The 57,671-nt window shown below is 39.4% G+C and carries 58 protein-coding genes (2 of these 58 running past the window's edge); 50 read left to right on the top strand and 8 right to left on the bottom strand.

Annotation, left to right across the window (positions count from 1 at the left end; all coding sequences use genetic code 11):
* The 12 genes from MB14_RS15490 to MB14_RS15430 all read left to right on the top strand — a co-directional run.
* Nucleotides 1-367 carry the 3' portion of a DoxX family protein gene (locus MB14_RS15490; protein WP_062593449.1) on the top strand. The gene continues 8 nt to the left of window position 1, outside the view, so the window shows 367 of its 375 coding nt (coding positions 9-375); its start codon lies off the left edge, out of view; it ends in the stop codon at nt 365-367.
* A gap of 21 nt (nt 368-388) precedes the next feature.
* Nucleotides 389-601 (top strand): hypothetical protein, encoded by a 213-nt coding sequence (locus MB14_RS15485; protein ID WP_062593176.1) that lies wholly within the window; start codon nt 389-391, stop codon nt 599-601.
* Nucleotides 602-689: 88 nt separating this feature from the next.
* On the top strand, nt 690-1,172 hold the full coding sequence (locus MB14_RS15480) for a dihydrofolate reductase family protein (protein ID WP_246032561.1): 483 nt from the start codon (nt 690-692) through the stop codon (nt 1,170-1,172).
* An 11-nt stretch (nt 1,173-1,183) separates the two neighbouring features.
* Nucleotides 1,184-1,483: a helix-hairpin-helix domain-containing protein gene (locus MB14_RS15475; RefSeq protein ID WP_062593174.1), complete on the top strand. Its 300-nt coding sequence runs from the start codon at nt 1,184-1,186 to the stop codon at nt 1,481-1,483.
* Between the two features lie 23 nt (nt 1,484-1,506).
* A complete protein-coding gene (locus tag MB14_RS15470; RefSeq protein WP_062593172.1) occupies nt 1,507-1,947 on the top strand; it encodes a VOC family protein in 441 nt (146 codons plus the stop codon).
* Between the two features lie 15 nt (nt 1,948-1,962).
* On the top strand, nt 1,963-2,328 hold the full coding sequence (locus MB14_RS15465) for a nuclear transport factor 2 family protein (RefSeq protein WP_062593169.1): 366 nt from the start codon (nt 1,963-1,965) through the stop codon (nt 2,326-2,328).
* Nucleotides 2,325-2,699 carry a VOC family protein gene (locus MB14_RS15460; RefSeq protein WP_062593167.1) on the top strand — a complete coding sequence of 125 codons (375 nt, stop codon included), beginning with the start codon at nt 2,325-2,327 and terminating at the stop codon, nt 2,697-2,699. The genes MB14_RS15465 and MB14_RS15460 overlap by 4 nt, the downstream gene beginning before the upstream one ends.
* A 410-nt stretch (nt 2,700-3,109) precedes the next feature.
* Nucleotides 3,110-3,889 (top strand): HipA family kinase, encoded by a 780-nt coding sequence (locus MB14_RS15450; RefSeq protein ID WP_062593163.1) that lies wholly within the window; start codon nt 3,110-3,112, stop codon nt 3,887-3,889.
* Nucleotides 3,867-4,250: a DUF3037 domain-containing protein gene (locus MB14_RS15445; RefSeq protein WP_062593160.1), complete on the top strand. Its 384-nt coding sequence runs from the start codon at nt 3,867-3,869 to the stop codon at nt 4,248-4,250. Before MB14_RS15450 ends, MB14_RS15445 begins: the two co-directional genes overlap by 23 nt.
* Before the next feature lie 9 nt (nt 4,251-4,259).
* Nucleotides 4,260-4,652 carry an acyl-CoA thioesterase gene (locus tag MB14_RS15440; protein ID WP_062593158.1) on the top strand — a complete coding sequence of 131 codons (393 nt, stop codon included), beginning with the start codon at nt 4,260-4,262 and terminating at the stop codon, nt 4,650-4,652.
* A gap of 258 nt (nt 4,653-4,910) precedes the next feature.
* On the top strand, nt 4,911-5,282 hold the full coding sequence (locus MB14_RS15435; protein ID WP_062593156.1) for a transposase: 372 nt from the start codon (nt 4,911-4,913) through the stop codon (nt 5,280-5,282).
* Nucleotides 5,279-6,214, top strand: a complete 936-nt coding sequence (locus tag MB14_RS15430; RefSeq protein ID WP_089082179.1) for an IS3 family transposase — start codon at nt 5,279-5,281, stop codon at nt 6,212-6,214. Before MB14_RS15435 ends, MB14_RS15430 begins: the two co-directional genes overlap by 4 nt.
* 159 nt (nt 6,215-6,373) lie before the next feature.
* Here MB14_RS15430 and MB14_RS15425 read toward each other — a convergent pair whose 3' ends face one another.
* Entirely contained in the window at nt 6,374-9,259 is a 2,886-nt protein-coding gene (locus tag MB14_RS15425; RefSeq protein WP_062593154.1) for an alpha/beta hydrolase family protein, read from the bottom strand.
* A 110-nt stretch (nt 9,260-9,369) separates the two neighbouring features.
* Between MB14_RS15425 and MB14_RS15420 the strand changes: the two genes are divergently transcribed.
* Both MB14_RS15420 and MB14_RS15415 read left to right on the top strand, forming a co-directional pair.
* A complete protein-coding gene (locus tag MB14_RS15420) occupies nt 9,370-11,790 on the top strand; it encodes a zinc-dependent metalloprotease (protein WP_062593152.1) in 2,421 nt (806 codons plus the stop codon).
* Nucleotides 11,791-11,901: 111 nt separating this feature from the next.
* Entirely contained in the window at nt 11,902-12,405 is a 504-nt protein-coding gene (locus MB14_RS15415) for a paraquat-inducible protein A (protein WP_062593150.1), read from the top strand.
* 23 nt (nt 12,406-12,428) lie between these two features.
* Here the strand turns inward: MB14_RS15415 and MB14_RS15410 are convergent, their stop codons facing one another.
* The gene (locus MB14_RS15410; protein ID WP_062593148.1) at nt 12,429-12,959 is read right to left on the bottom strand and encodes a hypothetical protein; all 531 of its coding nucleotides are present in this window, start codon (nt 12,957-12,959) and stop codon (nt 12,429-12,431) included.
* A 203-nt stretch (nt 12,960-13,162) separates the two neighbouring features.
* On the opposite strand from MB14_RS15410, the gene MB14_RS15405 reads away from it, so the two are divergent.
* Nucleotides 13,163-14,539, top strand: coding sequence for an MATE family efflux transporter (locus tag MB14_RS15405; protein WP_062593146.1), 1,377 nt, complete (start codon nt 13,163-13,165; stop codon nt 14,537-14,539).
* 37 nt (nt 14,540-14,576) lie between these two features.
* Here MB14_RS15405 and rbp read toward each other — a convergent pair whose 3' ends face one another.
* On the bottom strand, nt 14,577-15,149 hold the full coding sequence (rbp, locus tag MB14_RS18855) for an RNA-binding regulator (protein WP_084376104.1): 573 nt from the start codon (nt 15,147-15,149) through the stop codon (nt 14,577-14,579).
* A 138-nt stretch (nt 15,150-15,287) separates the two neighbouring features.
* On the opposite strand from rbp, the gene MB14_RS15395 reads away from it, so the two are divergent.
* The 6 genes from MB14_RS15395 to MB14_RS15370 all read left to right on the top strand — a co-directional run bounded on the left by MB14_RS15395 (nt 15,288) and on the right by MB14_RS15370 (nt 21,240).
* On the top strand, nt 15,288-16,022 hold the full coding sequence (locus MB14_RS15395) for a 3-keto-disaccharide hydrolase (RefSeq protein WP_062593144.1): 735 nt from the start codon (nt 15,288-15,290) through the stop codon (nt 16,020-16,022).
* 49 nt (nt 16,023-16,071) lie between these two features.
* Entirely contained in the window at nt 16,072-16,539 is a 468-nt protein-coding gene (gene tnpA, locus MB14_RS15390; protein WP_062593142.1) for an IS200/IS605 family transposase, read from the top strand.
* Nucleotides 16,540-16,752: 213 nt separating this feature from the next.
* Nucleotides 16,753-17,538, top strand: coding sequence for a tRNA pseudouridine synthase A (locus tag MB14_RS15385; RefSeq protein ID WP_062593139.1), 786 nt, complete (start codon nt 16,753-16,755; stop codon nt 17,536-17,538).
* Between the two features lie 127 nt (nt 17,539-17,665).
* Nucleotides 17,666-18,199, top strand: a complete 534-nt coding sequence (locus MB14_RS15380) for a hypothetical protein (protein WP_062593137.1) — start codon at nt 17,666-17,668, stop codon at nt 18,197-18,199.
* 95 nt (nt 18,200-18,294) lie between these two features.
* Complete coding sequence (locus MB14_RS15375; RefSeq protein ID WP_062593135.1) at nt 18,295-20,700, top strand: TonB-dependent receptor; 2,406 nt, start codon at nt 18,295-18,297, stop codon at nt 20,698-20,700.
* A gap of 207 nt (nt 20,701-20,907) precedes the next feature.
* On the top strand, nt 20,908-21,240 hold the full coding sequence (locus MB14_RS15370) for a DMT family transporter (RefSeq protein ID WP_062593133.1): 333 nt from the start codon (nt 20,908-20,910) through the stop codon (nt 21,238-21,240).
* 131 nt (nt 21,241-21,371) lie between these two features.
* Here MB14_RS15370 and MB14_RS15365 read toward each other — a convergent pair whose 3' ends face one another.
* On the bottom strand, nt 21,372-22,241 hold the full coding sequence (locus tag MB14_RS15365) for an SDR family oxidoreductase (protein ID WP_062593131.1): 870 nt from the start codon (nt 22,239-22,241) through the stop codon (nt 21,372-21,374).
* A gap of 131 nt (nt 22,242-22,372) precedes the next feature.
* Between MB14_RS15365 and MB14_RS15360 the strand changes: the two genes are divergently transcribed.
* The 3 genes from MB14_RS15360 to MB14_RS15350 all read left to right on the top strand — a co-directional run bounded on the left by MB14_RS15360 (nt 22,373) and on the right by MB14_RS15350 (nt 26,880).
* Complete coding sequence (locus tag MB14_RS15360) at nt 22,373-23,323, top strand: OmpA/MotB family protein (RefSeq protein WP_062593129.1); 951 nt, start codon at nt 22,373-22,375, stop codon at nt 23,321-23,323.
* Between the two features lie 31 nt (nt 23,324-23,354).
* A complete protein-coding gene (locus MB14_RS15355) occupies nt 23,355-23,615 on the top strand; it encodes a hypothetical protein (RefSeq protein ID WP_132643964.1) in 261 nt (86 codons plus the stop codon).
* Between the two features lie 124 nt (nt 23,616-23,739).
* Entirely contained in the window at nt 23,740-26,880 is a 3,141-nt protein-coding gene (locus MB14_RS15350; protein WP_062593125.1) for a DUF3427 domain-containing protein, read from the top strand.
* A 6-nt stretch (nt 26,881-26,886) separates the two neighbouring features.
* On the opposite strand, the gene MB14_RS15345 is transcribed toward MB14_RS15350, so the two are convergent.
* Entirely contained in the window at nt 26,887-28,140 is a 1,254-nt protein-coding gene (locus tag MB14_RS15345; protein ID WP_062593123.1) for a DUF819 family protein, read from the bottom strand.
* 204 nt (nt 28,141-28,344) lie between these two features.
* Between MB14_RS15345 and MB14_RS15340 the strand changes: the two genes are divergently transcribed.
* The 5 genes from MB14_RS15340 to MB14_RS15320 all read left to right on the top strand — a co-directional run bounded on the left by MB14_RS15340 (nt 28,345) and on the right by MB14_RS15320 (nt 33,538).
* Nucleotides 28,345-29,736 carry a sodium-dependent transporter gene (locus tag MB14_RS15340; RefSeq protein WP_062593122.1) on the top strand — a complete coding sequence of 464 codons (1,392 nt, stop codon included), beginning with the start codon at nt 28,345-28,347 and terminating at the stop codon, nt 29,734-29,736.
* A gap of 60 nt (nt 29,737-29,796) precedes the next feature.
* On the top strand, nt 29,797-30,888 hold the full coding sequence (locus tag MB14_RS15335; protein WP_062593120.1) for a carbohydrate-binding family 9-like protein: 1,092 nt from the start codon (nt 29,797-29,799) through the stop codon (nt 30,886-30,888).
* Nucleotides 30,885-31,976, top strand: coding sequence for a glycoside hydrolase family protein (locus MB14_RS15330; protein WP_062593118.1), 1,092 nt, complete (start codon nt 30,885-30,887; stop codon nt 31,974-31,976). The genes MB14_RS15335 and MB14_RS15330 overlap by 4 nt, the downstream gene beginning before the upstream one ends.
* Before the next feature lie 208 nt (nt 31,977-32,184).
* Nucleotides 32,185-32,520: an avidin-fold protein gene (locus tag MB14_RS15325; RefSeq protein WP_062593116.1), complete on the top strand. Its 336-nt coding sequence runs from the start codon at nt 32,185-32,187 to the stop codon at nt 32,518-32,520.
* 25 nt (nt 32,521-32,545) lie between these two features.
* Nucleotides 32,546-33,538 carry a hypothetical protein gene (locus MB14_RS15320; protein WP_062593114.1) on the top strand — a complete coding sequence of 331 codons (993 nt, stop codon included), beginning with the start codon at nt 32,546-32,548 and terminating at the stop codon, nt 33,536-33,538.
* Between the two features lie 7 nt (nt 33,539-33,545).
* Here the strand turns inward: MB14_RS15320 and MB14_RS15315 are convergent, their stop codons facing one another.
* On the bottom strand, nt 33,546-34,211 hold the full coding sequence (locus MB14_RS15315; RefSeq protein ID WP_062593112.1) for an outer membrane beta-barrel protein: 666 nt from the start codon (nt 34,209-34,211) through the stop codon (nt 33,546-33,548).
* Between the two features lie 53 nt (nt 34,212-34,264).
* Between MB14_RS15315 and MB14_RS15310 the strand changes: the two genes are divergently transcribed.
* From MB14_RS15310 to MB14_RS15205, 20 genes are all read left to right on the top strand, one after another.
* The gene (locus MB14_RS15310) at nt 34,265-34,528 is read left to right on the top strand and encodes an acyl-CoA-binding protein (protein WP_062593110.1); all 264 of its coding nucleotides are present in this window, start codon (nt 34,265-34,267) and stop codon (nt 34,526-34,528) included.
* Nucleotides 34,529-34,635: 107 nt separating this feature from the next.
* A complete protein-coding gene (locus MB14_RS15305; protein ID WP_053221858.1) occupies nt 34,636-35,100 on the top strand; it encodes a hypothetical protein in 465 nt (154 codons plus the stop codon).
* Between the two features lie 171 nt (nt 35,101-35,271).
* The gene (gene purL, locus MB14_RS15300) at nt 35,272-38,967 is read left to right on the top strand and encodes a phosphoribosylformylglycinamidine synthase (protein WP_062593108.1); all 3,696 of its coding nucleotides are present in this window, start codon (nt 35,272-35,274) and stop codon (nt 38,965-38,967) included.
* A 241-nt stretch (nt 38,968-39,208) separates the two neighbouring features.
* Nucleotides 39,209-40,993 (top strand): NACHT domain-containing protein, encoded by a 1,785-nt coding sequence (locus MB14_RS15295; RefSeq protein ID WP_062593106.1) that lies wholly within the window; start codon nt 39,209-39,211, stop codon nt 40,991-40,993.
* Between the two features lie 657 nt (nt 40,994-41,650).
* On the top strand, nt 41,651-41,893 hold the full coding sequence (locus MB14_RS15290; RefSeq protein ID WP_062593104.1) for a hypothetical protein: 243 nt from the start codon (nt 41,651-41,653) through the stop codon (nt 41,891-41,893).
* Nucleotides 41,875-42,189, top strand: coding sequence for a type II toxin-antitoxin system RelE/ParE family toxin (locus MB14_RS15285; RefSeq protein ID WP_062593102.1), 315 nt, complete (start codon nt 41,875-41,877; stop codon nt 42,187-42,189). The genes MB14_RS15290 and MB14_RS15285 overlap by 19 nt, the downstream gene beginning before the upstream one ends.
* A gap of 692 nt (nt 42,190-42,881) precedes the next feature.
* Nucleotides 42,882-44,012: a hypothetical protein gene (locus tag MB14_RS15275; RefSeq protein WP_062593098.1), complete on the top strand. Its 1,131-nt coding sequence runs from the start codon at nt 42,882-42,884 to the stop codon at nt 44,010-44,012.
* A gap of 505 nt (nt 44,013-44,517) precedes the next feature.
* Complete coding sequence (locus tag MB14_RS15270; RefSeq protein WP_062593096.1) at nt 44,518-44,931, top strand: hypothetical protein; 414 nt, start codon at nt 44,518-44,520, stop codon at nt 44,929-44,931.
* A 499-nt stretch (nt 44,932-45,430) separates the two neighbouring features.
* Nucleotides 45,431-46,012 carry a Crp/Fnr family transcriptional regulator gene (locus MB14_RS15260; protein WP_062593092.1) on the top strand — a complete coding sequence of 194 codons (582 nt, stop codon included), beginning with the start codon at nt 45,431-45,433 and terminating at the stop codon, nt 46,010-46,012.
* A 56-nt stretch (nt 46,013-46,068) separates the two neighbouring features.
* The gene (locus MB14_RS15255; RefSeq protein WP_062593090.1) at nt 46,069-46,407 is read left to right on the top strand and encodes a hypothetical protein; all 339 of its coding nucleotides are present in this window, start codon (nt 46,069-46,071) and stop codon (nt 46,405-46,407) included.
* A gap of 5 nt (nt 46,408-46,412) precedes the next feature.
* Nucleotides 46,413-46,991 (top strand): NAD(P)H-dependent oxidoreductase, encoded by a 579-nt coding sequence (locus MB14_RS15250; RefSeq protein WP_062593088.1) that lies wholly within the window; start codon nt 46,413-46,415, stop codon nt 46,989-46,991.
* A gap of 282 nt (nt 46,992-47,273) precedes the next feature.
* Nucleotides 47,274-47,489: a PLDc N-terminal domain-containing protein gene (locus MB14_RS19240; protein WP_062593086.1), complete on the top strand. Its 216-nt coding sequence runs from the start codon at nt 47,274-47,276 to the stop codon at nt 47,487-47,489.
* Nucleotides 47,490-47,754: 265 nt separating this feature from the next.
* Nucleotides 47,755-48,630 (top strand): DUF808 domain-containing protein, encoded by an 876-nt coding sequence (locus MB14_RS15240; protein ID WP_062593084.1) that lies wholly within the window; start codon nt 47,755-47,757, stop codon nt 48,628-48,630.
* Between the two features lie 13 nt (nt 48,631-48,643).
* Nucleotides 48,644-48,871, top strand: coding sequence for a hypothetical protein (locus tag MB14_RS15235; protein ID WP_062593082.1), 228 nt, complete (start codon nt 48,644-48,646; stop codon nt 48,869-48,871).
* Between the two features lie 26 nt (nt 48,872-48,897).
* Nucleotides 48,898-49,935, top strand: coding sequence for a serine hydrolase domain-containing protein (locus MB14_RS15230; RefSeq protein ID WP_062593080.1), 1,038 nt, complete (start codon nt 48,898-48,900; stop codon nt 49,933-49,935).
* 124 nt (nt 49,936-50,059) lie between these two features.
* The gene (locus MB14_RS15225) at nt 50,060-51,901 is read left to right on the top strand and encodes a PLP-dependent aminotransferase family protein (RefSeq protein WP_062593446.1); all 1,842 of its coding nucleotides are present in this window, start codon (nt 50,060-50,062) and stop codon (nt 51,899-51,901) included.
* Between the two features lie 139 nt (nt 51,902-52,040).
* The gene (surE, locus tag MB14_RS15220; protein ID WP_062593078.1) at nt 52,041-52,877 is read left to right on the top strand and encodes a 5'/3'-nucleotidase SurE; all 837 of its coding nucleotides are present in this window, start codon (nt 52,041-52,043) and stop codon (nt 52,875-52,877) included.
* 75 nt (nt 52,878-52,952) lie between these two features.
* Entirely contained in the window at nt 52,953-53,411 is a 459-nt protein-coding gene (locus MB14_RS15215) for a tRNA (cytidine(34)-2'-O)-methyltransferase (RefSeq protein ID WP_062593076.1), read from the top strand.
* A 38-nt stretch (nt 53,412-53,449) separates the two neighbouring features.
* The gene (locus MB14_RS15210) at nt 53,450-54,031 is read left to right on the top strand and encodes an alpha-ketoglutarate-dependent dioxygenase AlkB (protein ID WP_062593074.1); all 582 of its coding nucleotides are present in this window, start codon (nt 53,450-53,452) and stop codon (nt 54,029-54,031) included.
* A 106-nt stretch (nt 54,032-54,137) separates the two neighbouring features.
* Nucleotides 54,138-55,556: an SDR family oxidoreductase gene (locus MB14_RS15205; protein WP_062593072.1), complete on the top strand. Its 1,419-nt coding sequence runs from the start codon at nt 54,138-54,140 to the stop codon at nt 55,554-55,556.
* A gap of 26 nt (nt 55,557-55,582) precedes the next feature.
* Here MB14_RS15205 and MB14_RS15200 read toward each other — a convergent pair whose 3' ends face one another.
* Nucleotides 55,583-56,038: a DUF4442 domain-containing protein gene (locus MB14_RS15200; RefSeq protein ID WP_062593070.1), complete on the bottom strand. Its 456-nt coding sequence runs from the start codon at nt 56,036-56,038 to the stop codon at nt 55,583-55,585.
* Nucleotides 56,039-56,119: 81 nt separating this feature from the next.
* On the opposite strand from MB14_RS15200, the gene MB14_RS15195 reads away from it, so the two are divergent.
* Nucleotides 56,120-56,554: a peptidylprolyl isomerase gene (locus MB14_RS15195; protein WP_053221870.1), complete on the top strand. Its 435-nt coding sequence runs from the start codon at nt 56,120-56,122 to the stop codon at nt 56,552-56,554.
* 79 nt (nt 56,555-56,633) lie between these two features.
* On the opposite strand, the gene MB14_RS15190 is transcribed toward MB14_RS15195, so the two are convergent.
* Nucleotides 56,634-57,671, bottom strand: the 3' portion of a protein-coding gene (locus MB14_RS15190) for a M28 family peptidase (protein WP_062593068.1). Its footprint extends 678 nt past the window's final position; only the last 1,038 of its 1,716 coding nucleotides appear in the window; the start codon falls outside the window, past its right edge — the gene reads right to left on this strand; the stop codon is at nt 56,634-56,636.

The raw sequence follows: 57,671 nt of genomic DNA, 5'->3' as shown, positions 1-57,671 counted from the left end.
GAGCAAAATCATTTTCTGGAGCACCACCATTCTTATTTTTCTATTTGAAGGTGTAATGCCCGCCCTTACTTCGCAAACCGAACTGGCCGTAGAAGGAATTCGCCATTTGGGCTACCCCGATTATTTTGGCGTAATGCTTACCGTGTTTAAAGTACTGGGCTCATTGGCATTGATTATTCCAGCCATACCAAAGCGTGTAAAAGAATGGGCTTATGCAGGTTTTGCTATTGATTTTATTTCAGCATTTGTCAGCCTTGCTGTAGTGGATGGATTCGGTTTGGCCTTACTTTTACCTTTAATATTTATGGTTGTGTTAGTGCTTTCTTATATTCATTATCATAAATTGAATCCAGAAATAAAAAGTTAAAGCATTAACAGCAAACTGTTTATGATCGAAGTTTTCGCTACAAATATCACCAGTGCGGGAAAAGCAAAAAGGATTTTAACTCAAATTGAAGAAGCCTTTCCAGACTATATAGCCAACTTCGATTTAGAAGATTGTGATAAAATCCTTCGTATCGAAACCCATAAAACCATCATCGATACAAAATCTATTATTCGTCTTGTAAAAGAAATGAATGGTCAAGCTTCACTTTTATAAAAAACAGAATACATACCATGCGTAAACTAAATTCATATACATTTTTATCGCTTAATGGTTATTACAAAGACCTAAACGAAGACACCAGTTGGCATCAACATGGCGAGGAAGAAGCCAAGTTTTTGAAGCATCGCTTGAGGCAGAAAACACCCTTTTGTTTGGTAGAACCACCTATGAAATGATGAATAGTTTTTGGCCTAGCCCAATGGCAGCCGAAATGTTTCCTAAGGTAGCGCAAGGAATGAATAAGGCTCAAAAAATAGTATTCTCAAACACTTTAAAAGAAGCAGAATGGGAAAACACTTCTATAATCAGTGGAAATATTATTGAACGAATTACAAAGCTAAAACAAACGCAAGGAAGCGATATGACCATTCTTGGCAGCGGAAGTATTGTGGCTCAATTTTCCGATGCAGGTTTAATCGATACTTATCAAATCATGATCGACCCTGTTGCTTTACCCAGTGGGCACTCATTGTTTAATGGTATAAAAGCAACTTTAAACCTTAAGCTTATTGATTCAAAAGTATTCAATAGTGGCGTAGTTCTACTCACTTATGAAAAACAATAAAGCATTTGAATGTGACTACAGAAAAGAAAAAACAGTTAAGAACGTGCCTCAAAGGACATCAATACTACAAAAGCAGCGATTGCCCTACCTGCCCTATTTGTGAAGCAGACAGAAAACCAACAACTGGATTTCTATCACTAATTAGCGCTCCTGCAAGAAGGGCTTTAGAGAGAAAGGAAATTTCGAGTTTAAAACAACTTTCTGAATACACCGAAATAGAAATATCATCGCTTCACGGTATTGGCCCAAAGGTTATATCTATCTTAAAAGAAGCATTAATAGAAAATAACTTACATTTTAAAACAAATTGAAACCAACAACAAAACTTAAAATTATGGCATCAGTAAGCACTTATCTTAATTTTTCTCGCAATACCGAAGAAGCATTCAATTTTTACAAATCCGTTTTTGGCGGAGAGTTTTTCGGAGAAGGTATTATGCGTTTTGGCGACATTCCAGCCCAAGAAGGAATGCCTCCAATGGCCGAAGAAGACAAAAACCTAGTAATGCATGTGGAATTACGAATTTTAGATTGTCACACCTTAATGGGCACAGACGCACCTGAAAGCATGGGTTTCAATGTGAATTTTGGAAACAATAGCTACATTAACCTTCAGCCCGACACCAGAAAGGAAACCAAAAAGCTCTTCGATGCGCTTTCAATTGGCGGCAAAGTAACGCAAGAGCTAGAAGAGATGTTTTGGGGCGACTATTACGGAAGCTGTACCGACAAGTTTGGAGTGCAATGGATGTTCAATTGTGGTGAAAAAGCGTAAGTCAAATTTTCCATCATGACTGATCACAACAAAGAGATTGCAATAGCCTTTTCCAAAGGTAAATTCAGCTCGGTATATGATAAACTGGCCAATAATATTGAATGGAATATTGTGGGTGAAAGGTTATTAAAAGGAAAAGAAGAGGTGATTGCCTATTGCAAGAAAACAGCTCAGTATTTTTCGGAAGTCAGTACCGACTTCCGATTAAAAAGCATCGTTGCAGAAGGCAATCATGTAATGATTAACGGAACAGCCGAATTCATTAGTAAATCAAACAAATCCACTTATATTTCTTCATGCGATGTGTATTCCTTTGAAGAGAATAAACTTCGAGAAATAACTTCTTACTGTATAAGGACGAACAAACCCGAGATACCATGAAAATACCTCAAGGACACCAATCTGTAATGCCTTACCTCATTTTACCAGAGGCAGAGAGTTTTAGCGAATTCGCAAAGCAGGTTTTTGATGCGAAAGTAAGCTTAACTAGGCTGCGGGAAGATGAAAAAACGATTATGCATTCTGAATTAATAATCGGCAACAGTACAATCATGTTTGCTGGGGCTACGGAGCAATTTTCTCCCCAAACCGCAAACCTTTTTGTTTATGTAGATAACGCAGACGAAACCTATAAAAAAGCATTAGACAATGGTGCTTCTTCTGTGATGGGCTTATCCAATCAAGATTACGGAAGAACCTGTGGGGTTTTAGATCCCTTTGGCAATACTTGGTGGATTACATCGGTGAAGTAAGGGGTATTGAGGAGTGAGTATTGAGAAAATATCCTCTGTTCCGTCATTGCAAACACTTACGTCTTAGCTTTCACCGCTGGCCGTAGCCTATGGCGAAGGACTCAGCCTTGGCGTAGGAAACTTTCTTGCGATAGCAAAGAAAGGTGACGAAGCAATCCGTCTGTTCTTGACCTCGGAAGTGCATAACGGACGGATTCTTTCATTTTACCCCTCGTTCCCTCGGGTTAAAATTTCAGAATGACGGTACCGAGGCGAGACGCACTTTCTTCCGACTTCGGTCTTCTCACTTCCTTCTTCCTTATTCCCCTTCCAACTTCAGTCTTCCAACTCCCCTCTTCCAACAACCTTAAAATTTGTTTACCTTCGAAAATATTCAAGAGTGAAGGCTTAAAAAGGGGATTTGCCACGCCATGTTAAGAACTGTAAATGTAACCCGATACATCCAACCCTTACGCGAGGGCGGCTCATTACCCGCTTTGGCCGAAGCGGACGATGACTTCAAATACGTATTAAAATTTAGGGGCAACGGCCATGGCCCCAAAGTGCTGATTGCCGAATTGATTGGTGGAGAAATTGCCCGTGAATTGGGCTTAAGAGTTCCAGAATTGGTCTTCGCACATTTAGATGAAGCCTTTGGACGTACCGAAGGTGATGAAGAAGTACAAGACTTATTGAAAGGAAGCCAAGGCCTAAATATTGCACTGCACTTTCTTTCGGGCGCAATTACCTTCGATCCAGTGGTCACGCAAATTGATGCAGAAACCGCTTCCAAAGTGGTGTGGCTCGATTCCTTCATTTCTAACATCGACCGCACGGTGAAGAACACCAATATGCTGATGTTCAATAAAGAATTGTGGCTGATCGATCATGGCTCTTCTTTGTCTTTTCACCATGCATGGATGCACCTTGAGGAGCGTGCCAAATCACCTTTTCCTTTTGTGAAAAAGCACGTACTGCTAGCACAAGCCTCTTTGCTAAAAGAAACCAACGAAACCTTCAAAAAGCTGTTGACGCCTGAGAAATTACAGGCCATTGTAGCCTTAATTCCCGATTCGTGGCTCGAATGGCCCGATACCGATGAAAGCCCTGAAGCGTTAAGAGAGGCATACTCCCAGTTTCTGATTACGCGTATAAATCATTCCGATATTTTCACCAACCAAGCCCAAGATGCAAGAGAAGCACTTATATGAATATGCGATGATTCGGGTGGTTCCCGTTTTAGAACGTGAAGAGTTTCTGAATGTGGGGGTGGCTGTATTTAGCAAAAGAGCAAAATTCATTAAAGTGCTTTGGACGATTAATGAATCAAAAATTGCTTTGCTTTCAGACGAGCTGGACATTGATCAGATCCGATTGAATTTGCAGAGTTTCGAAAAAGTAGCTTTGGGTGATAAAGAGTGTGGCCCTATAGCAAAATTAGACATTACCGAGCGTTTCCGTTGGTTAACCTCCACCCGAAGTTCGGCCCTTCAGGTGTCTAAAACCCATGCAGGTTTGTCAGACGATTTAGAGAAAACTGCCCAGCGCTTATTTGAGAATCTAGTATTATAAAAGCCCACCATGCTCGCTATTTATGAATCCACATTTGAAGTAACCGCTGCCGACTTGGACGATATGCAACACGTGAATAACGTGCGTTATTTACAGTGGGTACAAGATGTTTCTGAAGCTGCTTGGACACAAACCGCGAAACCAAAATGGCTGGAACAATACAAATGGGTGGCTATTAATCATTTTATAGAATACAAAAAGCCCGCATTTCTGGGTGATAAAATCCTGGTTAAAACTCATGTACAAGAACACACCGGAGTAAAAAGCAACCGACTTGTCCGTATGTTCAATGCCACCACAGGCGACCTACTCATGCAGTCCAGTTCATGGTGGTGTATGATTGACGCCAACAGCCTAAAACCCACCCGAATCCCCAAAGAAGTTACAGAGGCTTTTGTGTGATTGGTTACTTTGAATCTCCATTCCGAGGGTCATCGCCAGAAACAAACCATGCGATAGCACTGGGTTGTGACGAATCAATCTCTAGCTTTGCTGCTCATCATTGAGATTGCTTCACACATGTAGCACTACTCCGAAGAACTTCGGCAAGTTCGCAATGGGGAAGCTTTTAACCTTTGCGCTACTCTGAGACCTTTGTGGTTAAATGGCTTCATTACAACTGTCTCGTCCTGAAATAGGTTGACACAACTTATTAATTGAATGGATGAAAAGTCAGGAGGTCGCGCCTATTATAGCGATGAGTATAAACTTAGGATAATACAAAAAGTATTATCGGGAGAGATGAGCAAGGAAGGAGCGCTGCGTAAGTATGGTATAAAAGGCCATAGTGCGATAACCAATTGGATGCGTAGTTTTGGCATTCACGAACCTTTAAAACGGAGGATTTATTTGGAAGAACCTAAAGACAGCCCAGAAGGTAGGGAATTATCGGAACGGGTCAAAGAGCTTGAAAAGGAACTAAAGCTATCTGAACTGAAAGCGGCTGCCTATTCAAAGATGATCGACATTGCCGAAGAAGAACTTTCGATCAATATCCGAAAAAAGTTACCCACCAAACAATCAGGGCAATGAGAACCATGTATCCAGAAATAGGCCTTGAAAGGATATGTGGATTGTTTGGTGTAAGCAGGCAAGCCCATTATAAAAATGAGAGAAAGTTAGCAGATGTTTTAAACACACATCAAAAAGTAGTTCAGATGGTGTTGGAAAAACGAATGGACCACCCCAAGCTTGGTGGTAGGAAGCTTTATCACCTGCTGAGTGAAGATCTAGACAGGTTAGGCTTAAAAATGGGAAGAGATGCTTTTTTTGATACACTCTCCTCTCACAACCTTTTAATTAAAAAGAAAAGGCGGAAAGCAGTGACTACCAACTCCGTCCATTGGTTCAGAAAATACCCCAACTTAATAAAAGAACTACCCATACTGGGCATAAATCAAGTTTGGGTAAGTGATATTACCTATTGGCGTGTGAATGGAAAGTTTCTTTATCTGTGCTTGATCACAGATGCTTACAGTAGAAAAGTGATGGGTTATGAGCTCTCGGACAACATGGAGGCGATCAACAACTTAAGGGCGCTCCACATGGCCATAACTAGCGCTGGCGTCCAGTTGGAAGGCTTAGTACATCATTCCGACAGAGGCATCCAGTATTGTAGTCACGAATACGTCCAAATGCTTAAATCTAACCAAATACTGATAAGCATGACCGAGAATGGAGACCCTTTAGAAAATGCTATAGCTGAACGAATCAACGGAATACTAAAACAAGAGTATCTTCGAAATTATACAGTGGAAAACCTTGAACAGGCTAGGCTCTTTACAACAAAAGCAATAAACTTATACAACAATGAGAGGCCTCACCTAAGTTGTGGAATGGAAACACCGCAAAACGTGTATCAGACAAATCACAAACCGGAGAAGCTTTGGAAGAACTATTGGAAAAAGACAATTGTAAACCAACAGCAGGATTTAAATCCTACTGTTAACTTATACCAGGATTAAATGTTAAACCTGTCAACCTATTTCAGGACGAGACAGTTCTAATACCCATTGTTATGGATTACACCCTTCCTTCAACAAAAAACTAAAGCCACAAGCACATAAAAAAACTGGCGAAGCAGATGCCTCGCCAGTTTAAAATCTAATCTGTTAATTGCTTAACTATTTATTTCCTTTTGCTTTCTCTTTCATTAAGCTAGCACCTTCTCCTTCTACAGTGTTATTGGTTTCATCTACCAATTCGTAACCTAAAGTTCTTCCTTTAAGTGTAGCTGGTAAACCATTCGCCATCCATTCTGGCATTGGCGCACCTTTTAAGTAGTGATCGAAGAATTGTCCCATTCTGATAGAAAGGTCTTTTCTGTTTTTACGCTGAACAAGGTTATGGTCTTCGCCATTGTACACCACTAACCAAGATGGTTTTTGCAAACGTCTCAAGGCCATGTAGTATTCAATACCTTGGTACCACGGCACCGCACCGTCTTCATCATTGTGCATAATAAACAAAGGTGTTTCCACTTCGTCCATTCTAAATAGCGGAGAGTTGTCGATGTAGCGTGTTGGAGTTTCCCATAAAGTTCCACCCAAACGACTTTGTGTTTTCTCGTACTGGAACATACGGCTCATACCGCTACCCCATCTCACTCCACCATAAGCAGAGGTCATGTTTACTACTGGCGCACCTGCACCTGCCGCAGCATACATGTCTGTTTTAGTAACAAGGTAAGCTACTTGGTAACCTCCCCAGCTTTGGCCTTGGATTGCCATTTTGGTTTTATCTACAAAGCCCATATTTACAACAGCATTTGTAGCCGGAACCACATGGTTATAAGCACTAGGCCCAGGATAACCCAATTCATATTTAATGTCTGGAACTAATACCAAGTAATCGTTACTCACATAATATGGAATATTGATTGTACTTGCACTTGGCGCTGGACTTGGATGGCTATGTAAGCTGTTTGATCTTCTTTCGTAGAAATAAACAATCATTGGATATTTCTTATTCGGGTCGAAGTTTTCTGGCTTGTAAAGAATGGCCTGCATTTCTTCTCCATCTTGTAAAGAATTGAACTGAATTAGTTCGGCAGTACCCCAATTGTAAGGATCTTCTTGTGCGCCTACATTGGTAAGTTTTTTCAAACCATCCATTTTATAGCTGTTAGCTACATACAATTCACCAAATTCTTCATAAGTAGATTTAGTAAAGATAACGCGATCAGAATCTTCCGCTTTGATTAACCTACCAAAACTCACATCTTCCATAACCACTTTTGTCGGGTTAGAAGCTTTTGAAAGGTTGGCAGTGTAAAAACCATCTTGCATTGTCCATTGGTGCATGGCACTAAGCAATACTGGAGCTTTCATTGAGATAAATTTCTCGTCTCTATCTAGCGACTGATACCTGAAAGTAATATTGTTTTTACGGCCAAAACCATTGGTTACGTTTTCAGGAGCTAATTTTCCTTTTGGATCAATTTTCCAGATATCGAAACGATCGTTAATAAAGAAAGCAGCATCTTTTTCGCTCCAACCTGCCGCTCCGTAAGAACCAGCTAAAGAAGGGGAATCATGCAACTCATCTGAAAAACTCACATCGATTTTCTCGGTTAGATTCCTTACAGTTTCAGTAGCCACATCCATAGCAAACCAATCTTCCAATTCAGGATCGTACCAAGTTAGGTAGTTACCCTCTGGCGATAACGACATAAACCCTCTGCCAGCTTGCATAAGCAATTCGGCTTTACCTGTATTTACGTTAACTTTGTAGTAATCGCGTGGCTGTTGAGTATCCCATGTAGACTGAACTCTATAAGCTTGGTCGTCTGTAGCCAATACAAAGTCACGGTCATTTTCGGTATCAATATAAATGTTCTCCAGGTACTGATTACCTAATTGAACCATTTTCATTGATTTCAAATCCATTACAACATCATAAGTCTTATTCTTATCTCTGTTGGCTCTTAATTTCTGCATTGGCTGAATATACGGATCGTTATATGACCATACATCTACCGCAGGGCGTTCAGAATCTAATAAAGTAGTATCCTCTTCGTATGCATATTTCACAGGGCGTGGAGCTGTTCCGAAGTACAATCTTTTTCCGCTTTCTGAAAAGCGTGGGTTACTATTATCACTTACCATCCAATTATTAGGAAGACCAGCCGTAGTAGTATCGGCAATGATTTTTGCCTCATTATTACCTGCTTTCCAATGCATTAAACTGAAATATTTGTCATCAGCTTTGCTGTCAGAATTAGTAGCAAAAAACACCAACTCTTCTCCATCCTCTGTAGTGGTAAGCTTTTTATAATCTTTTAAGCCTGAGTTTAGAGTAACTTCTTTACCAGTTTTGGTATTATAGGCAAATACCCCCGCAGGATTCAATGAATCTGCTTCATCTTTTTCGAAATACAGATAGTTACCTTTTGTGGTTAACTCATAATCCATAACACCTTCAAAGCGCTTTTCGCTACCAGAAACCATGTTGTAAAGCACTAGCTCTGTACCTTTAGATTTAGACTTCGGCTTTTTGTCTTCGTCAGATTTTTCACCCTCTTCTTTTTTACCTTTTTCTTCCAAAGCAGCTTCATGAATCCAAGCAACAAACTCGGTAGATTCATTCGGTAACTGATAGTTTTTTACCCTAGCAATTTTCTTGATATCACCGCTTTTAAGGTTCACTATAAATAGGGAATCTTTAGGCATTTTTGCACTGGTGGTTTTCTTAAGTTTCAGCGCGTGCTCCTTCTCATATTCGGGATTAACGGTAGCTACCACAAAATCGCTATTCTTAGTGAAAGAATACCTACTTACTCTATCGAGGGTATAGGTTTTGTTATTGGTCAGGCTCTTGATCTCAAGTATACCGTCTCCTACCTGAGGGCTAATTCTATAAGCGGTCCAATTACCATCATTGCTTATAGTGGTGGATTGCAGGCTTTTCCAGTCATCATAAACATCATGTGTTAGTGGTTTCTTTTGGGCGGTTGCCTGAAAGAGCATAAACAGCATGAAAATTGAAAATAAGCTGATTTTCGTTTTCATAGGTTTTAGTTTCTAATTGTTATCTATTCCTTACAAATATAAAAGTTAGGCAGAGTTTATAAACACTTCTTATATTGACGGAATCAACTTGAATTAAAACGAAAAACATCATGCTCAAAAAGACACTTCTATTTTCTTTTTTGATGGTGCTTTCTTTGCAAACTTTTGCGCAAAAAACCATTGCCGAAATCACCAAAGGAGCCATTAAAAAAGAAGGCTTTTTTAATTATTATTGGAACGAAGATGCCGGCAAAATTTATTTAGAAATAAAGAATTTCGATAAAGAATTTCTCTACATCAATTCGTTAGCGGCCGGTATTGGGTCCAACGACATTGGTCTTGACCGTGGTAAATTAGGTGGCACCAGCGTAGTAGAATTCAGAAGGGTTGGATCAAAAGTGCTTTTGGTTGAACCAAATTACAGCTACAGAGCGGTTTCTGATAATGCCGATGAAGTTGAAGCTGTGAAACAGGCTTTTGCCGAATCGGTTTTAGAAGGTTTTAAAGTAGAAGCAGAAGAGAATGGAGTGGTGTTAATCGATATTACTCCAATGATCCTTACCGATTCTTACGGAGTAGCCAATTCGCTTAATCGTTCTCGTCAGGGCTCTTACCGTTTCGATGCCAGCCGCTCGGCCATCTACCCTCCTATGTTGAAGAACTTTCCTGAAAATTCAGAATTTGAAGCTACAATTACACTAGTGGGAAGCGCCAGTGGCAGTTACATCAGAAGTGTTACTCCAAACCCAGATGCGGTCACCGTACGCATGCACTATTCTTTTGTTGAATTACCAGATGCAGGTTATAAACCGAGAAAACTCGATCCTAGGTCAGGTTACTTCGGTACTTCATACATGGATTACGCTACTCCAATTCAAGAAGATATCCGAAAGAGGTTTATCAACAGACATAGATTAGCCAAGAAAGACCCTACGGCAAAAGTAAGTGAGGCCGTAGAACCAATTATTTATTATGTAGACAGGGGTGCTCCAGAGCCCATCAAATCTGCACTTATTGAAGGCGGGCAATGGTGGAATCAAGCTTTTGAGGCTGCTGGTTACAAAAATGCTTTCCAAGTACGTGAAATGCCTGCCGATGCTGATCCAATGGATGTCCGTTACAACTTGATTCAATGGGTACATCGCTCTACTCGTGGTTGGTCTTATGGATCATCCGTTTCTGACCCACGTACAGGAGAGATTATTAAAGGCCATGTAAGTTTAGGTTCGCTAAGGGTTCGCCAAGATTTCTTGATTGCTCAAGGTTTAATCAATCCATATGAAAATGGTACTACTCCAGACCCCATCATGCTCAAATTAGCTCTTGCCCGTTTGAGACAACTATCCGCTCATGAAATTGGGCACACCCTTGGTTTAGCACATAGCTACGCTTCTAGTGCTGATGGCGATGCTTCGGTAATGGATTACCCTCACCCTCAAATTGGTCTTAAAAACGGTAAAATCTCACTAGACGCTCCTTACGATACTGGCATTGGTGAATGGGATAAAGTAGCAATCACTTATGGATACCAAGACTTTCCAAAAGGAACAGATGAGGACAAAGCCTTGAATGATATTATTGAAAAAGGATTGAAAGACGGTTTGCACTTTATTACCGATTCAGATTCTAGGTCTCCGGGTAGTGCACATCCTTTCTCTCACCTTTGGGATAATGGGAAAAGCCCTGTGGATGAATTGAACCGATTAATGGAAGTAAGAGCAATTGCTTTGAAAAATTTCTCTGAGCAAAATATTCCTATGGGGGCTCCAATGACTACTTTGGAAGAAGTATTTGTTCCAATGTACATGCTCCACCGCTACCAGTTAGAGGCAGCTTCTAAGGTAATTGGAGGTGCTTATTACAACTACAAGCTAAGAGGCGATTCTCAGCCTTTACAGCAAACAGTACCTGTTGGAGAGCAAAAAGCAGCGCTTTCGGCTTTAATAAATGTGTTGAAACCAGAGAATTTAGAAGTACCTGCGCATATTCTTAAAATCATTCCTCCTAGAACCCCAGGGTATGGAAGATCAAGAGAAACCTTTAATGTAAGAACAGGAGTACTTTTCGACCCAGTTTCTCCGGGAGAAGCTGTAGCAGGAACTACGATGAGCTTCTTGTTCAATTCGCAGCGTGCTACACGTTTGGTTCAGCAAAAAGCAATGGATAGTAACCAGGTTGGACTTCAGGATGTGATTAATGCAGTGGCAAACCTTGCCTTTGATACTAATTACACTGGTTACCGTGCTGAACTACAGAAAGTAGTTGCCGACAGCTTTATCAGCGAATTGATGTCGTTAAGCATGAGCTCTCAGGCCTCTGTTTCTACTCAAGCCGAAGCGATGGCAGCGCTTAGAAATTTTGCTAAAAAACTAGCCAGCGGAAATGACACTTTCCAAAATGAGTTGGCGTTTAGAGTAGCGCGCTTTTTAGAAAACCCTAAAGAAGTAACACCAACCAGTGCATTGACTCCTCCAGATGGTTCACCAATTGGAATGGATGCCCAATTCTGGTGTACGTTTGAAGGATACTAATTAAATAAAAACAGATTGAAAGAATGAAAAAGAGCCAGAAAACCAGGGCTCTTTTTCATTTCTGATTACTTTTATAAAGATTGTTCGTCTTAGCCATAACTGAATTTAACTATGAATAAAAGGAACGCTGTAGCACTCGTATTAATCATTGTGTCATTAGTATGCCTCTACCCTGGCCTAACAAAGCCCATTATTCAAATCAACATTGGAGCCCAACTGCCTTTAATAGGCGAATTCACACTTTTTGAAAGAACACAAAGTGTAGTAGAAAGCATCCAGTCACTTTTTGAGACAGACAATGACCTAGTAGCTTGGTTGATTCTTATCTTCTCCATAATAGTACCCATAACTAAAGCCGTAATTCTATTGGCTGTTTTGGCCTTTAAAAAACTACCGGGGAGAAAGGCCCTTTATCGTTTTGTAGGGTTAATCGGAAAATGGTCAATGGCCGATGTGTTTGTTGTGGGTATTTTACTGGCTTTCTTGGCCACAGGCGAAAACGAAAGCATTCGGGCCGAACTTTATGAAGGCTTTAACTATTTCTTGGCCTATTGTATTATCTCCATTCTGGCTATTCAGGTAATGGATGTAAATACCGATGACCTAGTGCAATAAAAAAGGGGCCAATGCCCCTTTTCTTACTCTGAGTATTTAAACGAATCTAAAAACTTTTTCCCAGCCTCATCAAGCTCAGTATCTCCAGTTACAACAACCATTTGAAATTGGTATTGCTCCATAAGAATAACCCTATAGAAGCATATTGCTTGGCCTTCCATTAGACTAATAGTGGCCTTTTTACCTTCGTTGCTTTTATATTTATATATATCCTGGTTTAGAATATCGCCCTGCACTTGTTCATTAAATGACTCCAGAGAAACATCTGCCAAGCCTTTATGGTCTCCAAGCAATTCAGTGTGCAAGGTCCAGCTAAACAAATAGGTTTCTTCACCAATGGTTGAGGTCACTTTAATGGTGTTTGTCGATTCACCTACAACCTTCGAAACCGTATACTCGCCCGGCATTGTAATACCAAACTTACCATTCTGCGCCAAGTATTCCAGTTCATCACCTATGGAGTAAAGAAGATTTTCAGATTCATTATTAGATGATAATTGACTAGGCATCAACAAGACACCAAGTATTGCAGGCAAAATCATTTTCAAAAACATAATTCAAACAGTTTAATTGACTAACATTTTTATTCCGATAGCCCCTTAAGCTGCAGACCGGAAAATGAATTTAAGAAATATCCTTAATCTTATTATAACAGAGTGAACAAGATATTTTCAGTATTTAAATTTTCATGACCCAAGCCCATTCTTTGATTAAATAAGCTTACATCTTTTGTCTAATCATTTAGATTTGCACTCACATGAAATCCGCCCGTAAATCACTTACCGAAGGCCCAATATTAAAAACGCTTACCATGCTGGCTTTGCCCATCATTGGTGTAAACCTATTACAAACGGGCTATCAGTTGGTAGATGCATTTTGGGTGGGTAGATTAGGTGCCAATGCTGTGGCAGCAGTTTCAATAAGTTTTCCGATTAACTTTCTATTGATTTCTCTCAGCTCAGGTTTTGCCTTTGCTGGTGCTATTTTAGTAGCACAATACGCTGGTGCTAAGAACATTAAAATGGTAAACCATGTAGCACGACAGACCTTGTTGATGGCCTTTTTAATTTCACTGATTGTATCCATTGTTGCTTACATATTTTCACCACAGATACTCAACATTGTTGGGGTAGAAGAAATCATTTTTGATGACGCCAACCTCTTTCAGCGCACCATTTTTATTGGATTGATTTTCAACTTTGGTTTTATCATGTTCCAATCGCTATTAAGAGGTGTTGGCGAAGTGAAAATACCACTGTATATCAATGGAGCTACCTTGCTTCTTAACTTCTTTCTCGACCCATTATTTATTTATGGTTGGGGGCCAATTCAAGCTTATGGAGTAACAGGTGCGGCTGTCTCTACTTTGGTAACCCAATTTTTATCTATTGCAGTAGGTATGTACATTTTATTCAAAGGCACAACAGAAATTAAGTTGAGTATGAAGGCTTTTTCCTTCGATTGGCCATTACTTAAAAAAGCATTTAAACTCGGTTTCCCTTCTTCAATCGAAATTTCGGCCAGAGCCTTAGGCCTTACGCTTATGACTGTTTTGGTGGCCCGTTTCGGTACAGAAGTGTTGGCCGCTTACGGAGTGGGCTCTCGCTTAATTAGCTTTGTCGTAATCCTCAGCTTAGGTCTTTCAAAGGCGTGTACTACTTTAGTAGGGCAAAACATGGGCGCAAAGCGAATTGACAGGGCAGAAAAAACCACTTACTATTCATCTGTTATAGGCTTTACTTCCCTTTCAATAATGGGACTAATATTTTTCATTTTGGCCGAACCACTCACTCGCGCTTTTTTAGCCGGTGATGATCATGTGGTTGAAATGGGAGTTGATTTTCTTAAAATCACATCTCTCAGCTTTGGTTTTATGGGTTTGCAAATGTCGATCATAGGTGCCTTGAGGGGATCGGGAAATACTATTTCTTCCATGATATTAACCATAATAGGCATTTGGGCAATCCAATTCCCTGTGGCTTGGTTTTTATCCTCACACACAGCTTTAGGTTACAATGGCTTATGGTGGTCGTTCCCGATTTCTAATGTAATTCCTGCCTTAATCACCTTAGGTTGGTATAAAACAGGCAGGTGGAAAAGTAAAAACTTGGTGCACGCAAGCCAAGAAAGCTAGAATACACCAAGTTATGTTATTTTTAGATTAGAGTACTTTAGAACTTAAAGTCTCCGAAGATATCGTCATCATCATCTTCTCCCCAACCACGGTTCTTTTTAGATTTAGAAGGTTTTGGTGGCATCTTCTTTTTTCTGAAGCCATCATCATCTCCACCTCTGCCTTTCAGAGATTCCTTTTTCTTTTTGTTTGGAGAGTTTTTCCTCGGTGCTCCTTTCGTTGGCGCTTCAGACCAATCCAAACTTTGCCCACCTTTCTCTGGCTTACCTCCACCATCAAAATCATCTTCCTCTCGGCTTTCTTCTCGTCTGGGCTTAAATTCTGGTCTCTGACCACCTTGGCCACCAGCAGGTTTTCGTTCATTCGATTTTCTGTCTTCAGCCTCAGAAACAGAAATATTTCTTCCGTCTAAAGCGGTACCATCTAACTGAGTAATGGCTTTTTGGCCATCCTCTCTGTTTGCCATGGTGACAAAAGCGAATCCTTTGGATTTACCGGTTTCACGATCGGTGATGATCTTTAAGCTTTTTACCTGACCAATTTCTTCAAACAACGCTCGCAGGTTACTTTCTTGGGTTTCGTAGCTCAACCGGCCTACAAAAATGTTCATGTTACTTAATAATTCTATTTGTTTCTCGCCCCTAAGTTATTAGTATTTTGGGATTTGTGTTCAATATCGGTAAGAACAAAGCATTTCAAAATTTATTTCATAATTTATTTATCTTGAGACTCGAAAAAAAATCAACCTATGAAACGTCAGCACACCTTAGTTTTTCTACTTATCACTTTTTTAGCTGTGAGTTGCGGTAACTCTAAAAGCAATGAAGAGAAATCTGAAGATAACCCTAGCCAAACCGAAGAATGGATTTCGCTTTTTAACGGAAATGATTTTACTGGCTGGGAAATGTATGGGGAAGAGCCCATCATGGAACAATGGCAAATTGTAGATAGCGCAATTGCTTGTAATGTAGGTTTAGGAGAAAAAAATGCTGGATTCAACAGGTCTATTATGACTACTGATGATTACGGAAACTTTGAACTTGAGCTTGAATACAAAATCTCGAAAGGCGGAAATAGTGGTGTTTTCTACCATGTAGTGCAATTAGAAGGTAATGGACACGACTACTTAACAGGCCCAGAATTTCAATTACTTGACGATGAGTTTTCGAGGTCTGAAAGTGAGGCCAATAAAATGGTGGGTGCCAACTACGCCATGCATGCTCCTTCCGAAACCAAAAAGCCAAATCCGTTTATGGAGTGGAATAAAATCAAAATTGTTTATAAGGATGGACATGTAGAACATTGGCTGAATGGTGAAAAAATCTTAGAGTTTAAAGAAGGCAGCGAAGACTGGTATGCGCGGAAAGAGGCAGGTAAATGGGCGAAATATGAGTTTTACGCCAAATCAAAATCAGGCCGTATTAGTCTTCAAAACCACGGAGATGAAGTCTATTTTAGAAACATCCGAATTAGAGAGTTGTAGAAAGGGGCTGTTCAGATAGCCCCTGAAGTAAAACTAGAATTGGTTTCAAATGTCAACAGGAACATACAGCCAAATTTATATTCAGGTGGTTTTCGCTGTTAATGGTCGCCAAAGCCTGATTCTGAGGGCTTGGGAGGATGATTTATATAAATACATCACCGGGATTGTTCAGAATAAGGAGCAAAAGATGCTTGCCATTAATGGAATGCCCGACCACATTCATTTTTTGATAGGAATGAGACCAACCTGTTGTTTGTCAGATTTAGTGAGAGAAGTCAAAAAAGCCTCTAACAAATGGATCAACGAACAGGGACATGTAAAAGGGAAGTTTGAATGGCAGAGCGGATTTGGCGCATTTTCTTATAGCCACTCTGCCCTTGATAAGGTAATCGTTTATATCATGAACCAAAAAGACCATCATCGAAAAAAGACCTTCAAAGAAGAATACATTGAATTTTTAAATAAATATAAAATTGAATTCAAAGATGAATACCTATTCGACTGGCTGGACGAATAGAATAGGTTCAACCCTTTCAGGGTTGCTGGCTTGTTCAAACATCTCATTGCTATAAATATGGCATCCCGATGGGATGCTCAGCTGGCTTTATTCGTAATAACCGACCCCAGCGGGGTCATATCTTTATAGAAAAACCACAATGCAATAGGATCATCTCCCGACCCCAGCGGGGTCGTACCAATACCATCTACCAAATTATCTTAATTTCGCGGAATGAAGGCGCAACACTTTTACCTCATTCATATTCAATATATAGGCTTTAGGTTTCATGGCTGGGCCAAACAACCCGAGGTAAAAACGGTACACTATATGATCGACCGTACCTTGGCTTTTGTGCTCGGACACCGCGACTTCAAAACCATGGGCAGTAGCCGCACTGACTCTAAAGTTTCAGCCCTAGACAATGCCTTTGAGCTTTTCCTTCATGAACCAATTCAAGACGAAGCCGATTTTTTACATAGAACAAACCTCAATCTGCCGCCAGACATCAAAGCAATTGGCATCAAAAAAGTAGACGCGAGTTTTAATATTATCAAATCACCTCGTACCAAAGAATACATTTACCTTTTCGCTTTTGGTGAAAAACCACATCCTTTTAGCGCCCCTTTTATAACAACCATACCTGAGGAGTTAAACATTGATTTGATGAAAGAAGGAGCCAAACTATTTGAAGGTATCCATGAATTTAAAGCCTATTGCAAAAGGCCTAAAGAAGACACCATTACTCAACGAGAAATACTTTTTTCTAGAATTGAAGAGAACCAAGAGTTTAGCGCTAACTTCTTCCCTACTAAAAGCTACATATACAGAGTAAAGGCAGCAGGTTTTTTAAGACACCAAATAAGAATGATGGTAGGCCAACTTTTTCTTCTTGGCAAAGGAGAAACTAGTTTGGAGGAAATTAGCCTTTCACTAAAAGGTAAGCACACCAAAGAAATATTTCAGGTAGCTCCGGGTTCTGGCTTAATTCTTCATAAAATTGACTTCGATGAAAAATAGCACTTTGTGTTTTGCTCATTTTCCCAGTTATCCATATTTTGAACCAAGCCTATAACAAGCACGCATTTCATACAAAAGATTCGAAATTTGATTTTGATAAGGTTACATTTATGAATCTGTTAATCCGTTGAAAGCTACTATTGCCACCATATTGCTCGCTTTGCTTACCCTCCCGTTCGGAGGCACTTACCTATTCCTTGAAATGGAAAGAGCAAAAGCAAAACAACATGCTGCCCTAGCAATAGCAAACGAAGAAAATCCTGTAGAAATGGTTCACCTAGCCTTTACAGAGGCTCAAATGAAGTCTGATTTACGTTGGGAACACGATGGCGAGTTCGAATACAAGGATCAGATGTACGATATTATTTCCCGAGAAGTAAAAGGTGATACCACCTACTTTTATGCCTATTGGGATAAACTTGAGTCAATGGTTAACCACAAACTCAACGAACTAATTGCACTTCACTTTGGTGGAAAATCAGATCAGCAAGACGACAGCCAATTGGTGGTCTCTTTGGTTAAGGCACTCTATATCCAGCCAAGTGTGCAATCCACAACTTTTATTAAACCCATTGTTTCCACTCAATTTTTCGAGATAGAAATGACCTACGACCCTAGGTCGCAAGGTGTGGATGGCCCTCCCCCACGTTTTAATGTATAAATATTGCTTTAACTAAAGCATCATGGAAGTCTATTCCATGTGTTAAAAGCCTGTATGGCTGAGTAAAAGTTTATACATCATTTTCTATTTTACCAATGAAGAAATATTTATTCATGTGGTGCTTTGTGCTATGTACCCTTTCAGGAATGGCACAAACAGTTACCATTATTGACAAAAATACTGGTGAACCGCTGGAGTTAGCTACTTTGGCGAGCAATTCACCCAGGGCCTTTGTGGTTACAAACATTAAAGGTCAAGCAGATATTACAGCCTTTGAAGGTGCTGAAATTATCGAAGTCAGAATGCTGGGCTACGAAAAAGCAATGGTGAGTTACGCCATTCTTTCCCAAACCAATTTTACCGTAGAATTAGTTGCTTCTAAGTTATCTATGGACGATGTAGTGGTTTCGGCCAACCGTTGGCATCAAGACCGGCAAGATGTTCCTAACAAAATTAAAACCATTACACCTTCAGATATACAATTGCAAAACTCTCAAACGGCAGCCGATTTACTCGGTAGTACCGGAGATGTTTTTATTCAGAAAAGTCAACTGGGGGGCGGTAGTCCTATGATTCGAGGCTTTTCTACTAATCGCTTATTGATTACCGTAGATGGTGTTAGAATGAACACCGCCATTTTCCGTAGCGGTAATTTACAAAACATAATTTCTCTCGATGCTTTTGCTACAGAAAGCGCTGAAATTCTGTTTGGTCCAGGTTCCGTTATGTATGGTAGTGACGCGATTGGTGGAGTAATGAGTTTTAGAACACTCAACCCACAATTATCTCACACCTCTGAAACATTAGTGAAGGGTGCCGCTGTGGCAAGATACTCATCAGCAAACGCTGAGAAAACAACGCACTTCGACATCAATGTTGGTTGGAACAAATGGGCTTCGGTAACCAGTTTTTCTAATTCCAATTTTGGAGATTTGAGAATGGGTACCAATGGCCCCGATGATTATTTAAGACCATTTTATGTGGAGCGTCAAAATGGAGTAGACGTAATGGTGGCAAATGAGGATCCATTAGTTCAGAAGCCAACGGGTTATGAACAAACCAATTTGATGCAGAAAGTAAGGTTCAAACCAAACGCTAACTGGGATTTAGTTTATGGCTTACACTATTCCACCACTTCAAACTATTCTCGTTACGACAGATTGATCAGAACCCAAGGAGGTTTACCGAGAAGTGCAGAATGGCAATATGGCCCGCAGGTTTGGTTAATGAATAATCTGACCGCTACCCATCAAGGCAATAGCCGTTTATACGACCAAATGAATATTCGTTTAGCTCATCAGTTCTTTGAAGAAAGCAGAATCGACAGGGATTTCAATAAGCCAATAAGGGCTTCGAGGGTAGAAAAAGTAAACGCCTACTCTTTCAATCTAGATCTTGACAAAGCCCTAAAAACAGGCACAGAACTGTTTTATGGTTTCGAAGCGGTTTATGATGACGTTAACTCAATTGGAACAGATGAGGACATTACGACTGGCGATGTTGTTGAAGGTCCTGCACGTTATCCGCAATCTTCTTGGGCATCATATGCACTGTATGCTTCGTTGCAACACCGCATTTCACCAAAACTACTGGTTCAGGCAGGAACGCGCTACAACTACTTTAAGTTAGATGCTAAGTTCGATACGCGTTTTTATCCTTTCCCTTTTGAAACCGCTAAAATTTCAAATGGTGCTGTTACAGGTAGTTTAGGCTTGGTGTTCAACCCAGAAACAGACATGACAATTTCTACCAATTTATCTACTGGTTTTAGATCGCCAAATGTAGATGATGCGGGAAAAGTGTTTGACTCTGAACCTGGTGCTGTAGTAGTTCCGAACCCTGAATTAGGCCCTGAATATGCCTATAATGCTGAATTGGGAATTGCTAAAATTTTTAACTCATCAATCAGAGTTGATGTTACAGGTTTTTATACCAGACTCGAAAATGCCTTGGTGAGAAGAGATTTTACCCTTAACGGCCAAGATCAAATCATGTATGATGGTGAATTGAGCCAAGTTCAGGCGGTTCAGAATGCTGCTTATACAAAAGTATATGGTATTCAGGCTGGCATTGAATTTAAGTTCGATTCTGGTTTTGGTTTTTCTACACGTTATAATCTTCAGCATGGAGAAGAAGAGCTAGACGATAGTTCTTTAAGCCCATCGAGACATGCTGCTCCTTCGTTTGGTGTAACTAAAATCACTTACAATCATCAAAACCTTAAAATGGATTTGTATGCCATGTACAGTGGCGAAGTAAGTTTCGATGATATGCCAGCTGAAGAAAAAGGGAAAGGCTATATGTATGCCGTAGACAGTAGTGGCAACCCTTATTCGCCAAGCTGGTTCACACTTAACTTCAAAGCACTTTACAAGCTATCTAATGGTATGACCGTTAGCGGTGGGGTAGAAAACATTACCGATCAGCGTTATCGCCCGTACAGTTCGGGCATTACCGCTGCCGGAAGAAACATCATCCTTTCTTTAAAGGTTGATCTATAGTGGTTGTTTTGTTCATGGCACGCTCTGTGTAAGCGGAGCGTGCCTATTTTTTATACTTCCCATCTTAAATATCCTTGATCAATAGCCAAACGATTGAAGGCTTCAACTCAATATTTTATTTCAGGAATAACCTAAGCACTTGCAAATACTTCTTTTACGATTTGTATTAACATGAATAATATCTTTACCATACCATAATTTAAAACTATGAATTGGATTCTATTGATTATTGCGGGCTTGTTCGAAGTGGCCTTCGCTTATTGTTTAGGCAAAGCTAAAGAGGCAACAGGAAATGAAGTGTATTGGTGGTATGCTGGTTTTTTCATTGCTCTAACCATAAGCATGACCTTACTGATCAAAGCAACTCAAACACTTCCTATCGGAACCGCCTATGCGGTATGGACAGGCATTGGTGCCGTGGGTACAGCCTTGGTAGGAATTCTATTCTTTAAAGACCCAGCCAGTTTTTGGCGTATTTTCTTTATGATCACACTTATTGGGTCAATTGTAGGCTTAAAAGCTGTTTCGCAAGCGGCATAGCAAAAAGAAAGAGTGACCAAAAACATGCTGGTCACTCTTTAAATATCTTACGAGCCATAAAGACATCCGCTACAACTCAATATCTTTAATTTTACGCTTGGCTTTCCAGTAGCCCCAAAGTAGCTTGGGGCTTATTGCTTTTTTCCACGTTGGGCTTCAAGCATGTCCCACATTTCTTGTGGTATTTTCTCTAAATGGCTAAATTCACCTGCACCTTGCAGCCATTCTCCACCATCAATGGTCACTACTTCTCCGTTTACATAAGCCGAATAATCCGACATTAAATAAGCCGCTAGGTTGGCCAATTCTTGATGTTCTCCTACCCTGCCTACTGGCACCAACTTGGCTGGATCGAATTTCTTCACCAAATCCCCTGGCAATAAACGGCTCCATGCTCCTTCCGTAGGGAATGGCCCTGGAGCAATCGCATTCATTCTGATTTTATATTTGGCCCATTCTACTGCCAATGAGCGAGTCATGGCCAATACACCAGCTTTAGCACAAGCAGAAGGCACAACATAGCCAGAGCCCGTCCAAGCATAAGTGGTTACAATATTCAGTACAGTTCCTGGTTGTTTATTGGCAATCCACTTTTTACCCAAAGCCAAAGTGAAATTGGTGGTACCTTTTAATACAATATCTATTACGGTGTCGAATGCGCGGTTAGAAAGGCGCTCGGTAGGACTAATAAAGTTACCAGCAGCATTGTTCAAAAGTGCGTGAATTTGACCAAAACGCTCTTCGGTTACTTTCAACACATTCTCTACTTGTTCGTAATCACGAACATCGCACTGAACGGCCAAAACTTTCCCACCCGTTTGGGCTTCCATTTCCTTAGCGGTTTGCTCCAATACTTCAATCTTACGACTGGTAATTACCAAATTGGCACCCAATTCTAAGAAATAAGTACCCATTGCACGACCAAGGCCAGTTCCTCCACCCGTTACAATTATAGTCTGATCTTTTAGTGCTCCTTCTTTGAGCATTCCGTCTGTTCTCATAGTCTCTTTTGCTTCGATTACCAAGATATAAATTATTATGCATGCAGCACAATCTTTTTAAGGCCGTCCATCGTTAATGTCCGTGATTTTCTGATTCAGATTATACATATTTGCCCCCTAAACCTTATGCTATGAAACAGCTTTTTTCTTACTTCTCAATTGTTATAGTTCTTTCTTTATCTTCTTGTGTGGCAAAAAAAGATTTTGACGCCCTAATGGCCGAGAAAAACGGATTAGCCTCAGACAAAGCTCAATTGGAAAGGGAGCTTGCCGTAGCCAATGAAAAAATCAATCGTTTAGAAGTTCAGCTTAATGATTTAACCACCGAAAAAAATGCTTTACAAAACGACTTAGATATTATTGATAAGGAGCTAAAAGCCCTGCGTTCTGAACACGGCAGAATTAAAGGATTGTATGAAAACCTATTAACGAACAGTGGTCAGTTGAACCAAGATTTGGCCCGTCAGCAAAAGCGATTGTTGGCCATGGAAGAAGACCTTAATATTCAGAAAAAGAGAAACGAAGAACTGGCTGAAGATTTAAGCAAGCGTGAAGCCCGTGTAGCCGAACTAGAAAAGCTAATTTCTGACAAAGAATCGGCTGTTCAGGCTTTAAAAAACAAGGTAACCAATGCGCTACTCAACTTTAATGAAGACGATTTAAAGGTAGAAGTAAGAAACGGTAAGGTCTATGTTTCTTTGGCCGAGCAATTATTGTTTGGAACGGGAAGTATAGCCGTTGACCAAAAAGGTGTAAGTGCTTTACAACAGTTGGCCAATGCCATTAAAACCAATCCCGACATTAATATTATGGTAGAAGGCCATACAGACAATGTTCCATTCTCTAGAAAAGCACAATACATGAGCGACAACTGGGATTTGAGCGTACTGCGTGCTACTTCTATTGTGAGAATATTGGTAGAAGGTGGCGTAAGCCCTACGGCAATCACGGCTTCGGGCCGAGGAGAAAGTACACCAATAGTAGCAAACGATAGTCCTGAAAACAAGGCGAAAAACCGTAGAACAGAGATTATTCTCACCCCTAAACTGAACGAGCTTTTTCAGATTCTTGATAATTACTAAACCATTTTCATCAGCATTTGATTTTACCGTTATGTCTACACAAAATGAGTTTTCGAAATATACATTAGAGGAGCTGGAGAAAAAGAAAAAGCACTTTAAAAGGCTTCAAATCTTGATGTTAGTCTTAACCGCCATCTCTGCGATTATATTAGTTGTTACTGCATTGGTAAAACATAACCCGCAAGCCTATCAGTTGATACCCTTTCTCGTAATTGCTGGCGTAGTATTCCCATTCTTGGTATTTAAACCCATCCGTAAGAAGATACAGGCGGAGATTGAGAGAAGAAGGTAGGTTTAATTTCAGTCTTTACCTATACCAATGACGATTCAGCAATTAATCACAATACTTATCATTCTTTTCATCATGTTTTACTAAATGGATTTGGTAGATTGAGCCTATCTTAAAAGATAGAGTAATGAACCAAGGCATATACGAAGAATTAGTCACTCAGCTCATTTCAACCAAATTAAACGAGCTCGATAGGGACACTTTTATATATAAACTTTCGAAACTAGATAAGGCTGAGGCTACTACGTTCCTGTCAAAACATATTGCCGCTACAATACACCACGCTCTCAACCTAATTAATGGTGAGCATGCCATAGAGCAACAAATAAATATTGCAAACAAAATTATTCTCTTTCTTAAAGATGAACTGAAAAATGAGGACTTCAATGATAACCTGATTGATACAGAAGGAAAAATATTAAAAGCTGTCTTTTCAAGAATTGATACTCACTTTTCAAACTTAGAGTTGCACCTTAAAGAGATAACTCCTTATACACGATTAACTCATAGTGAACTATTCACTGGAGGAAATGCTGGTTTATCCTTAGAAAGCGAATTAAAAAAGGAGATTTTATCTGCCAATAGAATAGACCTATTGGTTTCTTTTATCAAATGGAAAGGGGTTATCATTCTCAAAAGTGAGTTTGATGAATTTATAAAACGAGGCGGAAAATTACGTGTTATCACTACCACATACATGGGGGCTTCGGACCTTAAAGCAATTCAGTTACTAGCAAGCCTAGATAATACAGAGATTAAAATATCATACAACACTGGCAATGAACGACTACATGCAAAAGCCTACTTGTTTTTCCGAGACACAGGGTTTCATACTGGGTATATAGGTTCCTCAAATTTCTCAAGAACAGCCTTAACCGATGGTTTAGAGTGGAATCTAAAAATCACATCTAAAGAAGTAAGTCACATTATAGACAAGTTTCAAAAAACTTTCGAGTCCTATTGGCAGAATCCTGAATTCGAAACTTTCGATAACAACAAACATAGAGTTAAATTAAGTGAGGCTCTAAATCAAGGAAAATCAATTGGTCTACCCAACATTCCTGTTTCATTTTTCGATTTAAAACCCTACCCTTTCCAAAAAGAAATTCTTGAAAAATTAGAAGTTGAGAGATTTGTTCATAAAAGGTTTAAAAACTTATTAGTTGCAGCAACTGGAACAGGTAAAACGGTTATTTCAGCTTTTGATTTTAAACAGTTTGTCGAAAAAAAACCAAAAGCTAGACTCTTGTATGTAGCCCATCGAAAAGAAATTCTGATACAGGCACTAAGCACTTTTAGAGGGATTTTAAAGAATAATAACTTTGGGGAGTTATGGGTTGATGGCCTTGAACCTATTAACAACGAGCATGTTTTTGCCTCAGTTCAAACTCTGAATAATCAGATTAATACTCTAACATTAAGTTCTTCATATTATGACTTCATTATTATTGACGAGGTTCATCATATTTCAGCATCTAGTTACCGTCCAATCATAAATCATTTCGAACCAAAAGTTTTACTTGGGCTTACCGCTACACCTGAAAGAATGGATGGTTCAGATATTCTTTCAGATTTCTCCGGCCGTATAGCGGCAGAAATAAGATTACCCGAAGCATTGAACCGAAAACTCCTTTGTCCTTTTCAATATTTCGGAATTTCAGACAGTGTTGACCTAGGAAACGTCAAATGGGCGAAAGGGAAATACGTAATTAGCGAACTCAGTGATTTATATACTACCAACGATAGACGAGTTAGAGAAATAATACACAATTTAGAGAAGTACACTAAAGACATAAATGAAGTGCGAGCCATTGGTTTTTGTATAACCATTGAACACGCACGGTACATGGCCGCAAAATTTACACTAGCTGGATTCAAGGCTGCTTATTTAACAAGTGAAAATAATAACGAAAGAGAAACCCTCAGATATAAGTTTCAACAGAAAGAAATCAATTATTTGTTCGTAGTTGATATTTTCAATGAGGGTGTCGACATTCCTGAAATTGACACAGTTTTATTTTTGAGACCAACAGAAAGTCTTACCATTTTCCTACAACAGTTAGGGAGAGGCTTGAGGTTAGCTGATAACAAAGACTGCTTAACCGTTCTCGACTTTGTTGCAAACGCTAGACCAGAGTATGATTTTGAAGGAAAATTCAGAGCTCTAATAGGTAAAACAAATTCATCCGTAAAAAAAGAAGTTGAGAATAACTTCCCACAACTTCCATTAGGCTGCTCAATAGTTCTAGAAAAGAAGGCGAAAGAGTACATCCTTGATAATATCAAAAATGCCACATCGCTAAACAGAAATCAAATCATACTTAGAATTGCTAATTTTGAACATCAAAGTAGTCTACCTTTAACACTTAAAAATTTCATAGAATTCACGCATATACCAATCGAGGTTATTTATAAAAAGGACTGTTGGAGCAGACTCTGCCAATTAGCAGGTAAACTCCCTAATTTCTCAAGTAAAACAGAAAAACCAATCCTTACAACTATCAGAAATAAATGGTTTTCTACTAAATCACATTCCTATTTTAAATTCATCCTTCAAATCGCGAAATCCGAATTCAAAATTTCAATCTCGGATTTCAATGAAGTTGAGCAGAAAATGCTCCTAATGCTTCATTATGACGTCTGGCAAAAGGCATCTGGGTTCACAGACCTAGAAACTAGTATTAACTCGATTGGTGAAAGCCCTATTTTAGTAAATGAAATAATTGAGGTACTCGAACTATTATTAGATAAAATAGATTTTAACGAAACATCAATTGACCTACCTTTCAAACAACCTTTAAAAATTCACGCTAGATATACTCGAGATCAAATTTTAACTGCTTTTGAGTTAAACACTTTCTATAAGCAGTCATCCAACCGTGAAGGTGTAGCAGAAAACAAAGAACTTAATACCGAAATACTGTTTGTTGATCTCATAAAATCAGAAGAAGATTTTTCACCAACAACCATGTATGATGACTACGCAATCAGTGAATCCTTATTTCATTGGCAATCACAAAATCAAACTCGGGCTGACTCTGGAAAAGGCGTGACGTACATTAAGCATATGACTCTAGGTAAAACAATTCTATTGTTTGTTCGTGAAAAAGCTAAAAATGAACATAAAACGACAATGGGTTATATTTTTATAGGCAAAGTAAACTATCTAGATCATTATGGTTCTAAGCCTATGAGCATAAGATGGCAACTAGAAGAACCTATCCCCAATTACTTATGGAAAGATGTTGTTAAATTTGCTATAGGATAACCCCCCTCAAGGCGAAACCCATTCCATTAACTGAGCACAAAGAATTGCGCCATATGTACCGAGTGCATAGCCTAATACGGCAAGTAATACTCCTACTGGCGCTAAAGCTGGGCTAAATGCTGAAGCAACCACCGGAGCCGAAGCGGCTCCGCCTACATTGGCTTGGCTACCCACCGCCACAAAGAAGAAAGGCGCTTTAATAATCTTAGCTACTACAATCATAATAATCACATGAACGAGCATCCAGCTGATGCCAATGGCAAACAGTCCTGGGTTATCAAACACTTCGCGAATGTTCATTTGCATACCAATGGTAGCCACCAAAATGAAGATAAATACTGAGCCTAGGCGGCTGGCACCTGCGCCTTCTAGTTTTCTGGCTTTAGTAAATGAAAGTCCTACGCCTACGGTGGTCGCAATCACGACCAACCAAAAGAAATCTGAATTGAGTGATGTAAGGTTATACTTATCAAGGAAATCAATATTTCTTTCCATTACAGGTTGAATAGAATCGGCTCCCCAACGCGCCAAAGCAGTAGCTCCAAAGGCAACCGCCAGAATAGTCATTACTTCGGTGAGGGTAGGTACTTTTGCAATACTCGCTTGGTAATCCTCTACCCTTTTCTTTAAGTCATCAATGGCCGTTGTATCCGATTTCAACCAACGGTCTACCCTTTTGGCCTGATTGGCTCCATAGAGCAAAAAGCCTGTCCAAATATTGGCGCAGATCACATCTATTACTATCATTTGAGAAAAGAGCTCATCGCTCACTTCATAAATCTCCTTCATAGAGGCTTGATTGGCTCCTCCACCAATCCAGCTACCCGCTACAGTGGTTAAGCCGCGCCATACTTCTTCGGCACCCCCAACATCTAAAACACTTGGGGCAACAGCCGAAATAAATAAAATGGCAATGGGTCCACCAATCACAATACCGATGGTGGCGGCAAAAAACATAATCAGCGCTTTTGGCCCCAGGTTAATAATTCCCTTTAAATCGATGCTTAAACAAAGTAAAACCAAACTGGCCGGTAGTAAATAGCGTGATGCTACAAAGTATAGGTTCGACTCTTCCCCCGAAATCAAACCCAAAGGCCAATTGAGTAAAGCAGGCAAAAAGTAACAAAGCAGAATACTTGGTACAATAGTGTAAAACTTCTTCCATAAAGGATTTGGTGAATGCGAAGTGTGAAATACTGCGGCAATCACAATCAGAAGTAAACCGAGAACTATGGCATCGTTAGTGAAAAAAGGCTCCATGCTTGTTTAAGTTTTGAACTCTAAAAAAAGGAATTTTAATCGTTATTTATAACCTTCTCCTTTATCTTCTTCTAAACTATTCACTTAAAGACAGCGCAAAACAACTTATGAACTACCAGTAAGGGAATTTCTGAAAGATTTTATGACCAATGGGGGGCACGGATTAATTTAAACACATATATTCGGGTTTTAAACTATTCAAATATGGCTACAAGAGGAGGTTTTTCAAGTCGATTGGGTTTCATTATGGCGGCAGCCGGATCGGCAGTAGGATTAGGTAACATTTGGGGTTTCCCATATGAAGTAGGACAAGGAGGAGGTGCAGCATTTGTGGTGATGTACCTTATTTTTTGCTTTGTATTGTGTTATCCGGTAATGGTTACCGAGATCGCTATTGGTAGAAAAACCGAAAAAAACCCTGTTGGAGCTTTTAACGCCTTAGGTTTTAAAAAATGGAATTTTGTAGGAAAAATGGGCATCTTCAGTGGTTTCCTTATTCTTTCTTTCTACAACGTAATTGCGGGCTGGGCATTTGGCTATGTGTATGAAATGGCCATTGGAAACTTTGCTATCGCAGATCATTTCAGCGAATTTGTTCAGGATGTATTTAAAGTGGGTGCCTACGGAATGTTATTTATGGCTACTACTGCTTTTGTTGTGTCTAAAGGTATATCAGGTGGTATTGAAAAGGCGGCTAAGTTCCTAATGCCTTCTCTTTTAATCATGATTTTGCTGATTGTAGGCTATTCTTTAACCCTTCCAAATGCAATGGACGGTCTTAAATTCTATCTAATTCCTGATTTTTCTAAACTAAGTTCAGAGGTAATTATCAATGCCTTGGGTCAGGCTTTCTTCTCTCTTTCTTTGGGAATGGGTGCCTTGATTACTTACGGTTCATACGTAAACAAGAAAGAAAACATTGTTTCTGCTGCGGCCTTTATTACGCTTGCCGATGTGGGTATTGCTGTATTGGCGGGTATGATGATATTCCCTCTAATTGGTTTTATGAGTGGAGGAACTATGGATGGTGTAGGTAGTGGGCCAGGTCTAATTTTCGTTACGCTTCCTCAAATTTTCGGAACTATTGGCGGAACTTTTGGCGCCATAGCAGGAACATTGTTCTTCGTACTACTTTGTTTTGCTGCCCTTACATCAACTGTATCTCTACTTGAAGTTCCAGTAGCTTATGTAGTAGATGAAAAAAATGTAAGAAGAAGCAGAGCGGTTTGGTTGGTAGCAGGAGCTATTTTCTTAATCGGTATTCCTTCTTTGTTAGGAAATGGATATTCTGATTTCTTCTCGAACTTTATTACTTACCCAGGCTCTGAGACCGCTACAGATTTCTTGAGCTTTATTGCCAACGTAGCCAATGATACGCTTCTGCCTTTGGGTGGCTGTTTGATTGTTTTCTTTGCAGCACATATTTGGAAAAAACACAATTTGGATGAAGAACTCTCTCACGGTGCTCCAAACTACAAAGGTTCTTTCCTTCAGAAGTACTTGAACTTTGCAGTAGGCTACTTAGCTCCAGCTGTTCTTGGATTCATTTTCATTATTACTGTTTTGAAAACATACTTTGGGGTAGACATTTTTTAATTACTCTTAAGAATTTATGATATTGAACCTCTTCTCGAAACGGAAGAGGTTTTTTTATTTATGAAGTTGAAACATCTCCTATTTTTCTTAATCTTTTTTGGTCATTGTATTACGGCCCAAGCCCAATTTCAGTTTATCGAAGGGCGATCTTACCTAAGTCATAAAACAAGCACTACTCTCAAAATTGATGGTTTAGCAAACGAAGATGCTTGGCAGACAGCGCCATGGACGGATACTTTTATAGATATTGAGGGAAACAAGAAACCCAAGCCTTATTTCGATACCCGAATGAAAATGCTTTGGGATGAAGACTACTTCTACTTTTATGCTGAAATGGAAGAGCCGCATGTTTGGGCTAAACTCACCGAACGCGATGCCGTGATCTTCTACGATAATGACTTCGAGATTTTCATCGACCCAGATGGCGATACTCATAACTATTACGAATTCGAAGTAAATGCACTCAACACCGTTTGGGATTTACTACTCACCCGCCCCTACCGCAATGGTGGCCACGCCATTGACCACTGGGACATTCACGGACTAAAGTCCGCAGTCCATGTCAACGGAACTCTAAACGACCCTAGTGATAAAGACCAAGGCTGGTCAGTTGAAGTGGCCATTCCGTGGGATGCCCTCAGCGAAGCCACCAGCATGAAAACCCCACCCAACAATGGTGACCAATGGCGTTTGAATTTCTCGCGCGTGCAATGGAAGACCGAAGTTATGGATGGAAAATATGTAAAACAGAAAGATTCTAAAACAGGCAAAAACCTACCAGAACATAATTGGGTATGGTCGCCACAAAGAGCCATTGCCATGCACGAACCTGAGTTTTGGGGCATTGTTCAGTTTTCAGACAAAAATGTGCTTGATGAAGGCTTTAGTATTATAAAAGTTAATAAAGCCGAAGAGGAAATAAGGCAAGTGCTTTACTATTTTCATCGAGCTCAAATTGATTTCAGAAGAGAACACAAAGTATTTGATCAATCACTCAAAAATTTCAACTTACCAAATCAAGTAGATGGATCAAAGGCTATAACCTACAACTTGAACACTACGGAACAGACCTATTTATTAAAAGCACAAACGACAGATGCAACTTGGTTCATTAATGAAACAGGTAGAATTTGGAAAGAAATAAAACCATGAAAAAACGCGACTTTATAAAAAACATTGGCCTTGGTTCAGCAGCCTTTATGCTGGCGCCTACCCTACTTACTTCGTGCGGAACTGCCAATTCTACTGAAGAAGATTTTAAATACTGGGTGTGGGTAGATGGCAACAATGAAAAAACCATAGCCGACTGGAAAACAGAATTAACTGGGCTTCGCGAAGCAGGAATAACCGGGCTTATTATTGGCGGTGGACGCCAAATGCTAGAGAAACTAATTCCGATAGCACAAGAGCTTGGGCAAGAAGTACATGCTTGGCTTTGGACCATGAACCGCCCGGGCGACACCGAAGCACAAGCACATCCGGAATGGTATGCCGTGAGCAGAAATGGAGAGTCGAGTCTTAATGTAAACCCCTATGTAGGCTATTATCAATGGCTCTGCCCTTCTAAACCAGAAGTGCAAGAATATGTGAAGAATTTCATGGTGTCGCATTGCGATATCGAAGGGCTTTCGGCCATTCACTTAGATTATGTTCGCTATTGCGATGTCATTCTTCCCAAAGGGCTTTGGGCCAAATACAACTTAGTTCAAGACCACGAAATGCCCGAATATGACTTCTGCTATTGCGAAACATGCCAAGGTAATTTTGAAGAAGAAAATGGATACAGACCCGACAGCTTAGAAGACCCTAGCCAAGATGAAAAGTGGAGAAAATACAGATGGGACAGCATTACTAAACTGGTGAATCAAGTTTCGGCTGCGGTACATGCTGAGGGCAAAAAAATGTCGGCAGCAGTATTCCCTTACCCTGAATTGGCCAGAAAACTCGTGCGCCAGTCTTGGAACGAATGGGATTTGGACATTGTGTTCCCTATGATTTACCACAACTTCTATGAAGAAGATATTCCTTGGATTGAATATGCTACGCAACAAGGCGTGAATGATTTGAATGGTAAATTTCCTCTACATACAGGTGTTTATTTACCAGAAATGAAACCAGAAGAAATTGCTCAGGCCATAGCTGCAGCCAAAGCAGGCGGAGCCAAGGGCATGTCCTTCTTTTCTAATGGAGCTTTAAAAGACGAAAGACTGAAGGCCTTTGCAGCTGTGAAAAAATCTTGATGCAAAACACTATTTTCAGAATACAGGAGGAGCAAATCAATATGGTTTGCTCCTTTTCATTTACACTAACAATAATAAAACTCAAGTAACTTTAGTACTACCCGTAAATCAACTTCAATATTAAGTTTCTTTTAACATTGAATGAGAACACAATATCTGTAAAGATATTTTCATTAATTGTACCCCAACATCATCACCGAATACCTCAATGAACTATCATAAGCGCAAATTCAGAGCTGTAATTAATACAGCAAACTGCGAAATTTCGAGCGAAACAGTTTTTGAATATATACAGGAAGGATCAGTTCTTAGTGCTCAATACCAAGGAGGACAGATGGTTAAAGGGCATATATCGGGATTAGTTGATGACCAAGGGTATATCGAAATGCATTACCACCAAGTAAATGAAAAGGGAGAAGTATCAAAAGGCATGTGCTATTCACGCCCAGAAATACTTAGTAATGGAAAAATTAGGCTACATGAAGCTTGGAAGTGGGCCTCGGGAGATATTTCGGAAGGAAGTTCTATATTAGACGAAATTTAGACTTTTAAAACCCCATACTTTTTGTATGCGTAATACTGCCCTTCTAATTAGCCTCGTATGGCTAGTTTCTTCTTGTGCTACAATCATTAATGGCAATTATTCGCAGGTAAGTATAAAGTCCGACCAAGCGGTCAACTATATCTATGAAGGCGACACCATTATTAACAAACTGAGCGCCCCCGTTACTTTCGTAGCCAAAAATAGCAAAGAGCCTATTACAGTATCAATTTTTACTGAAGAGAGAACCAAGCAAGTATATATTCTCCCTAAAAAAGCACCTGTATACTGGCTGAACACATTAAGTCCTTATTTCTCTGGATTTCTTGTGGATGAAATCACAGGAAAGAAATGGAAATACCCAAGAAAAGTGTTCATCGACTTGAATAGGCCGGGCAATGCCTATACGCCTTACTTTCCTATGGACAGCACTTTGTTATACAGAAAAAATAAAGTTGGATTCAACCCATTATCAATGGTAATAGGATATCACCCTGGAATTGAAGTAAGCTACGAGCGATTGCACGGAAGTAAGTTTGGCACTCAACTAAGCTATACTCACTTTTTAAGCAGAGACAATGATTTTGCCAGGAATAGTAAGGGATATAAAATAGTAGTGGAGGAAAAGTACTTTTTCAGAAACCATGAAAACACACGTTGGTATTCAGGAATAGCAGCCGAGTTCTTTCATAAGCAAAACGATGCCTACATCAGCTATTACACCGAGCCAATACCTAATCAGCGATTTCACTTTAGTGAAAGAACCAGAATTAATAAACAATTCGTTTCCATCACCCCCCATATTGGATTACAGTATTATTTAACCCGAGGCTTTGTTGTTGAAACCTATTTTGGTCTAGGGTTAAGGCATAGAAAAGTTACTTACCCTTCAATACCTGAAAATTACATCCAACAACCCGGCTTTTGGGAATGGTTTGATTTAAGTTATTCATCGAACAAAAAAGAAACAGCTTGGTCGGCAAATTTCGACCTAAGTTTAAAACTGAGCTGGGCTTTTTAAAAAGCCGCTAATCCCTAAGAATTGAGTAGCCAACACTGAAAACCAATTGGCTTTGTTTAGGCACCAATTCTCTCTCAATCAGTCGGGATAAACTCTCTTCGGTTTTACTCAAGCCAAACTCATATTTAAAATCAAGCAGCAGGTGATTGATATCAAGCCCAAGGCCAAACCGCCACAGAATGGTCATCTGATTATACTCTTGAGTTACGTTAATCCTTTCATTCAAAAAATACTCATTTCCAGAAAGCATTAAACTAAAACCAGGGCCGGTATCTAACCTCAAATTGCCAATATTCACACCAATAGAAAGCGGAATTTCGAGTGTGGTAAATTCAAAATCAGCACTAGGATTAAACCCAACTACACCATCGTAATTCAAGAAATCCAATCTACTTTGGGCAGTAGATAAAAGTAACTCAGGCTGTACATAAACATTATTCACCCTTATTTTAGCAAACAAGCCAAACTGGTAGCCAATCTCATTTCCTTCTTCCGGAATACGGACGTAATCGCTATCGATTCTAATTTTCGGACTAACAATTTTTAAAACAGGGCCTGCCTTATAACTAACGTCATAAAAATCCTGAGCCTGAGCAAAAGAAAACGACCCCATGAAGGCGATAATCGCTATTGAGCTCTTCAAAATCATTTCACCCAATTTTCCTAATTGCATATCGCTGAAGATTCAATAATTTTAGATTTCAAATTTATATAAATAAGATCGGAATGGAATCAAACGAAGCGTTTCAGAATGCATTAAAAACAGTGGACACCCTTACCCAACGTCCATCCAATGAACACCTTTTAAAATTATACGCCCTTTACAAACAAGCCACCCACGGAGACAACGATACTGAAAGACCGGGCGGTTTTGACTTTAAAGCTGCTGCCAAATACAATGCGTGGGAAAAACTTAAAGGTCAGAGTAAGGAAGAAGCAATGAAAGCTTATATCGACCTTGTAAATGAGTTAAAATCCGCTGAAAGTTAATTTCACAATAGCAGCTTATCAATGTCGTTTACCCTAGGCGACAACAATAAATTATATTTTTCTTCGCATATTGCGAACGGTTAAATCAAAATTCAAAATAAACAACAATGGGATTATTTAGTTTCGGAAAGAAAAAGAAGAAACCTGCTAGATCTTGTGATTTAGAAGGCTCACTATTAGAATTCGGTGAAGGCTATCTTCTTACATCTGCACAGATTATTAAATCAAAACGCTTTTGGGATAACAAAATGATAGAGCCTGAAACACTGGCTTATTCAAAAGCTCATTTTCAAAGAAATGATGAAATGGGTACCAAAATGCGCACAATGATTTTTCAAAAATACAGCAGCCAAGAAAAACCTTGGTTATTGGGTGACGGTCAGGTCAGCCAATTTGAAATTGATAAAGAACAAGCCAAAGAATATGCCCGTCAATGGTGGGAATCAAGCTTTAGCTTCACCCCTCCTTCAGCAGGCGCTGCAGAAAAAAATATGGATGCAGAAGAATATGAAAAATGGCGCGATTACGCCATCAATAAAGCTGGAGAAGAGCAATTGAGTAAAATGAAGTAATCGCCTGAGGCATACAAATAATTAATCATCCGTCAGTTCAGAATCTTTTAGATCATGGGCTGACGGATTTTCTTTTTATGGCCTATTCAATCTCCACGTTTTTAATTCCCAATGCCGAATCTTTTACTAATTTTGCTCACCTAAATCTACACCCCTTAAAACCTCGTTCTAATGATTCAGTTTTTCGATGCAGGAAACGACAAAATCTACGCTTTAGGCCTTACCCAACCCCTTCAAAATCAAGACATATCAAAGCTTTCTTGGCTTTTTGGTAATGCTACTTTGATTGCGACCGATACCTTGGAAGGCAATTTTGTAGGCCCCAGAAAAGAAATGATTACTCCTTGGAGTACCAATGCCGTAGAAATTACCCAAAACATGGGCGTTGCCGGAATCGAGCGTATCGAAGAATTTGACAAAGTAGATTTAAATAACACCGCTTTCGACCCCATGTTGCAAGCGGCCTATAAAGGTTTAGATCAGCAGATTTATAGCATTGACGTAAAGCCTGAGCCTGTGCTTTATATCGAAGACATTGCAGCTTATAACCAGCAAGAAGGTTTAGCGCTGAACCAAGAAGAAATTGATTACCTGAATGGAGTTAGCGAGCAATTGGGCAGAAAACTAACCGATGGCGAAGTATTCGGATTTTCCCAGGTAAACTCAGAACACTGCCGACACAAAATCTTTAATGGCGTATTCATTATTGATGGCCAAGAAATGCCTACTTCCCTATTCAAGCTTATTCGTAAAACTTCAGAGGCGCACCCGGGTAGATTGGTGTCTGCTTATAAAGATAACGTAGCATTTGTAGAAGGCCCTCGTGTAGAACAATTCGCACAAAAAACCCAAGACAAAGCCGACTGGTTCGAAACCAAAGATTTTGATTCGGTGATTTCATTGAAAGCCGAAACACACAACTTCCCTACGACTGTAGAGCCCTTTAACGGAGCGGCAACTGGAGCCGGTGGAGAAATCAGAGATAGAATGGCAGGGGGAAAAGGTTCTATGCCTTTGGCGGGAACTGCCGTGTACATGACCTCCTACTCTCGTTTAGAAAGAGACAGAAACTGGGAAGCCAACATGCCTGAAAGAAAATGGCTTTACCAAACGCCAATGGACATTCTCATCAAAGCTTCGAACGGAGCTTCTGATTTCGGAAATAAATTCGGTCAACCGCTGATTGCTGGTTCGGTACTTACTTTTGAACACCAAGAAGCTGACAAGAAATACGGTTTCGATAAGGTGATTATGCTGGCCGGTGGAGTAGGTTACGGAAAGAAAAAAGATGCCTTGAAAGAGTCTCCTGCGGCAGGCGATAAAATCGTGGTGATGGGTGGCGACAACTACCGCATTGGTATGGGCGGAAGTGCCGTATCATCAGTAGATACAGGTGAGTTTTCTAGCGGTATTGAATTAAACGCCATTCAGCGTTCGAACCCAGAAATGCAAAAGCGTGTGTATAACGCAGTGCGCGCAATGGCCGAAATGGATGACAACCCAATCGTTTCTATTCACGACCACGGAGCAGGCGGCCATTTGAACTGCCTTTCGGAACTGGTAGAAGAAACGGGCGGCACCATTGACGTAAAGAAATTACCTGTGGGCGATCCTACCCTTTCCGACAAAGAGATTATCGGCAACGAATCTCAAGAGCGAATGGGCTTGGTAATGAAGCAAAAAGACATTGAATTGATGGAGCGCGTGGCCAAAAGAGAAAGGGCGCCTTTCTATGTGGTGGGTGAAACCACTGGCGACCAGCACTTCAAATTCGAGAATAAAGTTTCGGGTGAAAACCCAATTGATTGGAATCTCTCTCATATGTTTGGTTCTTCTCCAAAAACCATTTTGGAAGACAAAACCGTAGCCAACAATTTTGCGGACTTGACTTATGACAACGCTAAAATTGAAGACTATTTAAAAGCGGTGCTTCAGTTAGAGGCTGTAGCTTGTAAAGATTGGCTTACCAACAAAGTAGACCGTTGCGTTACTGGCCGTGTAGCCAAGCAACAAACGGCAGGACCAATTCAGTTACCTTTGAACAATGTGGGCGTAATGGCGCTCGATTACCGAGGCATTAAAGGAATTGCCACTTCTATCGGTCATGCTCCAGTATCGGCTTTGGTGGATCCAGTAGCCGGTTCTCAGCTTTCGATTGCCGAGGCTTTGACCAACATTATTTGGGCACCGATTGAAGGCGGCATCAAAAACGTATCGTTGAGTGCCAACTGGATGTGGCCAGCGAAAAATGAAGGTGAAAATGCTCGTTTATACAAAGCGGTAGAAGGAGTAAGCCAGTTTGCCATCGAATTGGGCATCAATATCCCTACGGGGAAAGATTCCATGTCGATGACCCAGAAATACGAGAACGATGTGGTGTACTCACCGGGTACGGTGATTATTTCTGCCGTAGGCGAAGTAACCGACCTGAAGAAAGTAGTAGAGCCTGTACTTCAACCGATTGTCAACTCTTCTCTATTGTACATCGACCTTTCTGAAGATGACTTTAAACTGGGTGGAAGTTCATTTGCTCAAATCATTGGCAAAGTGGGCACTTCAGCACCAATGGTGAAGAACAGCGCTAAATTCGCCAAAACCTTCGATTTGATTCAAACCCTAATTGAAGAAGAGCACATTTTGGCCGGACACGATATTTCTGCTGGAGGTATGGTAACCGCCTTATTGGAAATGTGTTTTGCACAAGAAGAATTTGGTTTGGAAGTGGACCTTTCTGGCATCAAGGCCGGAGACGATGCGCAATTGCTCTTCTCTGAAAAACCGGGCTTGATTATTCAAATTGGAAACGAAAACAACGTTTCGGTAAAAGACAGACTGAAAGCATTGGGTGTTACTTACCATGAAATTGCCGTACCAAAATCTGAAGACAAACTATCGATTAAGACAGCCAACGCTGATTACAATTTCGATATTTTGGAAATGAGAGACCTGTGGTACAAGACCTCTTTCTTATTAGACCAAAAACAAAGCGGTGCCGAATTGGCCAAAACCCGTTTTGAGAACTATAAAAAACAACCTTTAGAATTCACTTTCCCTCAAGGGTTTGAAGGCCAATATACTGCTTTGGGCTTAAACCCTGACCGCAAAGAGAAAACGGGAATTAAAGGAGCGATTATTCGTGAAAAAGGCGTGAATGGCGACAGAGAAATGGCTTATGCCATGCATTTGGCTGGTTTCGATGTGAAGGACATTCACATGACCGACCTTATTTCTGGTGCCGAAGACCTAAGCGATGTCAACTTTATTGCCTTTGTAGGTGGCTTCTCCAATTCCGATGTTTTGGGTTCTGCCAAAGGCTGGGCGGGTGCTTTCTTATACAACGAAAAAGCAAAAGCTGCCCTCGACAATTTCTATGCCCGTGAAGACACTATTTCACTGGGGATTTGTAACGGTTGCCAGTTGATGGGCGAACTTGGTTTGCTGTACCCAGAACACAAAACGCATCCTAAATTAAAGCACAACATTGCAGGCAAATTTGAGTCGGGTTTTGTGAATGTAACCATTCCAGAAAATGACTCGGTAATGCTAGGCTCACTTTCAGGCGCAAGGCTTGGTATTTGGGTGGCACACGGTGAAGGCCGTTTTGCTTTACCAGAGAAAGAGTCTGCTTACAATGTAATTGCTAAATACTCTTACGAGGCCTACCCTGCTTCGCCCAATGGTTCTGACTACCATGTAGCAGGTTTGGCGAGTAAAGACGGCAGACACTTGGCCATTATGCCGCACTTCGAGCGCTCCATCTTCCCTTGGAACTGGGCGCACTATCCAATAGAGCAGCGTAAAGACATCCTCAGCCCATGGATCAAAGCCTTTATAAATGCTAAGGAGTGGGTTGCTGCGCGAGCGTAGCTCGGTAATATGTATTGAGTATTAAGCGGCTAAGGCTTATAAAGTATCAAAACCCACTTCGGAAGGAGTGGTTTTTTTGTTGGGGTTTCGTAGATACGACTCCTATACTTTACCTAATTAGTCAATTATATCCCTGTATTTAAACAAATCAATTGGTTGTAAGAAAAGTTTTAAGCAACTTCCTTATATAAACGCGATGTAGATGATTTAAAAATGAATTATATCTAATATTATTTACCTGATGAACGAATTAGTACCCATTCTAGGAAAGGAATTAATCAAACCGATAATAGACAACTTCTCAAAGAATTTTCTTCCTTGGATTAAACAAGAGAAGCGATCCATTTTTAAGAATACAGTTCGTTGTTTGCCCGAAAAACTTGAAGTTCATTGCATTGATATCGTTAACTGGTCAAATAAGATTCCACTTATGGGATTTTCTAACCCTAGAGATACTGAGTTATTCTCAACGGAATTAGAAATATCCTCCAATATCAATACTAGAAATACCGTTATTTCTGAGGAGGAGTTTCTTAACGAAAGAACAAATTCTATAATAATTGGAAGCCCTGGCTCTGGTAAGACGACTACGATAAAAAGACTGATTCAAAAATTTTTCACTAACCACGACTCTAACTTCGCAATTCCAATTTTAGTAAGATTAAGAAGTCTGAAATTCGAATCAATTTCAGAAGAGGTTTTAGATATTTTTGGAATTCAACCTAAATATGTAAAATTAGAAGGCAGCAAACCTGATATTATTAAGGCCTTTATCGGTGAAGAACCTATCGAGGTTTTCCTTCCGAAATTTTTAAACTATAACAAAGTTCTCCTATTCTTGGATGGCCTTGATGAAGTAAGAACTGAAATACAAGGTGAAATTTTTAACGAAATCGAATCTTTAGGTTTAAAGTTAAACCAAGCAAGAATAGTTGTATCAGTAAGAAAATCGCATTTTACTAAGCGAGCAAATCATTTTGAGTACTACCATATTCGAAGTTTATCAAAAGACAGAATTATAAAAATATCTAAAAAATGGCTTCCAAGAACCTACAAAGCTTTTTTAAAGGAACTTGAATTGAAACCATATACCGACTTAGCCAATCGTCCGATATTTCTTACGATTCTATTAATTCTCTATGATAAAGAAAACTCACTACCAGAAGAACCAAATGAAGTATATGAAGAAATGACCTTCCTAGTAATTAGAGACTGGGATGAGCAACGAGGTATAAAAAGAAAATCAAAATACTCGGGCTTCGGCACTAGAGCGAAACTTAGATTTTTATCCGAGGTTGCTTTTGCTCTAATGTACAAGTTGAAATCAAAGTCTTTCAATTCTAAAGAAATTGGGAATATTTATGAAAAACTTCATAAGAAGTATTCATTACCCATTGAGGAACTGCATGATGTAGTCTCGGAGATTGAGTCTCATAACGGTATTATAATTGAGCTTGGATACAACAAATACGAATTTTCACACCTCTCTATTCAGGAATACCTATGTGCTAGACATATTCTGACCTTACCTTTTTCAAAGGAAGTAATAAATTACTTTCATGAATACCCAGAACCCCTGGCTATCGCTATCTGTTTATCACAAGCACCCAATGAATGGTTTGCAAACTTGATAAGAAATAGAAATTTGGTAAATAGATCAAAAAGTTCAATAAGAAGACTTTTGGAGCGGCTTTTAGTAGAAGTACCAACATTTGATAAAGACCATGAACTTGGTTATACAATAGTCCAAATTATGTTCGATACTCATGGAGATGAAGAAGCAAAGTATTTGATTCTCGATTTCTTAAAGCTGCTCAATACGAAAGAGTCATTAGTGCTCGTATTAAGAGACTATCAATTTATTCAAGTAGTGAATAACGCCTGTACTCTTTCAAGATTATCACACGAAGCTAGTAACTTATTTGTAACTCATCCAGCTTACGGAGATATCCACTTGGACTACATTAAGCTATTAGACTCCGAAGGCCTGATTGATATCACCAAAATTGATAAGATACCCACCTAAAGTCCAACCCCACTATCGCAGGCTCCCCAACACCTCCTCGATTGTATCGAGGATGCAAGACAAATCGGTTTCGAACCGATGGATATACTAATAGAAACCTCTCTATTTCAAAGCCTTGCAATCACAGGGTATAGCAAGCGGATCTTGGGGACTTCCAAGACTTCGGAATCAGAACGAGATAAGGCTCATTCGGAGCGTCATGCCATCTATATTTCTGAAAAAGACCCTTACAGGGTGTCTGTAAAGCAGGCTTGTCCGATATATCATATTATTAGCACAAACATCAAATCTAAGTCATGCTGTAAGCATCTTTTCACGTTGTTAAAGCATTGTATCTCCCACTGGTCTTCGCGTCCCACTGTCGCAGGTTCTCCGAACCTGTGACCACTATTCACCAAGGACTCTGTCCTTGGGAAACCACATTTATTTCCAATATTGAGGTTTTAGACCCTTCGCACACTCAGGGAAAGAAAAAGAGGCATCATCGAACAATTAATCTTCACCCCAACTCATCCACGATTGCATCGAGGATGTAAGACAATTCAGTTTTTAACCGATGGGGTAAACTAACTTTGCACCAGGTTTTCCAGTTAAACAGGTAATGAAGCATTAGTCAAATTCATCAATTTTAAAGATATTTAGGTAAAGAAAATCAACATGGCAACTGTAGATAAATTAAGGAATGGATTGATTGACAAGATCCTAACGATACAAAACAAGGAGGTTTTGGAAGCACTGGACAAGCTCGCTTCTTCTAGTGTACCGGAAAGCCAAACTGTTCAACTTTCGGAGGAACAAAAAAAGATGTTGGAAATGAGTGAGGAAGACATAAAAAACGGAAGGTTGATTTCACAAGATGAAATGCACAAACGAAATCTGGAATGGCTGAACGCAATGTGATATGGACTAAAACAGCCGATATCCAATTTGTCGGAGTACTCGAATATTGGGTAAATAGGAACAAATCACCCCGATATTCAAAAAAATTGGTCCGTTTAGTTGCCGAACGAACTAAGCAAATCGCCCAATCTCCCTTCATTTACAAATCCACTGATTTTAAAGATGTTTTCGTAGCCTCACTAGGTAACTTCAGCATCTATTATAAAGTAACGAAAGACTCCATTCTGATTTCTGCCTTTTGGGATAACCGACAGAACCCTAAAAAATTACTAGAAATTTTACAGAGCGAAAAATAACGATTCCAACTCATCCTCGATTGTATCGAGGATGTAAGACAAATCGGTTTCGAACCGATGGATATACTAATAGAAACCTTTCTATTTCAAAGCCTTGCAATCACAGGGTATAGCAAGCGGATCTTGGGGACTTCCAAGACTTCGGAATCAGAACGAGATAAGGCTCATTCGGAGCGTCATGCCATCTATATTTCTGAAAAAGACCCTTTCAGGGTGACTGTAAAGCAGGCTTGTCCGATATATCATATTATTAGCACAAACATCAAATCGAAGTCATGCTGTAAGCATCTTTTCACGTTGATAAAGCATTGTATCTCCCACTGGTCTTCGCGTCTCGCTGAGACCCAGCTCATCCTCGATTGCATCGCGGATATAAGATAAGTCTACATTCACCCTCCATTGTATCGAGGATGTAAGACCAGTCGGTTTTGAACCGATGGATAAGACAAAAGCTTCTATTAGAATTACCTCTAACATTGAAGTTTTAGACCCTTCGTTCCTCAGGGAAAGAAAAGAGACATCATCGAATAATCACGCGCTAGTTGGTGTTCTTCTCACTCCTGCATTTTTTATCTATGGGGCATAAGGACTTTTTAATAAATTACGGGAAATATAAAACTCATCCAACTGGTGTAATACAAGTTTGTGCTTCATTAAAACTACATTCTGAAGCTACAACCAAGCATTAATCTATGATTAAAATCTTTAGAAAAACACGGCAAAAATTACTTTCAGAGGGTAAAATAGGTAGATACTTAAAATATGCAGTTGGCGAAATTGTACTTGTGGTAATCGGGATTCTGATTGCGCTTCAGCTAAACACTTTGAATGAAAAAAGAAAAAGTGCTGACGCTTTAAAAAGCTACTACAATCAAATTTTACAGGATTTAGCGAAAGACTACCCTTATATTAACGCTCAAATATCTGATTTAGAGTCTAATATTGCTCTTTACGAAGCGTATATAACCGCTCTTCCAAATCAAGAAAGTTTAGAAGCAGTTGTTGAAAGCTCTACCAAGCTTAACCCCTTTTATAACAACCTTAGCTTCAATAAGAATACAATTGAAACGCTGGAGAACACTGGCGACATAAGGCTTTTACCTTCTAACATAAAGAACAGCCTCATTGACTTAAAAAATCTTCAAGACCTAGTGATTAAAGCAAAGCTGAGTAATAATGAAACTTTTATAAATCAGTTTTTGGAGGCCACAAAATTAGGATACACCCCAAATGGTTTTCCAACGCTAGACCTATCTAAAGTAACAGGTCAACTGTATAAAGGAACGATAGCCGATGATCTTCCAGAAATAGCATTGACTTTAAAGTCGGCCTTTACTTTTAAGTATGTTACTGAAAAAGATGAACTCAAAAGTTTTAATAGCATGAAAAATGCTTTGAATAATTTATTTACCGTCATAAATTACGAGCTAGGCAGCCCCCATAAAAGCATTGATAGAGTTTTTAGCGACTTGATACCATTACCTGAGCTGTTAGAAGAGGGTAAAACAGTGGATGAGATTATTACCTTAATAAAAGAGCAAGACAGAAACGACCCTGAATACAATATCTCTGAAGCCTCTATAAACGCATTGGGCTACTATTATTTAAATACAACGAAGGAAAATCGCAAGGCCCTAAAAGTGTTTGAACTGAATATCGAGTTGTATCCAGAAGCTTGGAATACTTATGACAGTTATGGCGAGTGTTTATTGCGTATAGGAGATATAGAAAATGGGATTAAAGCTTATCAAAAATCCATTGCGTTAAACCCAGAGAATGAGGGCGCCATAAAGGTACTTTCAGATTTGAAGTTGGAAAACTAAAGGGGTCACGCCCTTGTTGGTGTTCTTCACCAACAAGCCACTAAGGATTAACCCAACTGGCCTTACCTCTCACTAAGACCAACAACCTGATTAAAATGGTTAAAACCATTCCCTAAAGTCATGCATTTAAATAGCCCACGGTTTAAACCGTGGGCTATAAATCACAAAAGCTGATTCAACCGTTTCAACGGTTTGCCCCAACATTGAGGTTTTAGACCCTTCGTTCCTTTCCTACACCAGGCAGGCTCAGGGAAAGAAAAGAGACATCATCGAATAATTAATCTTTCACGGGTCAGAGGCTCTAGATCATTCTCGTTCAACTAATTTCCCCTTTGCGGCTAAATAAGCAACCAATTCATCGCGCTCACCCCCTCCCTATTTGTATTAGGTCAGAGAGCTAATGTAATCTCAACTTTGGACGTATTAATAGATGGTGATAAATTACAGAGCATAAGACACTGGAACCTTAGTGGACATGCAACATTGCCCAACATTAAATTGAACAATGAAAACGAAAAAGGATATTGAAAATGAAAGAACAAAACTCATCTCGGGTATTACAAATCAGTTGACCTTATTGGTAGATGATTTGCAAAAACAAAAGCCCGAAAAAGCATTCACTATCCATGTCTATGAAGAAAACATGTATTGGTGTGTGAATTGGGAAAGCACTAAACTTTGGAAAACCGATCAGTTTCTGAAAGAATACTTTCAAGTGCAAATATGGAAAAGCAGTGAAAAGTACTCCTTGGAGGGTGAACATAGAGTTGAAGATATTTTTGAGCATTTAAGTGACCAATACTTTCTATATGAAGGAATGACAATACAAGATTTAATATTAATGACCGATGAGATTGTTGAAAAAACTCGGGCAGGAGTTTTAGAAGCTGTGGACAAAGAAATAGATTCTAGTTATTAGAATTAAAAACCCCAACCACCTCATCCTCTATTGCATCATAGGTGTAAGACAAGTCGGTTTTTAACCGATGAATAAGAAAAAGCCTCTATTAGAATTACTACCAACATTGGGGTTTTAAACCCTTCGTTCCTCAGGAAAGAAAAGAGACTTCAATGAACAATTAATCCTTCAAAGGTCAGTAGGCGCTAGATCATTGTCGTTGAACTAATTTACCCTTTGCGCTACTCAGTGCTCTTTGCGGTAAAATAAGTAAACCAACAACCCAATTAAAATGGTTAAAACCATTCCCTAAAGTTATGCATTCAAATAGCCCACGGTTTAAACCGTGGGCTATAGAGCAAAGTGTTTCCATCAACCGTTTCAACGGTTTGCCACAATTCACCCCTCTTGATAAATGCCATAGGAGACTCTTCCTCCTATATCTATATTTGCCCAACAAACGCTTTATATAAAGCTCAAAGAGAAAAGTCATACGTAAACCGTTGGAGCTAATTTGAAAATGGATAGTGAGAAAATATTAGACGAAATTGGAGAAATATACACTCCCCTATCAACTGAATGTAAACAAGAATTCATTGCTTGTTCAAAAATTAACACCTTCAAAAGAGGCGAAGTGGTGGTTCGTGAAAAACAGTTTTCTAAAAAAGCCTATTTGATTATTGAAGGCTGTGCAAGGGCCTATTACTTAAAAGATGGCAAGGACATTTCAGATTGGTTTACCTTCGAAAATCAGTTTATGGCATCGATTGTCAGCTTTTTTAGTGAAGAACCAAGCCCTCACTATATCGAGTTTGTTGAAGATTCAATTGTTCTGGAATTTTCAAAAGATACTGTTAAAAAGCTCTCTAGCAAACATCATGATTTCGAACGATTTATAAGTAAAGTGGTAACAGAAACCATGCTTGGACTGTGCGAAAGATTGTATACCATTCAATTCAATAAAGCAGAAGATAGGTACAAACACCTCCTCAATATTTATCCTGATATCACCCAGAGAATCCCTCTCACCCATATTGCCTCCTATTTAGGTATTACCCTTGAAACTTTAAGCAGAATAAGAGGTCTTAAAAACCCAATTTGATCTATATCAAATTCCTACTCTTCCATTAGGGTGATTTTTGTTGAAAAGAAGAAACAATGGAAGAAAATAACAGACAACTTAAGTCAATTTGGGGAAAGTGGTGGGAACCCATTAGGAAATGGTTCTACCCTGCTTGGTTAGGCTACGAAACTTCAATTCGCTTTTACGATTACTCACTATCGGTTCATCGGTATTTTATAAAGCAGAAGGATGATATAGCATCATACATTGGGGGAATTGGCACTCAAACTTTAGATATTTTCTGCAGTGTAGGCACTTTCGTTGTCTGCACGCTTTTCTTAACTGTGCCTGCCTGCTTTGTGCTTTATAAATTTTTCGAAATTGAAAATTTGACGAGCTCTCCATTTGAGTCAAAATTGAAACCTATTTTCTAGTGGTGATGAAGAAAACACTGATTATAAACGGTCATCCTGATGCGGAGAGTTTCAGTTTTGCAATTTCAGAAGCATATAAGAAAGGCGCACGAGAATCGAATATTGAGATCAAAGAAATTAATATTCGAGAACTGAATTTCAACCCAAACCTTCAATTTGGTTATCGAAAGCGAACCGAACTAGAGCCAGATTTACTAGATGCTCAAAGCAAATTAGAATGGGCTGATCATTTGGTTTGGGTTTACCCAGTTTGGTGGAGTTCTGTACCAGCCATAATGAAAGGTTTTTTAGACCGGGTACTACTGCCTGGGTTTGCCTTTAGTAAAAGAGAAAAATCATTGCTGTGGGATCCGCATTTAAGCGGAAAGACAGCAAGGCTAATCTGCACAATGGATCAACCAACATGGTACTATAGATTAGTTTATGGTAGCCCGAGTCATAATGCCATGAAAAGAGGGACTTTGAAGTTTATTGGTGTGAAAAAAGTGAAGATCACCGCTATTGGGCCAATAAGGCTATCCAAAGAAGATTTTAGGCTAAAATGGTTGAAGAAAATCGAAAAACTGGGACAAAAGAACAAGTAACAGTCATCTACATCCTTAGATTTTTGTGGACTAAAAGCCCAATTAAAATGGTTAAAACCATTCCTCAAATCATGCATTAATATAGCCCACGGTTTAAACCGTGGGCTATAAAGCAAAATATTCCATTTACTGTTTCAACGGTTTGATCTAGCGCTCCTTGATTGTATCAGAGGTTCAAGATAAATCTATTTTATATACGTCTTTAAAATCAGTATATTCATGGCTATACTTTGTGTTTGTGACTGATGAATAAGGTTATATTTCATTTTAAAAAAGAAAAATATGGATTTAATATCACCAGGTATTGGTTTGATTTTGTATCAATCTGTCATATTGCTTGCCGTACTCTTGCCTATTCTATGTCTGGTGAGCATTTTGAAGCATCAGTTTAACGGCAGCGACAAACTTATATGGGTTCTTGTCGTGATTTTTGTACCCATGCTGGGATCAATCCTTTACCTAACGATGGGTCGTAAAAAGAGATTAGAAAGTAAATAGACTTTACGTCTGTGAAGACCAACCCACTCCTACTCATCTTCGATTGTACCGAGGATGTAAGACAAATCAGTTTCGAACTGACATAACTTAGCACCAATCTCTAACATTAAGGCTTTAGAACCTCCGTACCTTGTCTGCGGAAGCAGGCTCAGGGAAAGAAAAGAGACTGCACCTGAAAGTTGTAGCCGTTGCACAGTTTCACTAGATTTATCTCACATTTCTAAAGTAGAGGAATTCAACCTATTCAAAACAGATAATACATAATATGGCTTCAGGATTTTTTGCGCTATTCGATGACATTGCAGTGCTCATGGATGATGTAGCAGTGATGACCAAAGTGGCAACCAAGAAAACAGCCGGCTTACTGGCAGATGACTTGGCCGTAAATGCCGAAAAGGCCTCGGGTTTTGTTTCCTCTAGAGAATTGCCGGTTTTATGGAAAATAACCAAGGGTTCTTTTCTAAATAAGCTCATAATTCTGCCTATTGCTTTTCTATTGAGCGCTTATCTTCCTGAAGCAATTGTCCCCATTCTATTAATTGGCGGTATGTATTTGGCTTTTGAGGGTGCCGAAAAAATATATCACTACCTATTCCATAGAAACCATACCAAGCAAGCTGTTGACTTGATAAAACCATCGAAAGCAGAAGTACTAGCCCGAGAAGCTAAAAAAATTAAATCTGCCATTATTGTAGATTTTATCCTTTCAGTAGAGATAGTTATAATAGCGTTAAGCTCAGTGGTTGAGGAACCCATCAATGTTCAAATTATTGTAGTAACGGTTATCGCTATACTGGCCACTATTGGTGTTTACGGCTTAGTAGCATTACTGGTAAGAATGGATGATATAGGCTATAAGCTGATTGCAAAGAGCGGCAATCAAGCTGGTGCATCAAAAAGTATAGGCACTGCCCTAATAAAGACTTTGCCTGTTTTGATCAGAGTATTAACCGTTGTGGGGACCATCGCCATGATTTTAGTGGCCGGAGGAATATATGTTCACAACATTCATTTTATACATGAACTTGTACATGCTCTACCCGGAATATTGGGTGAGTTTATCGTTGGCTTGATTGTAGGTATTATAGCCTTGACGCTTTTTAAAGGCCTGTCTAAAGTTTTCAAAAGAGGAAAAAAGTAGAACAGTCATAATTATGAAACAAGAACAACAAACAGCCTCAACTGAAGAGGAATTAATTCAGAAGCAAAAAAAGTTAAAATCGGAAAGGATTACGACTGCCTTTATGATCGGCTTATTGATCGGCATTTTCATTTATAGTGCCATTACCAATGGCTTTAAATTCTTTACTTTCTTCCCCCTAATTCTTGCTTATTTTTTCTTTTGGAGAAGGAAAAAGACTGAGGCTAACAATCAGTATTAACCTAACTCTCTTTGCTCTGTGATTACATGAAAAAAAAAGAAACCAAACGACTTTTTAAAATAATCCTCATTCTAGCCAGCATAGGATCGTTGTTTTTTGTGCCTTGGATTTTAGTATGGGCTTGGATACTACCTCTTCCAAATAGTGTACAAGACCAAGCCAACGAAGCCCTTGATCATGGATTTGAAGGGATTATCGTTTATGTAGACGAAGCCGGAAAAGCACCCGCATTTTATGCCGCTGGCTGGCACGACCGTGAAAAGAAAATACCGGCCTACCCACAAGCTTTATTCAAACTAGCTAGCATTAACAAATTATACACTGCTGTATCGGTAACAAAACTTACTGCTGATGGCCGCTTGTCGCTGGATAAAACATTAGCAGACTACCTTCCAGAACTCAATGGAAGAATTGAAAATGCCGATGCGATTACCCTGAGAATGATGGTGCAGCATCGAAGTGGAATTCCGAATTATACCGACACCCCGGATTATTGGGCGGCTCCAAAAGAAAGCAATAAGGAAAATCTAGATTTAGTGCTGGATAAACCCGCAAATTTCAAACCCGACACCGACTATGAATACAGCAATACCAATTACCTATTGCTCACCGAAATTATGGATAAAGTGTTGGGCTACCCTCATTTTCAGTTCATTCAGGAAGAAATTCTTAATCGACTTCAGTTAAAAAACACATTTGCTTCCATTAATGATGTCAATATAGAAAATGTAATGAGTGGCTATCATGTTGGGCACCCTTATGATTTAAAAACCGATAACCAAGGAATGTTGGCATCGGCAGAGGATGTGGGCATTTTTATAAGGGCATTGAACGATGGATCACTATTCGATGAAGGAGAACAGGAAATCTATTCGTCAATTTATGAGTATGAACACAAGGGCTGGGTACCTGGATATCAAAGCATTGCAAAATACAATAAAGACATCGACACGGTGATTATTCAGTTTACAAATACAACAGACCCCAAATTATACAACTGGAATTTGGCTGACATAATTTACAACCGCATTGTTAAGATCGTAAAGCGCGGAACAAACCAGTAATGCTTTGCATACCCGATTAAAAAGCAAGTCTATTTTTGAAGCCATAGTAAACACAAAACCTGCACTAAGATTTACATAATAAAGCGAATTGATGTATTATAGCGGCCTATCTAATTTTCAAATTATGGAAGGCAGTAAAACGCTAAATTATATTAAAGAGGTATTAAAAAATATGCCAGCAGATTGGCTAAAGTTAACTACCCATCGACTGGATATTTATGATGAATCAAAGGCTAAAACTCAATTTTTAGAGCAGTTTGAAGCCCTATTTAAAAGTGGTGATGCTTCAACTTCGGCATTAAATGCATTACCAACGGCATATGATTATATACGATTAGGTCATCCCCTATCTTGTGTATTAGAATGGGTAATAGCGCATTTGAATAACTTAAAACCACAAAATGTAATTAGTTTTTCTTCGAAAACGGCTCCTATTTTGGCCATTTTAAGAAAGAACTTACTGGCTCATAAAAACACCCAAATCAGTTATACGGGCGAATTACCCACTTACTTCGATACCGAGTTACTAAAAAGTGTCTACGGTTATCAGTTTGAATTGAATAAAGTAGAAAAGGCTTCAGAAGTTTCCGCCTTTGATGGCAGTACCGTTTTCATTTCTGAGCAAAATGAAATTTCTGCAATTGATTTTAACCCGAATATTGACTTTGTAGTAAACCTTCACGGTCAATTAGGAAGTGTAATATTAGCAGATGTAAAGAATGAAAACTACATCTCTGAAATTCAGCATGTAAGAAGAAGAGAAACTATTGCGATGACGCCTGCCAATTGCCTTGTGGCTTTAAGGGCACTAGTGGAGCAATCTTCTTTCAACATTCCGAAAAGTAATGTAGAAACAGACAAACAATCGGTTTTAAATTTACTGAAGAACATTACCGGCACAACCATAAAACCGCTCGTAGCGTCTAGTGGGCTTTCTATGCAATATGCCATTATGATGGGGCTCGTTCATGACGCGCTTGAAAACCATAAAGGAAAGGCCATCAAGTTTGTAGTGCCTCCAAATTGCTATGGTGGTACCAACGACCAAGCCAGACGCGTTGCAGCTTGCCTAGATAATGTAGAAGTAGTGGATTTACTCGTGGATGGAGATAATGACATGGTGCGAAGCATCGATTCCGTATTGGACAAAATTGCTCAGGAAGATGCCATTCCGTACATTATTGCTGAAATTCCGACCAACCCTAGGGTTGAAGTTCCCGACCTTCAGGCATTAAAAGGTGTTTTAAGCAAAGTGCGTAAAACTAGCAATGGAACAGACGCCATCGATTCAGTCTTCGTTTTAGACCAAACCTTTTGCCCTAATTTCCACTTTTTAGGCGAGGGCGAAATACTCTCAACCATGAAAGCCATTTCCTATGCCAGTGGGTCTAAGTTTCCTAGTGGTGGAAAATGTACCGCAGGTTACGTGGTTGGAAATAACAAAACTGCGGCCTTGATGGGGCACATAGAAAAACACCTAATACTTTGCGATAACGAAGCTACAGACCTTCAATATGAAATCTTAGCAAAGCAATTGCCTTCAATGAACCAGAGAATTATTGATGCTTATAAGAATACACGTGAGTTTGTAAACTTCATTCACGAAACGCTGCCTACTGCAAAAATCAACTTTGTGTCTGAAGAATTGGCTGAACAAGGCTTTATGCCATCTGTATTTTCATTAGACCTTCCTACCAAAGGGAATACTGCTGAAGAAAAAGAAGCTTATAAAAGGGCCTTGAATCATAAGTTAATCGACTTGATGATTACAGAAATTCCAAATGAGAGTAAATACTGTGTAAGTTATGGCCAGCTAAAAGGTTGTTACTGGACAATCCCTGCAACTTCCACCCAAGGAACAACCAAAGAAGGCGACAAGGATTATATTGCTCGAGTAGCACTTTCTGCTAATATGGATCTTGAACTCCATAAAAAAGTGTTTAAAGAGTTTGTAGATAGCATCTAAAAAATTGGGAGGTAATAAAAGCCTCCCTTTTTTCAATACAACACATAAGATAGTACACTGATTATCAGTATTATGACTCGCAATCAATAGTGAAGTATTATTTAAGTTATCTTACAAAGAATTAGCTGTCCGAAAGACTATGAAACTCCTTAGAAATTTAATCCCTACCCTGCTGCTTCTACTTTGCCTAACCAAAGTTGGGATTGGTCAAACTTATAGAATTCTTATCTCGAATGACGATGGAATTCAATCACCGCTGATCAGCACATTGAAAACCGAGATTGAGAAACTCCCCAATGTAGAAGTTGTAATTGCCGCTCCTGCCGAAAACCAATCTGGAAGTAGTCAGTCGACTAATAGTGGTCCTTTAGAAGTTGAAAAAATATTTAAAGGAGAGCAATTCCTTGGCTATGCGGTCAGTGGAAAACCTGCCGATGCTGTCAGGTTTGGTATTCGGGTGTTAGGTAGAGACAAACCATTCGACCTTGTAATCTCTGGCATTAACCGAGGCTCCAATGTGGGAGATGTCTCTCACCTGTCTGGCACCATAGGTGCAGCCATGGAGGGGCTTTATCATGGAATTCCCGCCATTGCCGTATCGCAAGAAAGCCGTGGAGTAAACACAGAAGCTACTTCCCGCTTTATTGCACAACTGGTGGCCAAATACCAAAAGGAGGATGCTCCAAAAGGGGTTGTCCTCTCGATTAACATTCCTGCTGGTGAACTTAAAGGCATTTTGGTTAAACCTATGGGAGACGCTTATTTAGATATGGGAAATTATGAATTGAAAAGTGAAACAGATAACAAAATGGTCTACAACCAAAAAATAGGGCTTGTACGATCACTGAATGAGCAAACCGACACTTATGCTTATCAAAACGGTTATGTCACCATCACTCCGCTTAAATTTGATTGGACGGCTTATGCGTTAATAGAATCCATTTCCAATTGGGGTCTCAAACTGGAAAAAGAATAAGGATACAACCAAGCTTGGTACTTACTTCCATTTCTTACCAAAAACGTATTGATTACTTACAAAAAAATAAAAAGCATGGGATTCAATATTGTATTGATTGAACCAGAAATACCCACGAATACAGGAAATATAGGCCGGCTAAGTTTGGCCTCTGGCTCTAAATTACATTTGGTAAAACCATTTGGTTTCGAACTGAATGATAAGCGAGTAAAAAGGGCTGGATTAGATTACTGGAAGCACGTTTCTCTCTTCATTTATGAAAGCATTGACGATTTCTATGCAAGAAATAAAGGGGGAGATTTTGTATATTTTTCAAGCCATGGTACTCAAGATTACTGCGAAATAGATTACAAGGACAATATGTTCTTAATTTTTGGAAAAGAATCAAGTGGTTTGCCAGAAAGTATAGTTTCGGAAAACACTAATTCAGTATTCAGTATTCCTATTTATAGTCCTCATATTCGAAGTTTAAATTTAGCCAACGCAGTGAGTATTGTGGTTTATGAAGGCATCAGAAATTTAAGAATGCATTAAAGGATAAACCTAAACTGTATACACAGAAAGCTTATAATATGAATCCATTCAACGATGTAATCAGCTATGATGACGGTTTTATGCCCGAAGAAGAAGCAAATGAGTTGTTCACTCATTTATTAGGGTATAGTGAACTCACAAGCATGATGAAAATGGATACTGTTAGCGGTGATTCTTTCAAATTTGGTTTTGGAAAAATGATGTTTATAGATCAAGAACTTCTAGAAGCAAATCAATTCCCAGAATCTACATGGGGGAAAACTATGCCTTGGTCTGAGCAGATGAAATCCATAAAAAAACGTATCGAAAAACGCACAAATCAGGAGTTTAGAACATGCGTTTGTATTTTCTACCCTGACGGAAATTCTGGGGTAGATTATCATTCTGACAAACCTGCGTTTGGGGATACCTCTGTAATACCTGCAATAAGTTTAGGAGAAGAACGCCAATTTTATTTGAGAAAAAATGAAACCTTGACAGAAAGCGCAATCACACTAAAACATGGTAGTTTATTGATAATGAATAAGGGCTGTCAGGAAAATTTTGAACATAGCTTACCAACAAACCCAATCTATAAAAACCCAAGAATAAGTCTGACATTTAGGAAATTCGGGAGATAAGACATCTCACTTCTGAAAGATTTCATTGATTTCACAACAACCAACAACCATTTCAGGTTGATATGTCAGCAGATGTTAAATAAAACCGCTGCGTTTAATTAAGTACATGAGAATACTACTCACAGGCGCATCAGGATACATCGGCAAACGGCTTCTCCCCATATTAGTTGAATCGGGTCATCAAGTTATCTGCTGTGTTAGAGACGTAAATAGATTTACCCCTCCAGAATCACTAAAATCGAAGATCGAAGTTATTCAGGTTGACTTACTTGACAAAGCTTCTTTAGACGCTATTCCTAAAGATATTGACGGTGCATATTATTTAGTTCATTCTATGTCTACTTCGTCAGACTATGAATCGTTAGAGAAAGAATCAGCCGTGAATTTTAGAGAGGCACTGAATAAAACTCAGGCAGCTCATATAGTCTATTTGAGCGGAATTGTAAATGAATCAGCTTTATCGAAACACCTTTCTTCGAGAAAAAATGTTGAAACAGAACTCGGAAAAGGAAATTACAACTTAACCACGTTAAGGGCTGGAATTATCATTGGTTCTGGAAGTGCTTCGTTTGAAATAATGAGGGATTTGGTAGAGAAATTGCCCATTATGGTTACGCCCAAATGGCTCAACACCAAATGTCAGCCTATTGGAATTTCAGATGTAATAAAGATTCTATCTCAAACCCTCCTTAACCCTAAAACATTCAACAGAGATTTTGACATTGGAGGGCCTGATGTACTTTCCTATAAAGAAATGCTCATTGAGTTTGGCCGCATACGCAACCTGAAGCGATATGTATTCACTGTCCCAGTTATGACACCCAAACTCTCCTCCTATTGGCTATATTTTGTAACCTCCACCTCTTACAAACTTGCCACGGCATTGGTCAATAGCATGAAAGTAGAAGTGATTTGCCGGAATGATGAGATTAATAAAATACTGGGAATACAGCCGCTAAATTACCAAGAGTCGCTGAAAAGAGCCTTCAGTAAAATCGAAAGAAACGAAGTAGTATCCAGTTGGAAAGATGCCTTTATAAGTAGTGATTTTGAGTTTAAGCTGTCAGATTTTCTCGAAGTCCCCACTTTTGGCTGTTTTAAAGATGTTAGAGAGAAAAAGCTCACAAACCGACCATCTTCCATTAATAAGATCTGGAGTATTGGAGGGGAAAACGGATGGTATTATGGCAACTGGCTTTGGAAGTTCAGAGGGTTCTTAGACAAGCTTGCTGGTGGTGTGGGTTTAAGAAGAGGACGCACCTCTGAAACCTCTTTAAACGCTGGCGATGCACTAGACTTCTGGCGAGTTTTGTATGCGAATAAAGAAGAAGGAAGATTGCTTTTATATGCTGAAATGAAATTACCTGGTGATGCATGGCTTGAATTCCGAATCATTGGAGACAAACTAGTTCAAACCGCCACCTTCAGACCCTTAGGTTTGTTTGGTCGGTTATACTGGTTCTCGGTGCTTCCCTTTCACGGGTTAATCTTTCAAGGAATGATAAACCGGTTAAGCACCTCTTGATGAATTGATATATTTAAAAGTTTTACCTAGCCTTCTTTCTTCCTTACATAAATTGTTTTGTGAACCTCACAAACCACATTTCCTTCTTCATCCGTCACTGTTAGATCAAAGTAATAATCTTTCTTACCAAGAGCCGTCACCTCTTCCTTTATCTGGGCTAAAAGTGGTTCGTTTAATTCAAACACGCACTTCACTGTTCCTTTGCCAGGTCTTTTAAATCGAATGGAGGCCGCTTTATCCCAAACAATATAATCACGCCCTAAGGTGTTCATCAGTAAAAGCATATAAAACGGATCGCACATTGAAGCTAAAGAACCTCCAAAATGTACTCCTACCAGGTTTTTGTTCCACCAGCGTAGTTTCATTTGCACTTCGGCCTTCATAAAATCGTCAGACAAGTAAGTGAGTTTAATACCCGCCCCCAAAAATGGAGGGTACCAATTGATCATTTTCACTTTTTGTTTTCGGGAAAGTAGTGGCATAATTTCTATTCTTTTTAAAAGGTGAAACGTGTTTTGTTCTGAAACGCTTAGCTTTGTACTTCAAATTTATCATAACAATTCATGACAGCAGAAATACAAACCGAAAAAGGGGTAATGAAAGTTGAGTTCTATGAAAAGGACGCCCCAAACACAGTGAAAAATTTTACTGACTTGGCTAAAAAAGGCTTTTATGATGGACTTACTTTCCATCGTGTACTTCCAAACTTCGTAATCCAAGGTGGTTGCCCTAATGGCACTGGTGCTGGTGGTCCTGGTTACAAAATCGATTGTGAATTAGATGGTGATAACCAATACCACGATCGTGGTGTGCTTTCAATGGCGCATGCAGGTAGAAATACTGGTGGTTCTCAGTTCTTCATTTGCCATAGCAGAGATAATACTGCTCATTTAGATAGAAATCATACTTGCTTTGGCAAAGTGGTTGAAGGAGTAGATATCGTTGATGAGATCCGTCAAGGTGATAAAATCAATAAAATCGTTGTACACGAAGATTAAATAAAAGCTCATTTCATAATAAAGCCTCGGTCTGAATACTCAAACCGAGGCTTTTTTGATTCTTAGAGGCAAGAAAAGACTACTTCAACTGCCCTAAAACAAGATTTCTATAGCCCATTAATGCATCTTGTGTTGATGATAAGTTATTCTTGAAGGCCTCTATATTTTTTGGTTCAATATCTAAAGTAGCATTGAACACATCTCTGTAATAATCTGCCCAAGTACTGATAATGTCTTTTTGTTCTGCTAGATCAGCCCCATTGGCAAGCGCTTCTTTACTTAATTTCAATTCGGCCTGCAAACGCATGGTAGCCGACATTGAAGCCTCATACAGCACCACATCAGCCAAACGATCACTGTTTTCAGTAAGCATTAAAGAGATAATCATCGCACCAATTCCTACATTCTTTAAAGTCACAGGCGATACTTTGTCTATTCTATCTTGGTCGGTGTGATAAAACTGATCGGTAAAGTGCCACAGCAATAGGCCCGGGATATTGGCTTGAAGGAATGGTGTATGATCGCTACCTCCTTCAAATGGGTTATAATTTACTTCCCAATTCTTTTTATCACCAATCATTTCGAAAACACCGATGGTCAGGTCGTTGAAATAATGAGGCTTCAATTGATCCTTCTTTAAAGGTCTTCCGCCCCACTCCGAATGCTTTTCCTTTCCTCTGGTCCAAATGGCTCCCGGATCAGGCATTTTTTCAATTAAGAAAGAACCGCCAGTGATGGCTGTGTTCTCTCCCACCATATCAAGGCTCATTCCCCATTTTATGCCTTTTGCACGTTCAGCGTCTTCTTGCACGTATCTACGAGTGGAAACAATTTCATCTCCAAATAAATAAGTAATGGTGCGTTCAGGATTTACCTTTCCGGCTTTAAAAAGTCTGGCCGTAGAAGAAGCTACTTCCCCCAAAGCCCCTACTCCGCTCGCATTATCGTTTGCGCCTGGCTCTTGCACATGGGCGCTGAATACAAAGCGTTCATCTGGCAATGTGCTTCCTTTCAACTCCGCCACTAATGTCAGTTCTTCTGATTCGTAAATTTTAGTCTCTAGGTTGATCTTCACCTTTGTTTGCCCCGCCAAAACAGCCTCTTTCAGCACTTCATG

Origin of the sequence: Roseivirga ehrenbergii, assembly GCF_001593005.1 — a bacterium.
Lineage (GTDB): Bacteria > Bacteroidota > Bacteroidia > Cytophagales > Cyclobacteriaceae > Roseivirga > Roseivirga ehrenbergii.
This window is presented reverse-complemented; position numbering and strand designations above follow the sequence as displayed.

Coding starts and splice junctions, on each gene's coding strand:
- MB14_RS15485 (WP_062593176.1), top strand. CDS start 389: ATGATCGAAGTTTTCGCTACAAATATCACCAGTGCGGGAAAAGCAAAA.
- MB14_RS15470 (WP_062593172.1), top strand. CDS start 1,507: ATGGCATCAGTAAGCACTTATCTTAATTTTTCTCGCAATACCGAAGAA.
- MB14_RS15465 (WP_062593169.1), top strand. CDS start 1,963: ATGACTGATCACAACAAAGAGATTGCAATAGCCTTTTCCAAAGGTAAA.
- MB14_RS15460 (WP_062593167.1), top strand. CDS start 2,325: ATGAAAATACCTCAAGGACACCAATCTGTAATGCCTTACCTCATTTTA.
- MB14_RS15450 (WP_062593163.1), top strand. CDS start 3,110: ATGTTAAGAACTGTAAATGTAACCCGATACATCCAACCCTTACGCGAG.
- MB14_RS15445 (WP_062593160.1), top strand. CDS start 3,867: ATGCAAGAGAAGCACTTATATGAATATGCGATGATTCGGGTGGTTCCC.
- MB14_RS15440 (WP_062593158.1), top strand. CDS start 4,260: ATGCTCGCTATTTATGAATCCACATTTGAAGTAACCGCTGCCGACTTG.
- MB14_RS15435 (WP_062593156.1), top strand. CDS start 4,911: ATGGATGAAAAGTCAGGAGGTCGCGCCTATTATAGCGATGAGTATAAA.
- MB14_RS15430 (WP_089082179.1), top strand. CDS start 5,279: ATGAGAACCATGTATCCAGAAATAGGCCTTGAAAGGATATGTGGATTG.
- MB14_RS15425 (WP_062593154.1), bottom strand. CDS start 9,259: ATGAAAACGAAAATCAGCTTATTTTCAATTTTCATGCTGTTTATGCTC.
- MB14_RS15420 (WP_062593152.1), top strand. CDS start 9,370: ATGCTCAAAAAGACACTTCTATTTTCTTTTTTGATGGTGCTTTCTTTG.
- MB14_RS15415 (WP_062593150.1), top strand. CDS start 11,902: ATGAATAAAAGGAACGCTGTAGCACTCGTATTAATCATTGTGTCATTA.
- MB14_RS15410 (WP_062593148.1), bottom strand. CDS start 12,959: ATGTTTTTGAAAATGATTTTGCCTGCAATACTTGGTGTCTTGTTGATG.
- MB14_RS15405 (WP_062593146.1), top strand. CDS start 13,163: ATGAAATCCGCCCGTAAATCACTTACCGAAGGCCCAATATTAAAAACG.
- rbp (WP_084376104.1), bottom strand. CDS start 15,149: ATGAACATTTTTGTAGGCCGGTTGAGCTACGAAACCCAAGAAAGTAAC.
- MB14_RS15395 (WP_062593144.1), top strand. CDS start 15,288: ATGAAACGTCAGCACACCTTAGTTTTTCTACTTATCACTTTTTTAGCT.
- tnpA (WP_062593142.1), top strand. CDS start 16,072: ATGTCAACAGGAACATACAGCCAAATTTATATTCAGGTGGTTTTCGCT.
- MB14_RS15385 (WP_062593139.1), top strand. CDS start 16,753: ATGAAGGCGCAACACTTTTACCTCATTCATATTCAATATATAGGCTTT.
- MB14_RS15375 (WP_062593135.1), top strand. CDS start 18,295: ATGAAGAAATATTTATTCATGTGGTGCTTTGTGCTATGTACCCTTTCA.
- MB14_RS15370 (WP_062593133.1), top strand. CDS start 20,908: ATGAATTGGATTCTATTGATTATTGCGGGCTTGTTCGAAGTGGCCTTC.
- MB14_RS15365 (WP_062593131.1), bottom strand. CDS start 22,241: ATGAGAACAGACGGAATGCTCAAAGAAGGAGCACTAAAAGATCAGACT.
- MB14_RS15360 (WP_062593129.1), top strand. CDS start 22,373: ATGAAACAGCTTTTTTCTTACTTCTCAATTGTTATAGTTCTTTCTTTA.
- MB14_RS15355 (WP_132643964.1), top strand. CDS start 23,355: ATGTCTACACAAAATGAGTTTTCGAAATATACATTAGAGGAGCTGGAG.
- MB14_RS15350 (WP_062593125.1), top strand. CDS start 23,740: ATGAACCAAGGCATATACGAAGAATTAGTCACTCAGCTCATTTCAACC.
- MB14_RS15345 (WP_062593123.1), bottom strand. CDS start 28,140: ATGGAGCCTTTTTTCACTAACGATGCCATAGTTCTCGGTTTACTTCTG.
- MB14_RS15340 (WP_062593122.1), top strand. CDS start 28,345: ATGGCTACAAGAGGAGGTTTTTCAAGTCGATTGGGTTTCATTATGGCG.
- MB14_RS15335 (WP_062593120.1), top strand. CDS start 29,797: ATGAAGTTGAAACATCTCCTATTTTTCTTAATCTTTTTTGGTCATTGT.
- MB14_RS15330 (WP_062593118.1), top strand. CDS start 30,885: ATGAAAAAACGCGACTTTATAAAAAACATTGGCCTTGGTTCAGCAGCC.
- MB14_RS15325 (WP_062593116.1), top strand. CDS start 32,185: ATGAACTATCATAAGCGCAAATTCAGAGCTGTAATTAATACAGCAAAC.
- MB14_RS15320 (WP_062593114.1), top strand. CDS start 32,546: ATGCGTAATACTGCCCTTCTAATTAGCCTCGTATGGCTAGTTTCTTCT.
- MB14_RS15315 (WP_062593112.1), bottom strand. CDS start 34,211: ATGCAATTAGGAAAATTGGGTGAAATGATTTTGAAGAGCTCAATAGCG.
- MB14_RS15310 (WP_062593110.1), top strand. CDS start 34,265: ATGGAATCAAACGAAGCGTTTCAGAATGCATTAAAAACAGTGGACACC.
- MB14_RS15305 (WP_053221858.1), top strand. CDS start 34,636: ATGGGATTATTTAGTTTCGGAAAGAAAAAGAAGAAACCTGCTAGATCT.
- purL (WP_062593108.1), top strand. CDS start 35,272: ATGATTCAGTTTTTCGATGCAGGAAACGACAAAATCTACGCTTTAGGC.
- MB14_RS15295 (WP_062593106.1), top strand. CDS start 39,209: ATGAACGAATTAGTACCCATTCTAGGAAAGGAATTAATCAAACCGATA.
- MB14_RS15290 (WP_062593104.1), top strand. CDS start 41,651: ATGGCAACTGTAGATAAATTAAGGAATGGATTGATTGACAAGATCCTA.
- MB14_RS15285 (WP_062593102.1), top strand. CDS start 41,875: ATGGCTGAACGCAATGTGATATGGACTAAAACAGCCGATATCCAATTT.
- MB14_RS15275 (WP_062593098.1), top strand. CDS start 42,882: ATGATTAAAATCTTTAGAAAAACACGGCAAAAATTACTTTCAGAGGGT.
- MB14_RS15270 (WP_062593096.1), top strand. CDS start 44,518: ATGAAAACGAAAAAGGATATTGAAAATGAAAGAACAAAACTCATCTCG.
- MB14_RS15260 (WP_062593092.1), top strand. CDS start 45,431: ATGGATAGTGAGAAAATATTAGACGAAATTGGAGAAATATACACTCCC.
- MB14_RS15255 (WP_062593090.1), top strand. CDS start 46,069: ATGGAAGAAAATAACAGACAACTTAAGTCAATTTGGGGAAAGTGGTGG.
- MB14_RS15250 (WP_062593088.1), top strand. CDS start 46,413: ATGAAGAAAACACTGATTATAAACGGTCATCCTGATGCGGAGAGTTTC.
- MB14_RS19240 (WP_062593086.1), top strand. CDS start 47,274: ATGGATTTAATATCACCAGGTATTGGTTTGATTTTGTATCAATCTGTC.
- MB14_RS15240 (WP_062593084.1), top strand. CDS start 47,755: ATGGCTTCAGGATTTTTTGCGCTATTCGATGACATTGCAGTGCTCATG.
- MB14_RS15235 (WP_062593082.1), top strand. CDS start 48,644: ATGAAACAAGAACAACAAACAGCCTCAACTGAAGAGGAATTAATTCAG.
- MB14_RS15230 (WP_062593080.1), top strand. CDS start 48,898: ATGAAAAAAAAAGAAACCAAACGACTTTTTAAAATAATCCTCATTCTA.
- MB14_RS15225 (WP_062593446.1), top strand. CDS start 50,060: ATGGAAGGCAGTAAAACGCTAAATTATATTAAAGAGGTATTAAAAAAT.
- surE (WP_062593078.1), top strand. CDS start 52,041: ATGAAACTCCTTAGAAATTTAATCCCTACCCTGCTGCTTCTACTTTGC.
- MB14_RS15215 (WP_062593076.1), top strand. CDS start 52,953: ATGGGATTCAATATTGTATTGATTGAACCAGAAATACCCACGAATACA.
- MB14_RS15210 (WP_062593074.1), top strand. CDS start 53,450: ATGAATCCATTCAACGATGTAATCAGCTATGATGACGGTTTTATGCCC.
- MB14_RS15205 (WP_062593072.1), top strand. CDS start 54,138: ATGAGAATACTACTCACAGGCGCATCAGGATACATCGGCAAACGGCTT.
- MB14_RS15200 (WP_062593070.1), bottom strand. CDS start 56,038: ATGCCACTACTTTCCCGAAAACAAAAAGTGAAAATGATCAATTGGTAC.
- MB14_RS15195 (WP_053221870.1), top strand. CDS start 56,120: ATGACAGCAGAAATACAAACCGAAAAAGGGGTAATGAAAGTTGAGTTC.